This is a genomic window from Lachnoanaerobaculum sp. OBRC5-5, assembly GCF_000296385.1.
Taxonomy (GTDB): domain Bacteria; phylum Bacillota; class Clostridia; order Lachnospirales; family Lachnospiraceae; genus Lachnoanaerobaculum.
The window spans coordinates 952865-1008423 of the sequence record NZ_JH815185.1 but is presented as its reverse complement, the minus strand read 5'-3'; the positions used below and the strand labels follow the sequence as shown (position 1 = coordinate 1008423).

The window sequence follows — 55559 nt, the reverse complement described above, 5'->3', positions numbered from 1 at the left end:
CGAACGCACATCCGTTGAAAAGGGTGGCGATGAGGTGTGGATAGGGGAGAAATTCCAATCGAACCCGGAGATAGCTGGTTCTCCTCGAAATAGTTTTAGGACTAGCCTCGTTATTAGTCTACCGGAGGTAGAGCACTGAATTTTTGCGGGGGCGTCAAAGCCTACCAAGAGATATCAAACTCCGAATGCCGGCTAGATGATTGACGGGAGTCAGACTACACGAGATAAGTTGGGTAGTCAAAAGGGAAAGAGCCCAGACCTACGGCTAAGGTCCCAAAGTGTGTGTTAAGTGGAAAAGGATGTGGGATTTCGAAGACAGCTAGGATGTTGGCTTAGAAGCAGCCATACATTAAAAGAGTGCGTAACAGCTCACTAGTCGAGAGGTCCTGCGCCGAAAATGTCCGGGGCTAAACACAACACCGAAGCCTAGGAATGTATTATATACATTGGTAGAGGAGCATTCTTAGAGGCGTAGAAGCCATACCGGAAGGAATGGTGGAGTAATAAGAAGAGAGAATGCCGGAATGAGTAGCGAGAAAGAGGTGAGAATCCTCTTGGCCGAATATCTAAGGTTTCCTGAGTAAAGCTGATCTACTCAGGGTAAGTCGGGGCCTAAGGCAAGGTCGAAAGACGTAGTCGATGGATAACAGGTACAGATTCCTGTACTACATATAATCAGAACTGTGGGGACACGGAGACTGAAACCGAACCCGGGAGGACAAAAACCGGGGCAAGCGAAGTACCTGTATGGGAGGAAAAACCACCATGCAATGGGAAAACGTGATGCGTACCGAAAATTAGTAGGGAAGTCGGTTAGGGAGCCGTCAAGAAAAGCCGCTATTGTGTTATATGTACCCGTACCGCAAACCGACACAGGTAGATGAGGAGAGAATCCTAAGGCCGGCGGGAGAAGCATTGTTAAGGAACTCGGCAAAATGACCCCGTAACTTCGGGAGAAGGGGTGCCACTTTAATAGAGTGGTCGCAGAAAAAAGGCTCAAGCAACTGTTTAGCAAAAACACAGGTCTATGCGAAACCGCAAGGTGAAGTATATGGGCTGACGCCTGCCCGGTGCCGGAAGGTTAAGAGGAGAAGTCAGGAAACGAAGCTTTGAATTGAAGCCCCGGTAAACGGCGGCCGTAACTATAACGGTCCTAAGGTAGCGAAATTCCTTGTCGGGTAAGTTCCGACCCGCACGAAAGGCGTAATGATTTGAGCGCTGTCTCAACAATGCACCCGGTGAAATTGAAGTACCAGTGAAGATGCTGGTTACCCGCGCCAGGACGGAAAGACCCCATGGAGCTTTACTCCAGTTTGGTACTGGGATTCGGTAATACTCGTACAGGATAGGTGGGAGACGTAGAAGTATAGACGCTAGTTTATGCAGAGTCGCCGTTGGGATACCACCCCTGTATTGCTGGATTTCTAACCTGCGGCCGTTATCCGGCCGGGGGACAATGCCAGACGGGGAGTTTGACTGGGGCGGTCGCCTCCGAAAGAGTATCGGAGGCGCTCGAAGGTTCCCTCAGAATGGTCGGAAACCATTCAAAGAGTGCAAAGGCAGAAGGGAGCTTGACTGCGACACCGACGGGTGGAGCAGGTACGAAAGTAGGACTTAGTGATCCGGTGGCATAAAGTGGGATTGCCATCGCTCAACGGATAAAAGCTACCCTGGGGATAACAGGCTTATCACTCCCAAGAGTTCACATCGACGGAGTGGTTTGGCACCTCGATGTCGGCTCATCGCATCCTGGGGCTGTAGCAGGTCCCAAGGGTTGGGCTGTTCGCCCATTAAAGCGGTACGCGAGCTGGGTTCAGAACGTCGTGAGACAGTTCGGTCCCTATCCGGCGTGGGCGTAAGATATTTGAGAGGAGCCGTCCTTAGTACGAGAGGACCGGGACGGACTGACCGCTGGTGTACCTGTTGGAGAGTAACTCCATGGCAGGGTAGCTATGTCGGGACGGGATAAACGCTGAAGGCATCTAAGCGTGAAGCCCCCCTCAAGATGGGATATCTCATGTGAAAACAGTAAGACCCCTTGAAGACTACGAGGTAGATAGGGCCAAGATGTAAGTACAGTAATGTATTGAGTTGATGGTTACTAATAGGTCGAGGGTTTAACCAAAAGATAGGAAAAAATTTATAATAGCTCGGAATTTGGTAGGCAGTTTTGAAGATACATTTCTTCAAAAAAATACTTGCATAATCAATGATTATCTGATATAATACACGAGTATTTGCCCTGATAGCTCAGTAGGTAGAGCATGCGGCTGTTAACCGCAGTGTCACAGGTTCGAGCCCTGTTCGGGGCGCTTGTTTAGGCAACTAGACACGGCGACATAGCCAAGCGGTAAGGCGTGGGTCTGCAACACCCTGATCACCAGTTCAAATCTGGTTGTCGCCTTGATTAGAAAATCTAATCCTATGCGGGAATGCTGGAATTGGCAGACAGGCAAGACTAAGGATCTTGTGTCTGTATAGACGTGAGGGTTCAAGTCCCTTTTCCCGCACTTAAAGAACAACTTAGGTTGTTCTTTTTTTGTAACACTTTTTAAATGGATTTATAACGATAAACGTAATCAAAAGTTTAAAATATTGTAATAAGTAAACAGGCGTAAAGTAATTGTTCAATCTTACAAATTTTGGTATAATTTAAGTACTCTAAAATAAAGCAAGGAGTGCTCATGAAAAGGAAAATTCTAACATTGGCATCCGCTCTAACCCTTGTTTCATTATGTAGTTTCAACGCCTATGCAGATATGGATTTGGAGACAAGTAACGCAGTCTCCGGTATGGCCGTAGCCTTAAACAATTATAAGGCAAGCTCTATATCTCCACAGACGGCTCTTGGTGAGTCATTAAAAGAAGCGACCACCAATACTATAGAGATAACGGGAGCTGACGATGCACGAACAAAACTTGTAAATGATACGGTGAAATACGAAGCGCCGTCAATACAAGACAAACTCAAAGAGGATATCATAAAAGATGATATCGTTGTAGCCAATCGAAAAAAGGACACGGTTGTTCATTCAAGTGCCAAAGAGACCGGTGAGGCTGTAGGAAGTATTTCATACAGTTCGGTTGCGACAGTTGTAGGAACTGAGGTGAATGAAAGCGGAGAGTGGTTAAAAATCAACTCCGGAAGTGTTGAAGGTTATGTAAAGGCTTCAGAAGTGGCTACAGGAGAAAAAGCCAAAAAATTGGCGAAAGATGCAATCGTCACATATGCAACCGTTGTAGACATTGACAATGTAAGATTGAGAACAACACCTAATATAACTTCAAACACCCTCACTATGCTTGGAGGCGGAGAGAAGTTTGTAGTCGTAGGACAGGATAACAACTTTGTAAAGGTTCAGGTAGATGACGATCTCACAGGATATGTTTATAAGGACTTTATAAAGACGGATATATCTTATAAAACAGCTAAGACAACGGAAGAGAGTACTATAGAGGCTCTTGAAAAGGCTAAGCTTGAAACGGAAGCCAAAGAGGCTATGGATATTTATCAAAATCTGGTAGATGCAGACGGTGATAAAACTATAGCGGCAAAGAAAGATACGGTAGTTGAAGATACTACAAAAGCCAAAGAGACAAAGAAGTCTACGGAGGCAACCGAGAAGACAACTTCAGAAAAAACAGGCACAGAGCCTAAGACCATAAAGTCACCTGCAGCCGAAAAAAGAGAAACACCTGCAAGCAAAGAGGTGAACATCAATGTTCCGGATACAATAAAAGGAACATCAAAGGCTAATGAAGAAAAATCGGAGGCTCCGAAGGAGACGACAAAACAGCCTGAGACAACGCTAAAACCTACATCAAAGCCTACGGAAGATGCCACAAAGCAGTCAACTAAGGCGGAAACAAATGCTGATACGGTTGAAGCTACAAAAAATTCCGAGGAGAAAAAAGTTTCGGAAACTATAAAGGCGATAGAAGATACTAAAAAAGAAACGGAATCGTCTAAAGTCACCATAGAAACTGTTAAAGAGCCTGAGGCAACAAGTATTCCGGAAACAACCAAGCAAACTGAAACGGTTCAGGAAAAGATAGATGCCGTACAGGCACCGGGAACTATCAGTGCTGTAGAAGATACAACAAAGCAGACTGAGGCTACAACGGTAGCTGAGGCGCCACAGACTAAGCCTGCAGAATCCAAGGTTGAAATCACTACGCAAGCTACAACTGCGGCAGGATATGGACCGGGTGGAAATACCGAAAAGCCTAAGGAAACAGAGACCAAGGCAAAGACGGTTCAGAAAGAAAGCTCAGTCGTAACAGGTGAGAACGGTGGACCGGGAGTAAGTAAATCAAAGGCTACCACAACCGCTACAACGGAAAGCACAAAGGCGGCAGTCAAGGAAAATGCTTCAAGAGCCGCAATAGTTGCTTATGCTAAGCAGTATGTGGGAAATCCATATGTTTATGGCGGTACATCTTTGACAAACGGTGCAGACTGCTCAGGATTTGTTATGAGAGTTTATGAACAATTCGGAATCAGTACCGGAAGAAATACAAGACAGCAGGCTAATAACGGAAGAGAAATAAGTTTATCCGAAGTTCAGCCGGGAGATCTGCTCTTTTACGGAAGCGGCGGAGAGATAAGCCATGTAGGTATATATATGGGCGACAATAAGATAGTTCATGCTGCAAATAAGAATCTTGGAATTACAATAGGAAGAAGTGATTACAGAACTCCTATAAAAGCGGTTACATTCTTAAGATAGATTTTATAAAAAAGTTGGGTTGCGATTATTTTGCCCGACTTTTTTATATATTGGATGTAAAAATTATTTGGCATTGATTATAAAAAGTATTATAATGTCATGTAGTAATAAGAAACGGGAGAGGAAAATGAAAAAAAGATTTATATTGTTAGGTGCTGTTTTAGCATTAACTCTAAGTGCATGCGTTTCTAAGAAAACGGAAACAGGCTCCTCACAGGAGAGCAAAGCAACAACAAATATTGATACTACAGGATTTCTTGTAACTTCAATTAATGCGGATATTCAGACTGCAGATCCGCATAAGACATCAAAGGATTATATGGTACCTTTAAATATCTTTGACAGATTGGTAGAAGCAAAGATAAAGAGCGACGGTTCAAGTGAGCTTGTACCTTCATTGGCAAAGAGTTGGGACATATCTGAGGACGGAAAAGTTTACACTTTGCATTTACAGGAAGGTGTAAAATATTCAAACGGTGCCGATTTTAAAGCTGACGATGTGGTGTATTCACTAACAAGAATTCTGGGAGTTACAGGTGCTGTAAACGGTGACTTTGTAAGCCAGATTGAAGGTGCTGATAAAGTTATGGACGGAAGCAGTAAAGAACTTACAGGTGTAAAAGCTGTGGACGATTATACTGTAGAGATCACTTTATCTGAGCCTTATTCAGGATTTTTGGCATGTCTGTCATCATCACCTGTATGTATGCTTGATAAGGAGACTACAGAGGCAGCAGGCGACAAGTTCGGAATCGACCCTTCTGTGACTGTAGGAACAGGTGCTTTCAAGATGGCGGAGTGGACAGTGAATGATTCTATTGTACTTACAAAGAATGACACATATTGGGGTGGAGATGTATCACTTCCCGGTGTTCTTATAAGAGTTATACCTGACTCCGAAACAAGAAATATGATGTTTAAGAACGGTGAGCTTGATATACTTGATTTTGATTACATGCTTGATTATATTGACACATATAAGAAGGAGATGCCTGATGTACTTTACCATACTCCAAGAGTAGGTATTACATACTTTACATTCAATGAGAATACGGAGCCTTTAAACAATGTAAATGTAAGAAAAGCAATCTCTATGGCAATCAATCGTCAGGAAATCATTGATTCATTACTTGGCGGTGTGGCAACAATTGAAAACGGTATTTTCCCAAGAGGACTTATAGGATATAATTCTACATTACCTGAGCTTAAGTATGATCCGGACGGAGCAAAAGCATTACTTGCAGAGGCCGGTTATCCGAACGGATTTGATATGGAGATTTCAGTTGATTCATCATCATCAGATACTACAAAGACTATACTTGAAGTAATATCATCACAGCTAAGCGAAGTCGGTATAAATGCGGAGATAAAGAATTATGACGAGTCAACATGGCTTGCAACAAGAAAAGACGGTACACTCGGTTCATTTATGTCAACATGGACTGCTGATTATAACGATCCCGACAACTTTATTTATACATTCTTCGGAAATGAGAATAATACAAAGCAAAGATCATTGAATTATCCGGACAAGGCTGTAATGGACAGAGTAAGTGCGGCAAGAACAATAGTAAATTCTGAGGAGAGATTATCAGAGTACAATGATCTTGAGAAGAAAATTGTTACAGAAGACTTTGCATGGTTACCTATGTTCTCAAAAGAGCATTATTATGGTGTAAGCAAGAATATCGAGGGATTTGAGCCTAACTGGGCCGGAATTTCAGATATGAGATTTGTAGGCTTTTCAAAAAAATAGCTATAGCACTTAAAATAGATAATTGGTATAATGGAGCGAGATATCGCTCCATTTTTTTATATCGGAGCTTTTTGGAGGCAGTTTTGTTTAAAAATATATTAAAAAGAATTTTGATTTCCATACCTGTTTTGATAGGCGTGGTTTTGATAATATTTATAATGTTAAGAGTAGTACCGGGAGACCCTGTAACCACAATGCTTGGTGAACATGTAAACCAGGTTGTAATAGATAAGATAAGTAAAGAGATGGGACTTGATAAACCTCTGTATATGCAATTCTTTACATATATCTCACATGCTGTAAGAGGAGATTTCGGAACAAGCTACAGACTGAACAGAAATGTAACAGGTATAATACTGGATGCATTCCCGAATACGGTAAGACTTGCAGTATGTGCCGCAATAGTTTCATGGATAGTCGGCATTGTAAGCGGAATATTTGCGGCGGTAAATAAAAATAATATTTTAGACAGGCTGTTTATGGGCACTGCACTTCTTGGTGTATCCATGCCTGTATTTATGATAGCACTTGTATTGCAGTATCTTTTTGCCTATAAGCTGAAAATATTTCCCGTATCGGGATATGAGACAGCGGCATCAATGGTATTACCTTCTATAGTACTTGGATGGAATTCCGCAGGAAGTATTGCAAGAATGACAAGATCGAATATTTTGGAAGTAATGCAGGAGGACTATATCAGAACTGCAAGAGCCAAGGGACTTTTGGAATTTGCGGTTATGAAATCACATGCTTTAAAAAATGCCATGCTTCCTGTAGTTACAATGATGGCACTGCAGATATCTTCCATGCTTTCGGGTGCGGTTATTACAGAGAATATTTTCGGTATACCGGGAATAGGCAGACTTGCGGTAAATGCAATAGAGACCAGAGATATGCCGCTTTTACAGGGAACGGTTATATTTACCACAATACTGGTTATATTAGGAAATTTGATAGCGGATTCATTGTACTCTATTCTAGATCCGAGAATTAGAAAGGAGATATAGAAAGAGTGGTGAAGAAAAACAATAATATGAGTAAAAATATTGATAAAAAGTCGGTTGTTGACAAGGAAATTCTAATGGAAGAGAGCCTTATTGAAAAGCTGAACACTGTAATTAAACAAAACAAGCTGGCATTCTTTTCTCTTATAGTTATCTTTATAATTATATTTTGCGCCATATTCGCAAATGTGATATGCGCATACGGACCGAATGCACAGAGTTTAAAGGACAGACTTTTGGCACCTTCATTTGCACATCCTCTGGGTACAGATGAACTTGGAAGAGATACATTGACCAGAGTTATTTACGGAGCAAGAATATCACTTACCATAGGACTTTTACCGACATTTATTTCAATGACAATAGGCACAATACTGGGACTTATCGCAGGTTACTTCGGCGGAAAGATAGATTTTGCGATAATGAGACTTGCGGATATAATGCTGGCATTCCCGTCACTTTTACTTGCGATGGTTGTAATGTATACAATGGGCGGAGGACTTATAAATATATTTATAGCACTGTCTTTGGTAAACTGGGCATCCACATCCAGAGTAATACGTTCGGAAACATTGTCACTTTCAAAGAAAGAATATGTTGAGGCGGCAAAAAGTATGGGTGTAAGTAATGCTACAATTATTTTCAGACATATATTGCCAAACTGTATACCTACATTGGTGGTATTATTTACCTTAAGTATACCTTCAGCCATACTTTCGGAGAGTTCTTTAAGCTTCCTCGGTGTAGGTGCACAGCCGCCTACGGCAAGCTGGGGACTTATGGTCGTGAGTGCAAAAAAATATCTGTTTACACAGCCTGTACTTGTACTGGCACCGGCTATGGCTATAATGATTGTAGTTTTAGCATTCAATTTTTTGGGTGATGGACTAAGAGATGTATTAGATCCATATCTTAAGGAGCAGTAATATGGACAATATTTTGACTATAAGAGATTTAAAAGTTGCTTTTCAAGTAAAGGGTAAACTTGCCTATGCACTTGACGGCATAAATATAGATATACCAAGGGGTAAGATAGTTGGAATAGTAGGGGAAAGCGGATGTGGAAAGTCTATGACCGCCATGAGTATTATGGGACTTATAAAAAATCCCGGAAAGATAGTCGGAGGAAGTATAGACTTTTGCGGCACGGAACTTACAAAATTGAGTGTAAGAGATTATGCAAAAATCAGAGGCAAGGATATTTCAATGATTTTCCAGGAGCCTATGACATCACTTAATCCGGTGGTGAAAGTGGGAAAGCAGGTAATGGAAGCCATTATTTTGCATGAAAAGATTTCAAAAGAAGAAGCAAAGATGCGTGTCATTGAAATATTTAATGAGGTGGGAATTCCGGAAGCGGAAAAAAGATTTAATTCATACCCTCATGAGCTTTCAGGCGGTCTAAGGCAGAGAGTAATGATAGGTATGGCAATGATATGTAAACCTAAACTTTTAATTGCCGATGAGCCTACAACAGCCTTGGATGTTACCATAGAAGCACAGATTTTAAAGCTTATGAAAAAACTGTGCGAATCTGTCGGAACATCAATTATAATGATTACCCACAATATGGGAGTTGTTGCCGAAATATGTGACTATGTATATGTAATGTATGCAGGCAGAGTTGTGGAGTCAACTCTGACAAAAACACTTTTTAACGAGACTGCACATCCATATACAAACGGACTTTTAAAGTCTATTCCTACTATCGGAAAAAAGCAGGACAGATTGTATACTATAAAGGGAAATGTACCGAATATCTTAAATTTGCCGGAGGGATGCAGATTTGTAGACAGATGCGATTATGCACAGGACATCTGTTTTTCTTCAAGACCGGCAGACGAGTACATAAAGGATAATCATATGGTTTCATGTTTCCTACATAAAAGGATAGAAGATGAAAAATGTAGTATTAAGTTTAAAAAACATAGTTAAGGAATTTCCTACATCAAAGAAAAATAAAAAAGTACATGCCATAAGTAATTTAAGTCTTGATATATATGAGAATGAGACCTTGGCTTTGGTTGGTGAGAGCGGATGCGGTAAGTCGACTCTCGGAAAATGTGCTATAGGACTTATAAGTCCGAACAGCGGTGAGAGTATCTTTCTTAATGAAAATATTTATGAAAAAAAGGGCGAAGAATTAAAGGAGATTAAGAAAAATCTTCAAATAATTTTTCAGGATCCGTATGCTTCTTTAAATCCCAGAATGACGGTAGGGGAGATTATTGCAGAGCCCATTATCACACATAATAAGGGGATGAAAAAGAAAGATGTAAAGCTAAAAGTCCTTGATTTGATGGAAGATGTCGGTATCAGAAAAGAATACTATAACAGATATCCGCATCAGTTTTCAGGAGGGCAAAGACAAAGAATAGGAATTGCCAGAGCAATAGCCCTAAATCCCAAACTTATAGTATGTGATGAGCCTGTATCAGCGCTGGATGTATCAATACAGTCACAGGTTTTGAACTTACTTAAGGATTTACAGGAGAAGAGTAAAGCATCGTATTTATTTATATCACATGATTTATCGGTGGTAAATTTTATTGCCGACAGAGTTTGTGTGATGTTTTTGGGCAAGATATGTGAAATAGGAAATACGGATGATATTTTTGAAAATCCTCTTCATCCGTATACAAAGCTTTTACTTGATGCCATTCCAAGCATTGAAAATGCGGGAAGGCAAAAAGAAATGCTTAAGGGGGAAATACCAAGTCCTATAGATGTTCCAAGGGGCTGCAGATTTCATACCAGATGTCCGTATTGCATGGAAGTTTGCAGAACGGATGAGCCTGTTTTGAGCGAAAAGAACGGCAGAAGTGTAGCCTGTCACAGGGTAAAATAAGTTTTGTGAGATGGTTTAATGGAAGAAATTAAAAAAAACAATAAAAATAATATTATAAAAAATGATATAAAAAGATTTGTCGTTATAACTTTGGCGGCTGTTTTGATGGCTGTCAATATCAAGACCTTTGTAAGAACCGGAGACCTTTTCCCGGGAGGTGCGACAGGTATTACTCTGCTTATTACCAGATCTGCAAGAATGTTTTTTAATGTGGAATTGCCGTATACAGTGGTAAATATTATATTAAATGCTATACCTGTATATATAGGTTTCAGATTTATAGGAAAGAAATTTACACTATTTTCCTGCTGGGTTATATTGCTTGCAGGCTTTTTGGTGGATATTATTCCGGGATATGTGATAACAGAGGATATATTGCTTATAACAATTTTCGGAGGAATGATAAACGGCCTTGCTATAAGTGTTTGTCTTCTTATGAATGCCACTACAGGAGGAACCGACTTTATTTCTATTTTCTTATCAGAGAAAAAAGGAATGGATGCATTTAATATCATCCTTGTAGGAAATGCGGTAGTACTTTTGATTGCAGGACTTTTATTCGGCTGGGATAGAGCGCTCTATTCGATTATTTTTCAATACGTTACAACAACTGTTATACATGTATTGTATAGAAAGTATCAACAGATTACACTGTTCATTGTTACAGATCATCCTAACGAGGTTTGTGAGATAATTTCAGAAATCAGTCACCATGGTGCCACAACATGGAAGGGAGAGGGACATTACAATCATTGTGAGAGAACGCTTGTATACTCAATAGTATCAAGCGCCGAAGCTGATAAAGTGGTAAAGGCAATCAAAGAAATAGATAAGGCCGCATTTATAAATCTTATAAAGACACAACAGCTCCTTGGAAGATTTTACAGAAGAAGAGCGGATTAGAAAATATACTTGTTTAAAAGCGGTCAAATTCTTATAAGTAAAGAAATTTGGTCGCTTTTTGTTTTTAAGAAAGAGGTATAGAAATGAAATTATTGGATGTCTGCAGTATATATAAAGGATTTGAATATCTGAAAGAATTTTTGAAAATTGTTCATTTGGGGCTGACGGATTTTGATTTTTGGTATTTGATGGATTATGAACAGGCTGTGTGGAGAATAAAGGGATTGCAAGAAAGATACCCTTACAGAAAGTTGGTACCCTTTGCAAGAAGAGGTGACAATGATGATATAGTTTGCTTTGACATCGACAGAGGCGGAAGGGTTCAAAAAATCCACGATTTTGCAAGTGCAGGATGGGAACAGAGAAAGGACTATGAAAGCTTTTGGGATTGGTTTAGAGAAGCAATAGACGAGATGATAGAAGAAGGGGAATATGATGAAATATGAAGAATTAAGCAAGGAAGTTTGGTGAAACAATATAGTTAAAGTTTAATAGCAATAGTAATTGACACTAATGTATAATCTGTGGTATAAAATGGATTAAATAAAAAAATTAGAAAAAGATGGGTGAATAGGATGAAAAACAGAATAAAGAGTAAAGAATAATCCGATACTTTATTTGTATTCAACTTATGGAGCAATAGATTCACTAAATACAAATATAAAGAACCTTAAAGCACTTGAAGAAGCCGTATTTATAAAATTACCGAATATAGGTATACACTATGACAATCTAAGGAATACCATTATAAGGGAGAGTACAAAAGCAGGAAATTCTGTATATTCTGCAAATATACCTATAATATCAAATGGATTTGGAAGATTTCTTGGAGCTACAAATATGCCGAAGAATGCCGGCTTAATGTCTACAATAGGGGCATATTATAGAGTGGTGTATATAAAGGGATTTTTCGGTACTGCAGACGGTATTTATAGTACAGTGGCACATCCTATAAAAACTGTAGAGGGATTAACAGATATATTAGTGAACCCCGGGATGTTAGAGTTAAATTGTCTATTAAATATAAAAGAAATGAATTGATAGATTTTTTTAAAAGAGAGCCTGTGACAATATCTGGAGAAGCGGATGGCGATTGGCTATATATCTATGAAAGAAATGAGTTTAAGTTGATCTTATCACTGTCTACATATTGTGAAAATATAGATATTGCAATTTGTTATAATGAGAAAATTGTATATGACAAATCATTTGAACATATTGGAGAAATTTATAGATTAAATATATATGAAGTTCAAATAGTTGGTGAGCTTCAGAATATAACTTTAAATAAGTTTCCACAGATATCTGCTATTATAGAGAACAAGGAAACTAACCATAATAGTGATACCAAGACTTCAAGAATATCTATATTATTTGATGAATTTGATTTTTTTGAATTTTTTGAATCAGATCCTACAGTCATTGGAACTGAGAAAGATGGTAGATTACAGTATTTCTATCAAACAGAAGATTTTAAAATGATTTTTGATTTATCGATATATGAACATAAAGTCAATATATCAATTTCTCACAATAATGATATAGTGTACAGTGAACAGTTCAACTCGGTTGAAGAGATTAGGAAAGTGGATGCCGATACGCTAAGAATGATAACAGAAGATAAGTGGATAATTGTAAGAAAGTGGTCACAAATTTCTGTACAAGTTGAAGATAGGCTGGAATAAAATTATTCTGTATCAATGAGTGTTAGGGAGGATATTAAGATAATGGGAGCATCAGCATTAATGTTTAGGAAAGGTGAATATCCAACAGAAAAAGACTTGGATATAATAATTGATATATTTACCAAGATGAAGTTCTATTCAAGTGGTAAAGATAAAGAAAAATTAAGTAAAGGCGAATGTTTTAGTATCAGCTTTACTAATGATCATTGGAGAAGAAGATGGGATGATGAAGAATATCAATGGGATTCACTGGATGATAATGATCATATCATAATTTACTTCTATCCTAATGTGGAAATAAATTATGGCGAATATATTCCAAGCATGGGAGAAACAGTACCTGATTTTCTTTACTTTGAAGATATTTCAGGTAGAGGCAGATTATTACTGGAATTCCTGCATAGATATTTTAAATTGTTTCCGGAAGATGTATTTATGGAGGAGTACTTTTATACAAAGGATGATATAGATAAGTTATATGCGAAGGTACCATGGAATGAGACTTGGATGTATGAGGATCCTAAAACATTCTAAATTATACTATTGATATTTTTTAAGAAGAGCTGTTTTATATCTAACAGCTCTTCTTTACTAAAGAGTTGATAAACTTATAGATTGGTTTAGAGAAGCAATATATGAGATGATAGAGGAAGGGGAATACGATGAAATATGAAGAATTAAGCAAGGAAGTTTCATACGCACTTCGACATGCACCTTGGGAGTATGAACTTGAAATGGATGAAGAAGGTTGGGTAAGTATTGAACAGCTTTTGAATGCGCTGAATACAGAAGGTAAGTTTGGAAATATAACAAGGAACGATTTGGCTGTTATGATTGATAAGTCTGAAAAGAAAAGACATGAAATAAAGGCGGGAAAAATAAGAGCTATGTACGGGCATTCCATACCGATGCATATAGTAAAGGAAGAGAAGGTTCCACCTGATAAATTATATCATGGTACTACAAGGAGATTTATTGAGAGCATAAAAAAGAACGGACTTTTACCTATGAGCAGACAATATGTACATCTGTCAGCTGATATAGATACAGCAAAAAAAGTAGGTCTTAGGCGTGACAAGAGTCCATGTATATTGGAAATTGATTCTAAGAGAGCGTATGAGGACGGAGTGGCATTCTATCATGGAAATGAAAAAGTATGGCTGGCAGACAATATACCTTGGTGTTATATAACGGAATTATAGTGAGTAATAGAGTTAATAATACTGTAGTTTTTACATAAATATTTTAAAATCTATAAGGAAGGTATTTCTTAAGCAAGCTAAGTCAAAGAATGCAGGCAGAAGATTGGGCAAGTAAAATATAAGACAAAATACAAACCTGTAAAAAAGTTTTATAAGAAGAACTCAGAAGGTTTAGTGAGGTTAATAAAATAATGGGAATTTCTGCTGCTATATTTAGAAAAGACGAATATGTAACGGAAAGAGATTTAGATGCAATAATTGACATATTTGTTGAAATGGAATTTTATGCTAGTGGTAAATCTAAAGATAAAGAAAGTAATGTATGGAGCGTTAGCTTTGTAAATGATCATTGGAGAGAGGTGTGGGATAGGCCAAAATATGTATATGATGAGTTTAGAAATGATAGTGCAATAATATATTTTTACGAGGACTCAAAAGAGGAATTAGATAGTTATGTTCCGATTTTGGGTAAGGTATCAACATGTTTTTTGATTTTTGAGGATATAGCATATAGAGAAATTATGATGCCTGAATTTTTACATAGATACTTTAGTGTGTTTCCTGAAGATATATTTTGGGTAGATTATTTTTATACAAAGAGTGATATAGATAAGGTATATGCAAAACTGCCATGGAATGAATTATGGGCGTATGAAGACCCTAAAACGTTCTAAATTATACTATTGATGTTTTTAAGAGCTGTTTTATATATAACAGCTCTTCTTTACTAAAAAGTTGATAAACCTATAGATTGGGTTAGAGAAGCTATAGACGAGATGATAGAAGAAGGGGAATACATGGAAATGAAAAAGTCTGGCCGGCAGACAAAATAACGCCTTGCTATGTAAGGGAATTAAATTGATAAATAGATTTGATGAGATAAAGGAGATTTTTAATAATGTGGCGCACAGGTATATTAAGAAAAAGAATAAGAGCTAATAAAGAAGACATGGAAAAAGTTATAAACATTTTAATGTCAATGGGATATACACATTGTTCGATTCATGATTCAAATGATCTTTACTGGTTGTCTGCAAGTATACTTGAAGATGATGATGAAAGTAATATAAAAAAAAGAGTTTATTATCCGGATGTAAGTATGTTCCTGGTGGAGAGAGATAGAGAAGGGGTGTATAAGTTTTTTTATCCAAGAGAAAATTGCTATTATTATGCATATATTTATTTTGATGACATTAAAGAAAAAGAATTGAAAATATCGGAGTTTTTATATAGATATTTTAAACTCTTTCCTGAGGATATTTTCTTAAATGAGTCAGGATATGTTTATACAAAAGAAGACATTGAAAAAGCATACTGTAATAAAGATCTAAGTTGGATATACAGCAGTCCGGATGCTTTGTAAAAAAGATCTCTTGTGGCAGCAGTATAAGAAGGGGATGTATATATGATATGTGAGGGAAGAATATTAGAAAAATTTGAGGGCAGAAGTATAACTCTTGAGTGCAGGATGTGGAAAATACTTGATGCTATGAACTATCATAGAAGAGTGATGATAGGTAAAAGAGATTGTGATCTTATATTGTCTAAGGAAGATAATGAATACGATTTTTTTGATGAAGAAGATCCCACACCAATGATTCAAATTTATGCTTATGTAGGTATAAAGGAGGTTTTCACAAGAAAATCAAGAAAAAATGAGCTTGTTACCTTTTTTCGCTTTCCTGATTTGATTGGAATAGAACTTACCATATTGGAAATAGTACACAGATATATGGAAGAATACCCAAATAGCGCATTCTATATTGATAACGGTTATACATTCAGAAAACATCATATTGATGCAATATATAATATGCCTGAGCCTGATGCAGAGTGGATTTATAAAAGCCCGGATATGTATAAAAAAGGATTATATAGATAAGTTATATGCTTAACAGGACTATTTTGTGGCAGCAGTATAAAATGGAGAATTATATATGATATGTGAGGGAAGAATATTACAAAAATCTGAGGGTAGAAAAACATCTATCGGTGTCAGCATGTGGAAAATACTTGATGCTATGAACTACAATAGAAGATTGATGATAGGTAAAAGAGATTATGATATTATACTGTCTAAAGAAGACAGTGAATATGATTTTTTTGATAAAAAGGATCCTGCACCAATGATTCAGATTTATTCTTATGTAGATATAAAAGAGATTTTCATAAGAAAGTCAAGGAAACAGGGGCTTGAGACCTTCTTTCGTTTTCCGGATATGATTGGAAAAGAACTTATCATATTGGAAATAGTACACAGATATATGGAGGAATATCCAAATACCGCATTCTATGTTGATAACGGTTATACATTCAGGAAACATAATATTGACGCAATATATAATATGCCTGAGCCTGATGTAGGGTGGATTTACAAAAATCCTGATAAATATGATAAGAGTAAACACTAAAAAATAATTTTGGGAGGATATTAAGGTAATGGGAGCATCAGCGTCAATGTTTAGAAAAGGTAAATATGTAACAGAAAAAGACTTGGATATAATAATTGATATATTTACTGAAATGGGATTTTATTCAAGTAATAAGTTGAATATTACTTCAGGTGAAAGAGTATATTCAACTGTGAGTTTTTTTAATGATGAGTCGATAAGAAAGTGGGATGAGAACGAATTTGATTCATTAGATGATAATGACAATATTAGAATTTACTTCTTTCCTAATGTGGAAATAGAGCTTGGAGAATATATTCCAAGTATGGGAGAAGAAGTACCGGATTACCTTAACTTTGAAGATATTTCAGGTAGAGGCAGATTATTACTGGAATTTTTGCATAGATATTTTAAATTGTTTCCGGAAGATGTATTTAGGCGAAGTCACTTTTATACAAAGGATGATATAGATAAGTTATATGCGAAGGTACCATGGAATGAGACTTGGATGTATGAGGATCCCGGTACATTTTAGATTGTTTTTGAAGAACTTGAGGAGATATTAAAGTGATGGCAACAGCAATGAGACTTTTAAGAAGTGAAATTCACCCTGATTATACAAGAATAGAAGAGATAATAAATATTTTTGTATCATTAGGTTATACAAGATTTAGTATGGATGATAAAATAGATGTTTATATATTAACAATAGCTATGCCGATTACTGATGATGAGTTAGTTAATTCAGAGAACCTTAAAAAGAGTACAATTATTTATATCGATTTAATAGAGAACGATGAGGAAATGTATTATTGTCCCAAAACTTGTAAAAAATATTACTCTTATTTATTTTTTGAAAATGTTAGCTCTAGAGAAATAATAATATTGGAATTTTTACATAGATATTTTGAACTTTATCCGGATGATATATTTTGGGACTGTGATAAGTTTTTTATACTAAAAAATACATAGATAAAATATATTCAAAAACTTATGATCCTAATTGGTTATATATTAGTCCGGATAGTTTTTAAGTTAGAGGGAGCAGATAATGATATATGAGGGTAGGATATTAAATAAAGGCTGTATAGAGAAGAGATTTATTGCGTATAAATTTGTAGATATATTGAGAGAACTTGGATATATTAAATATATAGTTCTTGAAAAGGAAACTACAGACCTAATATATATAAAGAAAGGAAACGATAAATTTTTTTTAAATAAGAATGATACTTCATCTTTATTAAACGTATATGCATACAAAGAATGTAAAGAGTTTCCGACTAAAAAAGCAGAGAGTGCAGGACTTGAAACTTTTTTCAGATTTACAGATATACTTGGCAGAGAGCTGGTTATACTTGAAATATTACATAAATATATGGAAAAGTATAGCGATTCTATATTTTATATAGATAATGGACTTTATTTTACAAAGCAAGATGTAGATAGAATTTATAATTTAAAAGAACCGGATGCAGAGTGGATTTATAAAAATCCTGATAAATATAAAAAGAAGAGTAAATAATAAAAATATTAATTTAGGGAGTACAGTAAGATAATGGGAGCATCGGCATCGCTGTTTAGAAAAGGTGAATATCCAACAGAAAAAGACTTGGATATAATAATTGATATATTTAGAAAGATGAAGTTTTATGCAGGTGGTAAAGATAAAGAAAAATTAAGTACAGGCGAAAGTTTCGGTATCAGTTTTATCAATGATCATTGGAGCAGAAAATGGGATGATGACGAGTATCAATGGGATTCACTGGATGATAATGATAACATTATAATTTATTTTTATCCGAAGCCGAAAGAATCACATGAATACTATATTCCAAGTATGGGAGAAACAGTGCCAAGTTATATTATTTTTGAGGATATATCAGGTAGAGAAAGACTTTTATTGGAATTTTTTCGTAGATATTTTAAGCTTTTTCCTGAGGATGTATTTATGGAGGAGTACTTTTATACAAAGGATGATATAGATAATTTATATGCAAAACTACCTTGGAATGAATTATGGGCGTATGAAGACCCTAAAACGTTCTAAGTTATACTATTGATGTTTTTAAGAGGAGCTGTTTTATATCTAACAGCTCTTCTTTACTAAAAAGTTGATAAACTTATGGATTGGTTTAGAGAAGCTATAGATGAGATGATAGAAGAAAGTGAATACATGGAAATGAAAAAGTCTGGCCGGCAGACAAAATAACGCCTTGCTATGTAAGGAAATTAAATTGATAAATAGATTTGATGAGATAAAGGAGATTTTTAATAATGTGGCGTGCAGGTATATTAAGAAAAAGAATAAGAGCTAATAAAGAAGACATGGAAAAAGTTATAAACATTTTAATGTCAATGGGATATACACATTGTTCGATTCATGATTCAAAGGACTATTACTGGTTGTCAGCAAGTATACTTGAAGATGATGATGAAAGTAATATAAAAAAAAGAGTTTATTATCCGGATGTAAGTATGTTCCTGGTGGAGAGAGATAGAGAAGGGGTGTATAAGTTTTTTTATCCAAGAGAAAATTGCTATTATTATGCATATATTTACTTTGATGACATTAAAGGAAGAGAATTGATAATATCGGAGTTTTTATATAGATATTTTAAACTCTTTCCTGAGGATATTTTCTTAAATGTGTCAGGATATGTTTATACAAAAGAAGACATTGAAAAAGCATACTGTAATAAAGACTCAAATTGGATATATAGCAGTCCGGATGCTTTGTAAAAAAGCTCTCTTGTGTCAGCAGTATAAGAAGGGGATGTATATATGATATGTGATGGAAGAATATTAGAAAAATTTGAGAAAATAAATATATTTGTTGATGACAGGATGCAAGAAATACTTGATGCTATGAACTACCATAGAATAGTGAATATACGTAAAAGAGATTGTATTATTATACTGTCTAAGGAAGATAATGAATACGATTTTTTTGATGAAGAAGATCCCACACCAATGATTCAAATTGATGCTTATGTAGATATAAAGGAGGTTTTTACAAGAAAATCAAGAAAAAATGAGCTTGTTACCTTTTTTCGCTTTCCTGATATGATTGGAAAAGAACTTACCATATTGGAGATAGTACACAGATATATGGAAGAATACCCAAATAGCGCATTCTATGTTGATAACGGTTACACATTCAGAAAACATCATATTGACGCAATATATAATATGCTTGAGCCTGATGTAGGGTGGATTTATAAAAGCCCGGATATGTATAAAAAAGGATGATTCTGGTCAGGACAAACAGATAGTATTGGAGGAATGGATGTTGCGAAAAAAATAGCAAAAAATAAAGGAGGAGTTACATTAGAATCTACGATTGATGATACGAATATTGTAATGCCTGAATGGGATTTTAATGCTCCTTCAAGTGTAACAGCTTGGGAGGAAGCTTCGAATGTTTACGCAGAGCAAGTATCTGGTGAAATAAGAGCTGTAGTTGGTAGCGAACTAAGACCAGGAAATATTTGGGAAAATATCGAATTACCAAGATTGAAGGCCAATCCAAATGTTACTAAGATTACAACAATAGATCCTAAAACAGGGGTAGAAAAAATTATATTCGAGAGGTAGAAATGAAAATTACAGGAACAAGATCAACAATTACTTTTGATTTAGAGAATGGTTTCCTCTTAAAAGCACAAGGAGAATTGTTGATTAATAAAAAATTTGTTGTTTATAAAGATAGTATGACACATTGGGAACCCCCTCATGAAAATCTTCCGATAACTCCAAGAGAAATAGACAATATTATTAACATGGCTAAAAAAATGGAGAGCGATCAAACTATTCGATTGGACTTTATATAATTATGTTGAACTTTATATATTCTAAGTAAACCTGTGGCAATAGATATCCCTTATGATTCAATTAAGAATTTGAAAGTTCCATGGGGAGAATTTACAATTAGAAAATTAGGAGGCAATTAAAATGAGTTTAACTAAAATAACTTGGGAGGAGTTTGATACCTTTGAAAAGATTGAATCACCAAAAGGATATGATTTTCGAACACATGAAGGAAAATACTACACTTTTGGTGAGTTTGGAGTAGCTTCAGTTCGTCGTATCTTTGAGATTAATCCTTCTGATTTTAACGAATATTTATTAGGTAGGAGAACGGCACGTGAAATAGATTATTATGTATCACCACTTAAGTAAAAGAGGTTTGAAATGAAACCAACAAAACTAGGCTGGGAAGATGTTATCCAGTTCGAATAAGTAAAAGGTTACGGTCAGCATATCTGGAGAGATGGTAATCATCTTTATTACGTTACCGAGGAGGGAGGAATTGCCCCTCAGCGTGTGGTTTATGAATTACCAAATGAGTTATTTGCATTACTAGAGAGTGGGGAAAGAACGGAGTTAGAAGTATTAAATAAGCTTCAGACTGATCGTTGGCCACCAACGGAAGAAGGAAAGAAAGCTAGTGAGAAACGATTCATAGAAGAGAGTCCTACATCATTAATTGATTTACCTGAAACTACAGAGTTATTTATTAAGGAAGAGCTTGAAAGATTAATTCCAATTGCTGAGCAAATGTGGATTGACTGGAGAGGCAAACTTCCAGATGATTATGTATCACCACTTAAGTAACAGATATATACAATGATACCAACGAGATCTTCACTCTTAAACGAGTGGTGAAGAGGATGGTGGATGATTTTGAAAAAGATAACCCAGGATTTTTTTATAATCCATCTAAGACGTTTATTGATTTGTACATGAAATCAGGCTTCTATATCGCAGAACTCGTTAAGCGATTATATAATAGCAAATGTCTGAAAAATACATTTCCAAATTTTGAAGAACGTTTAAAACGTATCCTAGAAAATCAAGTTTGTGGATTTGTGCCTTCACCATTTATCTATAATATTTCCACTAATTTTATCTTTGGAAATCTTTCTCGAGATATTAGTAGAAAGAACTTTGTTCTAGAAGATACCATCCCTGCGGCTAAAGAAGGGAAACTACAAAAATTGGTAGATAAATATTTTGAGTAGAAGAGTAATTGTTCATCAAGTATGTTTGTAAGTTCAGTACTGAAATCAGAGTCTCTGGTAGTGGTAGTAAAAGGCTTAATCCATTGGGCTTTAATACCCATTTCACGCATATATTTGCCTACAGTGCGCTCAGTAATAGTTTCACCTGACTTACGAAGTTCTTTGGTTATTTTAGGAGCACCATAGTTTTGTTTTGAAGCATCATAAATAAGCCGGATATTCTTCTTAATAGCTTCCTTCCTCTGAATAGCAGAAGATATTTTTCTATTAAGAAAAGAACGATATCCGGATCGAGACACACCCAAAAATTTAAGCATTCCGGAAGTAGAGACACGGTGCCCATTTACTTTAGCTGCCTCTACCTTTGCAGAAACCTCTGTATAGATAGCAATAGTTAACTTTTCCCCAGAATGCTTATGGCTTTTTTTAGTACATCAAGAGCATCCTGAGCATCACGTAGCTCACGTTTGAGGAGAGCTATTTCTTTTGCATCATCAGATTGATAGTTAACTGAGCCACGAACGGGAATGTCACCATCATTATTACGAAATTGACTTTCCCATTTGGCAAGTGTACTAACACCAATGCCAAGATTCTTGGCACATTCAACTTGAGTAAGATCCGGATGTTCATTTCGATAGTTGATAGCATCCAGCTTAAACTGTTTTGAGTGATGGTTTCTTTTACTTGACATAATGAGTTCCTCCTAAGGTTTATTATATAACAAATAAGGAAATATCTCATTTTGTTTTGTACTAAATATATTCTAACACCAACATCATCTGAATGTGGATAAGCTAAGAGAAGAGGTAGCAAAAGGAGGACTTGTTTTAGACTGGATAAACGAAGTCATAGACAAAATCTATGTTTATGATAAGAATACGGTTGAGATTGTTTGGAGATTTGAGGAAGGTGATGAAAAAGATGGATAAAAAAGACGAGATGATGCTTGTAAATCATGAATCCCTTGTAAAAAAGATTTATATTATTAGGGGACAGAAAGTTATGCTTGATTTTGAACTGGCAGAGATTTATGGGTATGAAACAAAAGCTTTTAATCAGCAAGTAAAAAGGAATATTGAAAAATTTGATGAAGATTTTATGTTCCGATTAACTGACGAGGAAGTATCTGAACTTTCAAGGTCACAAAATGTGACCTTGAATAAGAGTGCAGGAAGAGGTAGTAATATTAAGTACAATCCTCATGCTTTTACCGAGCAGGGAATCTATATGCTGATGACAGTTCTCAAAGGAGAGCTTGCGGTCAAGCAGAGTAAAGCTCTGATTCGTACCTTTAAGAAGATGAAAGACTACATCGTAGAAAATCAAGGGTTGATTGGGAAAAGAGAGTTTTTACAGCTTTCGATGCAGATCACAAGTAATGTCGTGGAAATGCAGGATTTAAGACGAGATTTAAGAGATGTGGAAGATCAGGTAGCAGAAGTGATGGACACCTTAAATAACGTGGTGCATAAATCTGAGCTGTCTGATTTGATTCTCGACCTTAGCAATCCACAGCTCAAATATGGATTTTTACTTTTGAATGGACAGCCGGTCGAAGCGAATCTTGCTTATAAGGACATTTATAGCATAGCGAAAAAGAGTATTTATATCGTCGATAACTACATCGGAGTGAAAACCTTGGTCTTGTTAAAAGATGTCCCTTCATCGGTAGAGGTCATTATATTCAGTGATAACATCGGCAAAGGACTTCATACCCTTGAATATCAGGATTTTTGTAAGGAGTATCCGTTTAGAAAGATAACATTCCAAAAATCCTGTGGAGAGTTTCATGACAGATACATTATTATCGACTGGAATACCGAACATCAGAGAATCTATCATTGTGGAGCATCTTCCAAAGATGCAGGGCAAAGAATCACAAGCATAACGGAAGTGGTCGATCAGATGATTTATACAGACCTTATCAATAACCTATTGAAAAATCCGGTGTTGAAGTTAAGATAGAAGTGAAGCAGATTGGAAATTTAATAAAATGTATCCAATACTTGACACAAGGGCAGTAAAGAAAAAGATAAATTAAGTACAGGCGAAAGTTTTAGTATTAGTTTTATTAATGATCATTGGAAAAGAAAATGGGATGATGACGATTATCAATGGGATTCGTTTGATTATAATGATAATATTATAATTTATTTTTATCCGAAGCCGAAGGAATCACATGAATACTACATTCCAAGTATGGGAGAAACAGTGCCAAGTTATATTATTTTCGAGGATATATCAGGTAGAGAAAGACTTTTGTTGGAATTTTTTCGTAGATATTTTAAGCTTTTTCCTGAGGATGTATTTATGGAGGAGTACTTTTATACAAAGGATGATATAGATAAGTTATATGCAAAACTACCTTGGAATGAATTATGGGCGTATGAGGATCCTAAAACATTCTAAATTACACTCTTGCAATTTATCTTCATTTATGCTATCCTAAGATGTACTTTGTAACGAGTCTACTTTATGTAACCGTTAAATTTTTAAAAGAGGTGAATTATGAAACAGGGAATACATCCAAATTATTATCAGGCAACAGTAACTTGCAACTGTGGTAACACATTTGTAACAGGTTCAACAAAGGAAGATATCCACGTAGAAATTTGTTCTAAGTGCCATTCTTTCTATACAGGTCAGCAGAAATCAGCTCAGGCACGTGGTCGTATCGAGCAGTTTAACCGTAGATATGGTGTTAAGGCTGAATAATAAAATAAAGAAATACTATTTATTAGGGGGAGTCAGGCAGGTGTCTGGCTCTTTTTAAATAGATTACGGAGTAAATATGAAATATTCAGGAATAGGCGGACAGGCTGTTATAGAAGGCATCATGATGAAAAACGGTGACAGATATTCTACAGCTGTAAGAAAGCCGGATAAAACAATTGCGGTAATGGAAGATAAATATGAGAGCTTGACTACAAGAATGCCGATATTGGGACTTCCGTTCCTTAGAGGTATATTTTCATTTATAGACTCATTGGTTTTGGGAATGAAAACATTGTCATATTCAGCAAGCTTTTTTGAAGACGATGAGGATTCAAAGCCTTCAAAGTTTGAAGAAAAGTTGATAGCAATTTTTGGAGATAAGCTGGATAAAGTTATAATGACTGTTACGATGTTTATTTCAGTAATAGCATCCATAGCAATATTTATGGTCCTGCCGATGCTTCTCAGTAATATTATTAAATTGAAAATTGATAATTACTATGTAATTGCAATTTTTGAGGGAATAATAAGAATAGCAATATTTATCTTCTATATAAAAATGATATCAAGAATGGAAGATATTAAAAGAACATTTATGTATCATGGAGCGGAGCATAAATGTATAAACTGTATTGAACATGGTCTTGAGCTTAATGTGGAAAATGTTATGAAGAGCTCAAAGGAGCATAAGAGATGTGGCACAAGCTTTATTATCATTGTAATGATGATAAGTATACTTTTCTTTATGGTAATCAGAGTTGATACCATATGGCTTAGAGCGGTATCAAGAATTGTTCTGGTACCTGTTATAGCCGGAGTAAGCTACGAGTTTTTAAGAATTGCAGGAAGAAGTGATTTCTGGCTGGTGAATCTTATAAGTAAGCCGGGACTTTGGATGCAGGGACTTACAACTAAGGAGCCTACACCTGATATGGTTGAGGTAGCTATTGCAGCAGTTGAAAGAGTATTTGACTGGAGAGTATACTTAGAGGAAAACTTCTGATATGAAATATATTGAGGCTTTTGATAAATATGTAAAGCTGTTGGAAGAAAAAAACTTCAAGGATGCAAAAAGTGACATACTCCTGCTTATATATGAGATATTTGATTTTGATTTTTCAAAATGGACGATGTATAAGTATGATGAAATAGAGGATATATCAAAGCTTGATACATTGAATGAATATGTAAAAAAAAGGCTTGTTCATATGCCTATACAGTATATCTTAAATAAGGCATATTTTTGTGGACTTCCACTTTATGTAAATGAGAATGTACTGATTCCCAGATTTGATACGGAAGTACTGGTTGAAGAAGTTTTAAAGATTTCAAAAAAAGATAAGAGTAAGAGAATACTTGATATTTGTACAGGTTCGGGAGCTATAGCCATTGCATTAAAAAAGCTTGGAGGATTTGAAAGAGTTGATGCTCTGGATATATCGGATAAGGCACTTGAAGTTGCAAAAAAAAATGCAAAGGAGCTTAATCTTGATATCAATTTTTTAAAGAGCGATATGTTTTCAAGCTTAACATGTGAAAATAAATATGATATCATAGTATCCAATCCGCCGTATATACAGAGCGATGTTGTAGATACTTTGGAAAGTGAAGTTAAAGATTTTGAACCGAGGCTTGCACTTGACGGAGATGTTGACGGCATGAAATTTTATAAAATAATTGCCGAAAACTATGAGGAGTATTTGGCAAACAACGGAGTATTGGCTCTTGAAATAGGCTATGATGAAGCGGATGATATAAGAGCTTTGTTTGAAGGCAAAAATGTAGTGATAAAAAAGGACCTGGCAAACTTAGACAGAGTTGCAATAATATACAGTTAAATAAAATAAATCATAAGAGGAAAAGATGTTTGATAATTTAGAAGATATAGTAGTACATTATGATGAAATCATGGCGGAGCTTGCCAGTGGTGATGTGGCTAACGATCAAAACAGATTCAGAAAGCTGATGAAGGAGCAATCAGATCTTGCACCATTAGTGGAAACTTACGTAGAATATAAAAAAGCAAAGCAATTACAGGTGGATGCACTTGAAATGCTTGAGATGAATGATGAAGAAATGAAGGAGATGGCAAAGGAGGAACTTGCCGAGGGTAAGAGACTTGAAGAGGAACTTTCTGAAAAGTTAAAGATTTTACTTTTGCCAAAAGATCCTAATGATGATAAGAATATAATGCTCGAAGTCAGAGCCGGAGCAGGCGGTGACGAGGCGGCACTTTTTGCAATGCAGCTTTATCGTATGTACACTCATTATGCCGAGTCTCAAAACTGGAAAGTTGAGATGATTGATGTAAATGAGAACGGTATAGGCGGATACAAGGAAGTTGTGGCAATGGTAAGCGGTAAGGGTGCTTATTCAAAGCTTAAGTACGAGTCGGGAGTTCACAGGGTACAAAGAGTACCTGAGACAGAGTCGGGCGGAAGAATACATACTTCCACAGCATCCGTTGCGGTAATGCCTGAGGCTGAGGAAGTTGATGTACAGATTGATATGAATGATGTCAGAATAGATGTTATGAGAGCCAGCGGAAACGGTGGACAGTGTGTCAATACTACAGACTCTGCGGTTCGTCTTACTCACTATCCTACAGGTATTGTTATTTACTCTCAAACAGAAAAGAGCCAGCTACAAAACAAGGAAAAGGCATTTGCACTTCTTAGATCAAAGCTTTATGAAATAGAGCTTGAAAAAAAGCAAAGTGCTGAGGCGGCAGACAGAAGAAGCCAGATCGGTACAGGTGACAGATCTGAAAAAATCAGAACTTACAACTTCCCACAGGGAAGAGTAACCGATCACAGAATAAATCTTACCTTATATAAACTTGATAAGATAATGAATGGCGACATTCAGGAGCTTATAGACGGCTGTATTGCGGCGGACCAGGCTGCAAAACTTGCCAAACTTAATGAACAATAGGAGGCTATCATGGAAATAAAGGATTTAGATTGGGGAAATATAGGTTTCAACTACAGAATTACTGATTACAGATATGTCAGCAATTTTAAAGACGGAAAATGGGATGACGGAGAGCTTTTGACAGACTCAAATGTTACGATAAATGAGTCGGCAGGTATTTTACAGTATTGCCAGGAAGTTTTTGAAGGTTTAAAGGCATACAGAACAAAGGACGGACATATAGTTACATTCAGACCTGATCTAAATGCAAAGAGAATGCATGATTCAGCTAAAAGACTTGAGATGCCGCCGTTTGATGAGGAGAGATTCCTTGAAGCGGTAGATAAGGTTGTACTTGCAAATGAAGCATGGGTGCCGCCTTTCGGTTCGGGAGCGACACTTTATATAAGACCTTGTATGTTTGCCTCATCACCTGTAATAGGAGTTAAGCCGGCTGCAGAGTATCAGTTCAGAATGTTTGTAACACCTGTAGGACCTTATTTTAAGGGCGGTGCAAAGCCTATCACAATTACCGTAAGTGAGTTTGACAGAGCCGCACCGAGAGGTACGGGACATATAAAGGCAGGACTTAATTATGCTATGAGTATACATCCTCTTATGGAAGCTCATAGAAACGGATTTGATGAGAATATGTATCTGGATGCGGCTACAAGAACATATGTCGAAGAGACAGGAGGCGCAAACTTTATCTTTATTACAAAAGATAATACGGTAGTTACACCGAAGTCAAATTCAATATTGCCTTCAATTACAAGAAGATCACTTCTTTATGTTGCAGAGCATTATCTTGGACTTAAGACAGAGGAAAGACCGGTTGCCTTTGATGAAATAAAGGAATTTAAAGAAGCGGGACTTTGCGGTACCGCAGCTGTTATTTCACCTGTAGGAAGAATCTACAGAGGAGAAGAAGTAATAAGCTTACCTGCCGGTATGGAAGGAATGGGTGAGATTACAAAGAAACTTTATGACACACTTACCGGAATACAGATGGGTGAAATTGAAGCACCACAGGGATGGATCAGAAAAATAAAATAATGAAAAAGTTTAAAGTAAATATTAACAACGAAGTATTTGAATACGAAGAGAATACAAGTTATTTTGATATTGTAACGGAGCATAAGAAAAAGGCACTTTTAGTCAAAGTAGATGGTAAATTGCAGGAGCTGCATAAGACTTTAAAATCTGATATAAAACTTGAATTTGTTACTTTAAGTGATGCTATAGGGCGTTCTACATATGAAAGAAGTGCCGTACTTATACTTTTAAAGTCTATTAAAGATATATATGGTGAGAATATAAAACCTATTGTGGAATTTTCTACCGGAAACGGACTGTTTATCAGAATGAACGGTGAAACGGATTTTGATATTGATAAAATAGACGGCAGGATGAGAGAAATTGTGGATGAAAATATCAGAATAGAGAAGATGAGTGTTCATACCGATACTGCGATAAAGATGTTTCATGATGCAGGTTTTTTTGAAAAGGAAAAACTTTTTAAGTTTAGAAGAGTGTCCAGAGTAAATATATATAAGCTTGAGGACTATATAGACTATAACTACGGATATATTGTGTATTCAACAGGATTTGTAAATAAATTCAGCCTGACAAAATATAAGGACGGACTTGTTCTAATTATACCTAAGAAGGATAACCCCGAAGTGGTGGAAGAGTTTGTACCTGAAGAAAAAATCTTTAATGAGCTTAATAATGCCAGTAAGAATGCTGAAGATATGGGAGTTGCCGATGTAGGTTCTCTAAATGAGATGATTGCAAACGGTATGACAAATGAAATGATTCTTATTTCTGAAGCATATATGGAAAAGAAGATTGGAGATATTGCGGATGATATCGTAAAAAGAGGCAATGTAAAACTTGTTATGATTGCAGGTCCGTCTTCATCAGGAAAGACTTCATTTTCACATAGACTCAGTATACAATTAAGATCTCACGGATTAAAACCTCACCCGCTTGAGGTGGACAATTACTTTAAGAATAGAGAAGATACACCGAGAGATGAACATGGTGAGCTTGACTTTGAATGTCTGGGTGCAATGGATATTGAAAAGTTTAATGAAGATATGTTGGCTCTTTTGAACGGGGAAGAAGTGGAGATTCCAAGCTTTAATTTCAAAATCGGACAGAGAGAATACAACGGAAACTTCTTAAAGCTTGGTAAGGATGATATTCTTGTTATAGAGGGTATACACTGTTTGAATGATGAACTTTCATACAGATTGCCTAAGGACAGCAGGTATAAAATATATATAAGTGCACTGACTCAATTAAATATAGACGAGCACAATCGTATACCTACTACAGACGGCAGATTACTCAGAAGAATGATAAGAGATGTCAGAAAGAGAGGGACTTCACCTACCAAGACAATTTCAATGTGGGATTCTGTAAGAAGAGGTGAAGAAAAGTATATATTCCCATATCAAAGCAGTGCGGATGCCACTTTCAATTCGGCTCTCAACTACGAGATTGCAGTTATAAAGCAATATGTTGAGCCGGTACTGTTCAGTGTACAAAAGGACAGCAAGGAATATCCCGAGGCAAAGAGACTTTTAAAGTTCCTTGACTATTTCCTGGGTATACCGAGTGATAATGTGCCTTCAAATTCTATTTTAAGAGAATTTATAGGTGGAAGCACATTTAATGTATAAACTCTAATAATCTCCCGACATATCTTTAAAGTTATGTCGGGATTTTTTATTGATAAAGTTGACGGCTTAATAACTTTTAAGTATAATTGATTTAAGGAGGGGGGAACTTGTACAATATATATTTTTATAAAGATAAAGATGGGAAAGAATTATGAATAGTGCGATTGGGCAGAATGCTTTAGAATTTATAGATTCGCTTTTAACACCTGAAGAAATATTGGAAAGTGACTTAAGAGTTGCTCTGATAGGAGAACTTATTAAAGCGAGACAAGAAAGAGGATTGAGTCAAAAGAAATTAGAAGAATTAAGTGGTGTAAAACAGCCTGTAATAGCAAGGATGGAAAAAGGACAAACAAGTCCACAACTTGATACGATATTAAAAGTCTTGGCACCATTGGGAAAAACACTTGCGATTGTACCATTAAACAGCAAATAATAGTTGTGAAAAAGTCTTATTATATGGATATCTATAATTGAGTGCAGACTTTTGATAGAAATATGTATCTAATGGAGCATAGAAATCCATTTTAAATCAATAACGTCATTAAGAGATGCTTAATGTGCAAGATGTCAAAAGGGTAAAATATCATGTTTAGAGTATCGATACCTATTTCAACCATATCAGAAAATTTAAAAATGAACTTATTAAAGAGATAGAGCAGACAGAACAATAAATGATACAGAAGAGAGAAGGTTAAGAACGAGGAACAAAAAATAATAGTAATATTTTTAAATTGATGGTACAATGCCAAATAGTTAGTAGATACTAACTAAATTGGAAGTTGTATTAAAGAACTAAGGAAAGAGCTTGTTTTTGTAATAAGCGTGCTGGGAGAAAGTAAAATATGAAGGAGTTTTTGAAACAGGAGATATTATGGGCGCTATTTATTCTAGTAGTGCAAATAATAGCCGGCTTTTTGGTTACGCATTTTATACTCCATACTACGTGGGACTTGAAAAGCACTATATCTGGTTATTCGTTTATAGTATTTTGGGGACTTTATTTAATCATTAAAATATGTATTGCAATTTTCAAGAGAGTTAAATCTCAAAAAGATAGAAATGTTTAATTTCAAAAGGGGATGTCCGGAAGTAAAATCACTTATTTCCGGACATCCCCTTATTCTTATTTAAATTTTGATACAAAGTTTTGAATTTTAAGTGTCGGTGACAGACTCTTACCTATTGAAACATCATGGTTATATGAGTTTATAATAGCGGCAAGATACTTTGTCATATCTGCTTCAAGATACCATGGCTTTGTAAGAAGTTCAGGGTTTCTGTAATGTACATTCGTTGTACAAACATAATCTATAAGTCCAAGATTATGGAATTCATCAAACTTATCAAGACCGTTTGTGAAAAGTCCGAATGTAGCACAGATAATTATTCTCTTTGCATTTCTCTTTTTAAGCTCTTTTGCAGTATCAAGCATACTTTCACCTGAAGAAATCATATCATCCATGATAATGACATCCTTGCCGTCCACACTGCTTCCAAGGAATTCGTGAGCAACTATAGGATTTCTGCCGTCAATTACCTTTGAATAATCACGTCTCTTATAGAACATACCCATATCCACACCAAGGTTGTTTGCAAGATAAACCGCTCTGTTCATAGCTCCTTCATCAGGGCTTATGATCATCATATCATCTTTGCTTACCTTCAAATCCGGTACATTTTCAAATAATGCCTTTACAAACTGATATGTAGGCATGAAATTGTCAAATCCTGTAAGAGGAATGGAGTTTTGTACTCTCGGGTCATGTGCATCAAAAGTGATAATATTGCTTACACCCATATCCGCAAGTTCCGCAAGTGCCAGAGCACAATCAAGAGATTCTCTCTTGGTCTTTTTATGCTGTCTGCTCTCGTATAAGAAAGGCATGATAACATTTACTCTTTTTGCATTGGCAATACTTGCGCTGATAATTCTCTTAAGATCCTGATAGTGATCGTCAGGTGACATATAGTTTGTAAAACCGTTCAGCTTATAGCTGAGAGAGTGGTTTAACACATCCACCATTACAAATATATCTGTACCACGAACTGATTCTTTTATTATTCCCTTGGCTTCACCTGAACCGAATCTGGGGCAGGCAATATCCAGAAGATAATTATCACAGTCATAGCCTCTGTAATGCAAGTCCATCTTACTGTTCATAAGTTCAGTAGTATCATTTCTTCTAAACTCAACAATATAGTCATTGACTTTCTTTGCAAAATCATAGCAACTTTCAAGAGCGGCAATCTTTAGAGGCGCTATAGGCAATTGATCTCTAAAAACAAAATCGTTTGGCATTTCTTTCTCCTAGGTACTTAAGATTTGTAAAAACTACAAATATTATTATTCATTTACGAAGATACTATACACTATTAAAAATGTGAAGTCAACAATATAACTTTCAATCTCTTGACTATAAAAATTTGATTTCAAAATAAAAATTGTTTAAAAACTAACAATATTATGTATTGAAAGATTGAGTTCATCAGCATAGTGCATTTCAATATATGAAACGGTCTTATTGACTACTTCGGTATATTGATGAAGAGAATGATTTCTTGCTAAAAGACAGTATTTTTTAATGAATTTTCTTGTTATAATTCATCTATAAAATAATGATACTATAATATTGTGCTATTTTAAAGATATCGGTTCACTGTTTTAATTTGCAAAATTAAGAAAAATGCGAAAAAAGCCAATGCATAACAGAGCGGATATTATTGAATATATTCCAGGAGGGAAATATATGAGAGTCATAGATGATTTAAATAAGGACTGGCTTTTCAAAAAGAATATTGAAGTCACCGACAAACTTATAATAGATGAGAGCTTTGATATGATAAATGTTCCCCACAGCTATAACGGCTTTGACGGTCAGGATGGTGGAAATGACTACTATAAAGGTAAAGCAGTATATGTAAAGAAGCTTATCAGACCGCTTGTACACCCGGAGAGTGATTTTATCTTAAATTTTGAAGGAGTAAATTCTGTAGCAAGAATATATATTGACGGCGAGTTTGTACAGGAGCATAGAGGCGGATATTCAAGATTCAGAGTTAATATAACAAGATTCTTTGAGAAAAAAGATGTTATTATGTTGGCTGTAGAAGTGGATAATGCCAATCATTCCGATGTATATCCTCAGATGGCTGATTTTACATTCTATGGTGGTATATACAGAAATGTAAGTCTTATATCGGTGCCTAAGACAAGATTTGATATAGAGTATTATTCTGGCAGTGGTGTTGCTGTTACTTCAAAGATTGAAGGAGAAGATGCAATAATTGACATTACCGCATATGTAAAAGATCCAAATGAATCAGATATGGTAATGGTTGAGATAAAAGATGGTGACAGTTATGAGGATGTAGGTTTTGTTGTTGCACCTGCAAAGAAGATAACAAAGCTGAGCCTGAAAATAGATGATGCCCATCTTTGGAACGGTGTAAAAGATCCATTCTTATATAAATTGAGTGTAAAGCTTGTAAGACATAATGAAGTACTTGACAATGTAGAGGTAAATCATGGTATCAGAGAATATTATGTAGACCCGGACAAGGGATTTTTCTTAAATGGAAAGAGCCTACCTCTTAGAGGTGTGAGCAGACATCAGGACAGGCTTGGAAAGGGTAATGCACTTGCAGAGCTTGACCATTTTGACGATTATGACTTGATAATGGACGTAGGTGCCAACAGTGTAAGGCTGGCACATTATCAGCAGGATGATTATTTCTATGAGCTTTGTGACAGATATGGACTTGTAGTATGGGCTGAGATTCCTTTTATATCGAGAATGAATAAGAATCCAAAAGCACATGAGAATGCTATGGAGCAGATGAAAGAGCTTATTTATCAAAATTATAACCATAGCAGTATACTCTTCTGGGGAATTTCAAATGAGATAACCATTGCGGGAGATATTCCGGGACTTACAGATAATTTAAGAGAGCTTGATGAACTTGTAAAGAGTATTGATAAAACGAGACTTACAACAATGGCTCAGGTGTCAATGCTTCCTATGGATTCAGATCACAATCAGATCACAGATATACTGGCATACAATCTATACTTTGGATGGTATGGCGGAAAGTATACAGATAATGAAGTATGGTTTGATAAGTTTAGAGCTATGCATCCAAACAGAGCGGTAGGGCTTTCAGAGTATGGTTGTGAGGGTATTATAAGTTGGCATTCAAATACACCTGAATGTAAGGATTATACAGAGGAGTATCAGGCACAGTATCATGAGCATATGGCAAAGCTTCTTTCTGAAAGACCTGAGATATGGGGCTCATATGTTTGGAATATGTTTGACTTTGGCTGTGATATGAGAGATGAAGGCGGTGTTAAGGGCAGAAACAATAAAGGTCTTGTAACCATAGACAGAAAAATAAAGAAAGACGCTTTCTATGTATATAAGGCATATTGGTCAGATGAGAAATTTGTTCACATCGCAAGTAAGAGATTTGCCATCAGAAGTGATGAAAAGATAAATATAAAGATCTATTCAAATATGGAAAAGGTAAAGTTGTTTGTAAACGGCAATGACCTTGGCGAAAAGAAAGGCGGAAAGATTTTTGTATTTGAGAATGTAAGCCTTGATATGGGGGCAAATTATATAAAAGCGGTAGGCGTAAGTGATGATGAAGAAATATCTGACAGAACCACATTTGTCAGAGAAGAGAAGCCTTTTGCGGGATATGTAAGACCTGCTGATGAAGAGGAAGCAGAAGGAGTTAAGAACCGGTTTGAGGATATGTACAAGGAGAGTCTTGAAGCAGAAAAGCTTGAATTTAACCCTGAATTCTTCAGCATAAAGGATACAGTGGAAGATGTAGTCAGAAATGATGAAGCAGGAGATATATTAGTATCTATTGTAAATCAGTTTGGAACAATGAAGGTTAAAAAGAGTATGCTTGGAATAATGGGTGGCATGCTTGTAGAAGAAATGTCTTCATTTTTCAGCCCTGATAAGGCGGATCCTGAAAAGATACTTGCACTTATAAATAAGAAGTTACAGGAAATTAAGAAATAAGATATTAAGTAAAATTATGATTATTTAAAAGCCTCAAACCGGGGCTTTTTTTATTTGCATTATATTCGAATGAAGTGTTGGTTTTATAGCTGTAGATTACTAAGCTTATTAAGGACGTATAAGTGAATATTATAATATTTTTATAGAAGCAAAAAATATTGACACGTTTCAATTTAAACGTTATAATAAAATTACTAAAAAGAGAACCTTGATTTTATAGGAGGAAAATTATGAGAAAAGTGTTGGCAGCTGCATTATCGGTAGCAATGGGAATGTCACTGGCAGCTTGTGGTGGTGGATCATCTAAGCCTGCAGAGGAGACTACAAAGTCTGCAGAATCCGTTGCAGATAATGCAAAGAGTGGTGATGCAAATCTAAGTGCAGACATTGAGTATTGGTCAAGTTGGAGTGAAACTGAAGCTCAGGCAGATGCATTAAGGGAAGCAGCAGATGAATTTATGAAGGCTAATCCGGGTGTCAAAATTAATTTTACATTTAACGGTCGTGATAACAGAAACCTGGTTGGCTCAGCAGTATCAGCAGGAACAAAGGTTACAATGATGGATGCTAATGCTGATAATATTAAATCAATGTGGTCTGAAATTACAATGGATCTCACACCTTATTTTGAAGAGTCATATAAATCAACAGGTAGAGAGAAATATGTTGATAAAATTATGCCAAGTATGTCAGGCCTGTCCGCAAAGCTATTTGATGGAAAGTATTCATATTTCCCCTATGCACCGCAGGGATTTATGATTTTTTGCAATAAAAACATATTTGATGATTGCGGAATAACAAAGTATCCGGAAACTTGGGCAGAATTTATGGATGCCTGTGAAAAAATTAAAGCAAAAGGATATACTCCGGTTACTACAGACAGCAATTATGCTACCAGTTGGGTTGGATATTATATGAGCCGCTTAATGGGTAATGATGAGGTCGCAAAATTGAGCAATGATTCGTCAGCGTGGAGTAATCCGAAGGTATTAGAGGCGGCTAAGGCTATTGAGGATATGGCAAAGAAGGGATACTTTGATCCGGTTATAGAAACCAATACATATCCGAATGCACAGCAAAGTATGGTTATAAATGAAAAAATAGCAATGTACATCAATGGAACATGGCTTCCTAACGAAGTAAAAGAGTCAACACCGGATGATTTCAAATGGGGTTCTTTTGCATTCCCAACTGTAGAAGGTGGGGTTGATGATCAGACATCAGGATGCTACAGCAGCTATGGAATAGCAATTAATAAGGATGCAACAGAGGAAGAAGCTAAGGCGGCAGCAGCTTTTGGAGTTTATGTAACTACAGCGTTTGACCAGAAGTTTTCTGATATGGCAAATGCTATTCCTGTTGGTGTTGACGGTGTATGGCCGGATAGTTTAAAAGATGCACAACAGGTTATGTCAAAGTATACAAACAGATATCCGTCACAGACAGCGCTTATCTTAAATAGTAACAGTAAGCAGATTATTGCAGATGCTTGTTTAAAGCTGATGGGTGGAAGTATCACCGCAGAAGAATTTGTTGAAATGGCATCTAAGTTCTAGTATATATCAGTGATAAAATCATTGCTAAAATGTAAAGGCATCTTGCCTTTACATTTTTTCATAAGGAGGATTTTATGAAACAGACGAAAAGATCAATTATTACGTTTATGTTACCGGCTGTAGTACTTATGGTAGTTATATTTTTATATCCGACATTAAGAACTATTGCCATGAGTTTGTTTAAGGTAAAGACTGTAACTACTCCGCTAATGGACTGGAAATTTGTCGGTTTTGGAAATTTTTTTAAGTTATTTAAAACACCTTTATTTGTTAGATCCATGGTAAATATTCTAAAAATATGGATTTACAACGGTATTGCTACAATGGTTTTATCTATGTTGTTTGCACTGGCTTTCACAAAGGATATTCGATTCAAAAAGTTTTTTAGAACTATAGTTTACCTTCCAAATGTAATTGCAGCTATTGCAGTAGGTTATATGTGGTTACTTTACGTATACAATAGCAGATTTGGATTACTTACAACTATGTTTGCAAAACTTGGCTTAAAATATTTAGCAGATTATCAATGGCTAAATTCCGATCATATGTTTTTCTCAATGTGTATTGCAAATGTATTCGGTAATGTAGGATACTTTATGATGATGTTCATAGCAGGAATTGAAAAGATACCGCAAGATTACTTTGAAGCGGCATCATTAGAGGGAATTACAGGATTTCAACGCTTTAGACATATTATTTTCCCTTTGACAAAAGGTGTTTTGAGGACTGCAATAGTGTTATGGACAACAAGAACTATGGGATTCTTTGCCTTATCACAAGTTTTCTCAGGTGTAAATACATATACACCTATGCTATTTACATATCAGACTTTATTTGGAACGGAAGTAGCCTCAGAGTCGGTAAATGCAGGAATGGCTGCCGCTGCGGCAGTGCTTATGACAGTTATTGTAGTTATTGTGTCAATGATTCTAAATCATGCAATTAAAGATGATAACTATGAGATGTAGGAGGTGAAGTGATGAAGAATAATAAAAGAAAGTCCGATTTCAGATGGAGAAAAGAAATTACTTTATTACCTAGTTACATTATTGGAATTATTTGGGCCTTTTTTACAATATTTATGATTGGCTGGATTATTGCAGCTTCACTGTCATCAACAAAAGAGGTATTTACGGGTAATGTATTATCTACAGGATTACATTTTGAAAATTATACTAAAGCTTTCTTTAGAAATAAGGCATTGATGAATCTTTTAAATTCAGTGATTTATACAGTACCGTCATGTGTTCTTACTATTATAGTGAGTGCACCTGCAGCATATTGCCTTACCAGATTTAAGTTTAAATTTAACGGTTTGATTAAAAAGAGTATTATTACAGCTCTTGGAATTCCCGGTATTATGATTGTTATGCCGCTGTTTTCAATTGTCAGTACATTAAAATTGAGTGGAACACACTTGACTTTGATCTTTATATATACGGCAACTTCAGTACCATACACAACATTTTTTCTAATGGCATTTTTTCAAGGAATATCTGATGTGTATGAAGAGGCTGCGGCAATAGACGGATGTGGTCCGATACAATGCTTTTGGAGAATTATGTTTCCATTGGCACAACCTGCTATTATGACAGTAACAATTTTTAACTTTATAAGCAGATGGAATGAATATTTTATGGCGTTGATTTTTGCCAATAAATCTGAACTTCGCCCTGTAGGTGTAGGTCTTTATCAGACTGTGCAATCAATGATGCAATCAGGTGATTGGGCCGGAATGTTTGCATCTGTAGTAATTGTATTTATGCCAACTGTAATTATATACCTATTCCTTTCCGATAAAATTGTGGCAGGGGTGACATCAGGTGGTGTTAAGGGTTAATTTAATAATAATTGAGGTGACAAAATGCATTATAGTAATGTGAAATTTGGGATTTTTACTGATTTACATCTTGATATTATGCATGATGGAAGAATACGACTGGATACATTCATAGAACAAATGAAGAAAGAAGATGTTGACTTTATCATTCAACTGGGAGATTTTTGTTACCCGGAGGATACAAGTAAATGCCTATGTTCAGAAAAGAATATGCCTATAAATCTTAAAAATGCGATGAGAGTACCGGCTGATGTACCGAAAATTGAACTGTTGGAGAAATTTAATAAATTTTTGAAACCACATTATCATGTACTTGGAAATCATGAGTTCGATTTTTGCTCAAAGGAACAGGCGATGAAGCTCTATGGAATGGATAAGAGATATTACTCTTTCATATGTAAAGGTTGGAAATTCTTAGTGCTTGACGGTAATAATTTTAAAACGAAGACCGGAGAAATTAAAGATTATTATTATGGGGATTATTTTGATTCTGAAGATTTACCATATATTGATTCGAAACAAATGGAATGGATTGAAAAAGAACTGTTGGAATCTGATATGCCTATAATAATATTTTCACATCAACCTCTAAATGAAGGACCAAGAGGTATAAAAAATGCTGACGAACTTTCAAATTTATTCATAAAGGCCAATAGAAGCGGTAAAAAGGTTAGACTTTGTATAAACGGACATACACATGTAGATAGATTGGAATGTGATAAAGGAGTGTATTACTATACTCTAAACAGTATGTCAAATCATTGGATCGGGACAAAGTTTGCAAAACATAGATTTTCAGATGAAATAGAAGAGGCTTTTCCAAATCTTCAATATACATTTCCATATAAGAGTTCGTTGTATGCAATAGTAGAATTAAATAGCAAAGGGGCTTATATTAAAGGAAAATCGGGAGAGTTTATAAAGCCAAGTCCGTTGGATATGGGGTGTGATGAGGATTTGAGTGCATCTGTACAAGATAGAGAAATCTTATGGTGATTTATATAAAAATTTTAGTATAGGAAAATAAGGAGATAAAATGGAATTAAAATTCACCGGAATAGGAGCGGCATATTATCCTGTACTGGGAAGTAATTGTGCATTTTTTGAGCATGATAACTGTCTATACTTAATAGACTGTGGAGAGAGTACTTTTAGAGCTATGTTTTCACGTAATGAAATATATGATTATGATAATATAGTTGTACTGCTTACACACCTTCATGCTGATCATATCGGTAGTCTGGGATCTTTTCTTTCTTTTTGTAAAAATGTACTTGATAAAAAAGTATTATTGGCAGCTGAGGAAAATACCATTGTGAATATATTGGCTCAAAGTGGAGTTCACACTGATAAATATAATTTCACAACAGACTTCAAAGAATGCGAAGCGATCGGATTATCTATTTATGTGAAGAGAGAAATCCATGCTACAGATATGTTATGTTGCGGATTTATTTTTGAATGTAATGGAGAAAAGATATACTACAGTGGTGATACAAGCAATGTTCCGTCTGATATTTTAAATGCCTTTCTATCAGGAGAAATAAAGACTATGTATCAAGAATGTACATTCCTAGATACAGACAGTACATCACATTTTTCTCTTAAGAAATTATGTGAGATTATTCCGTATGAAGAAAGACAACGTGTTTATTGCATGCATTTAGGAGATGATATTGAAGATGATATTGTTAAAGCAGGATTTCGTGTTCCGAAGATAGTATAAATTGGAATGCCGGAGGTAAGTTAGAATGAAAAATACACTTCATTTATACAATAATGATAATGTACAGATTGTGGCTCATCGTGGAGCGGCAGGTTCCAATATTCCTTGTAATACAATACCTGCATTTGATATCGCTCTAAAAGGCGGTGCATCAATTTTAGAGATGGATCTTTTTAAAAGTACTGATGGTAAAATATTTATTTTTCATACAGGTAAAGAACCGTATCAACTTAATAAAAACATTGATCTTACAAAACTGGACAGTGAAGAAATAAAAAAACTTCGCCTTATCAATGTTGATTTTTATCCTACACAATGGGGAATAAATTCTTTTGACGATATATTAGAGCATTTTAAGGGACGTTGTATTTTAAATCTTGATCGCATTGGGGACTGTATCCCCGATGTCATAAAAGTAGTTGAAAGACATAACATGAAAGATCAGGTTTTACTTAAACATGCCCCGATTCCAAGTGTTTTAAAGATAATTGAAGATGTGGCACCTGATTATATGTTTATGCCGATATATATGGAAGAAGATAATGCTTCTGAGATAATTGAAAAAATGAATATAAATTATATCGGTGCTGAACTTGTGTTTAAAACAGAAGAGTCCCCTGTGATACAACCTGAATATATAGAGAGTATGAAGAAGAGGGGCAAGACTTTATGGGGGAATGCAGTATTATACAATTATAAAATACCTCTTTCAGCCGGGCATACGGATGATGTCTCAATGATTGATGATCCGGATAAAGGATGGGGGTGGTTAGTTGACCATGGCTTTGATATAATTCAAACTGATTGGACATATCAATGCTGTAAGTATTTAAAGGATAGAGGAATAAACCATTAATACTTACAAATCAGATTGGAGTATAGAAAATGGCAACTATAAAAGATATAGCCAAGGTGGCAAAAGTATCGCAGGCAACCGTTTCAAATGTTTTAAACGGGAAAGATAATGTAAGCAGTGATAAAATACGTAGAGTAATGAAAGCAGTTGAGGATATGGGCTATGTTATAAATGAAAAGGCTCAAAACCTCAGAAAGGGTACTGCAAAGATTTTAGCAGTTGTAGTTCCAAATTTATATGATAAAACATACATAGATTTTTTTTCCAGTTTTAAAGATTATGCGGAAAGAAAAGAATATACAGTAGATTTATACATTACAAATGACGATGATGATTATGAGAGGAAGCAGATTCAGAAAATTAAATCCAGAATGACGGAGGGAGTAGCTGTTTTTACATCCATATCAGATGGAAGTGAGGCTTACTATGAAGCAGGATTTTCAAATAAAGATGTTATTTTTATATCTAATAAACAGCCATACAGTTGTAAGTTTATCGGGTATGATGATATAGAGGCCGGAAAAGAAATTGCAAAAAAAATATTGCAAGGTAATTATGAAAAAGTTGCTCTTTTAACAGGACCTCTTACATATTCAGGGAAAATGGACTTTCGTAATTCATTTTTAGAAAGTATTGGAAAATCAGATAAAATATCAGAAGTATATGAGAGAGTTACTACTGAGCAGTGCAAATATCAGAATGTAGTGAGAGTTTTTACTCATATGCAACCTGATGCAGTCATTACTGACAGTATATCATTGGCTCAAACGGTAAAAAGTGTATATCAAAACTTCTATAGAAATAAGCCGGTAGATATTTTTTCACTTTCTCCTGTATATACTATTCCTGAAAGAGATATTATTAGGTATGAAATAGACTATAGAAAAATGGGTATAGATGCCGCTTCATATCTAATAAACCGTAACTGGGAAAATAGAAATGAACTGATTATAGAATCAAAAGGATTTTCAGATTGGCCAAAAATAAATTCAAAAAATGAAGAAAATGTATTGAATATTTTATCTATTGCAAGCCCTACTACACGAGCACTTAAGACAGTGGTAAATTTATATGAATTTAATACCGGAATAAAGATAAGAATAACAGAATCAGACTATGAAAGTATGTATAAACTGGTAAAAAACCGGGGGGCGGAACTGTCATATGATATAGTTCGTATGGATAAGGATTGGTTTCCGGTTTTAGCTAAATCGGTATTTGAGCCACTTACAAATATAGAATCCAATATCGGTAATAGCTTAGACGGTTTTTTGCCTAATGCATTAAAAAATTATTCTTATCTTGATGGTGATATTTATGCATTACCGGGAACACCAAGTATTCAATTACTGTTTTATAGAAAGGATTTGTTTGAAGATACAAGATTAAAAAGATTATATTATGAGATGTACAAGAAATCATTAGAGGTTCCAAAGACCTTTGAAGAGTATAATCGTATTGCGTATTTTTTTACAAATGAATTTAACAATGAATCTCCGATTAAGTATGGTTGCAGCTTTACATCAGGAGAACACGGAACTGTCGGTGTTGAATTTTTGATGCGATATTTTAGTCATTCAAAAAGATTATTTGATGAAAATGGAAATATTCTTTTAAATACTGAGGCAGCAAGAGATGCATTAAGAGAAACTAAAGACTCTTGGAATTGTTCCTCAAAAATAGAGCACAATTGGTGGACAGATTCAGCTCAGGAGTTTGCGGAAGGTGATACGGCAATGGGTATTTATATGATAAACCATGTTAGTGGATTTGTCGGACCCGACTCAAAGATTAGAGGGAAAATAGGGTGGTCTATTGTACCCGGAGATAATCCTATGCTTGGTGGTAGTGTTCTTGGTATTTCTAAATATTCAAAAAATAAGGATATTGCTTTAGACTTTTTGAAATGGATTAGTCGAGATGATATAGGTACAGCTACTGTATTACTTGGCGGTATGTCTGCAAAAAAAACGGCATATGATGATGCTGAAGTAAATGATGCTTATCCATGGCTTGATTATGCAAAAAAATGTTTTAAAAATGCTCAGACCAACTACTATCCTATAGTAGATGGAGATAATATTGGATTAAAAGAGTTGCAGAATTTACTAGGTGTGGCAATAAAAAAAGGTATAATGGAGCATTTAGATATTGATGAAATACTTGAAACTGCTATGACCGATTATGAAAATTTGAAAAAGAAAAAACTTTAATATGCAGAGGGAGGCTTTAAATGTCTGATTTTCCTTATAAATCAAGTAAATATAGATATACATCAATAAGATTTATTAAAAGTAAAAAAGGTATATTTGGAATACCGAAGATTAATATAAGTGCAGATTTTGAATGTGAGATTACAAAAGAAAACGGTTTATATTATGAAACAGATGGAGAAATTGTAATTTATATAAAGCATTTTATCTTAAAGGATGCTTGCTTGATTTCTATAGACGTAGAAGACAGTGAAGAATATGAAATAAAGTATATATTATGTGAAGGCAAATATATAGCATTTGATCACAGTAATAACAAATATATATTTCAAATTGAAATTAGTGGACTTCTTGGTCCGACAAGAACATTATATGCACATAGTATTTTAAGAGAAGACGGCATTACTCTTAGAGTCGAAGAGAACGATATTGGAAGGTGTGCGGGAAAATATGATAAAGATACATATCCGCAAACTCAAATCGATGCTTCGGTTCACTATACATTTGCGGCAAGAGAAGTCTTAAGGCATATGGGTATAGGAAAATATTTGCATGACAATCATCTAGGATATATATTGCTTCTTGGATTTGAAACTTGTAATGAGTTACACCCTGATTATCCACCGCATTGGCATTTGATATTCAGATGGCCATATTTTTGTGGCTCACAGGCACCTCATATATACATTGATAAAGAAGGAAAGATGGAGTCAAATGTAACTTATATTGACGGAATAAGTGGAGTATGCAGAAAGTATCAGACTTTAGAATGGTGCAAGATGGTTGATATGTACGGTGCGGATGTAATTGCTTTTAGACTGGTAGAAGATGGAGGTATGGAGCTTACTTCTCCCGGTGGAAATACCTATAAAATTGCCCCTTATAGTAGGGAAGACGGTGTAAAAGTATATTGTGATGAAAGGTATATTGGTAATATTACTGTAAAAAATGACACTGGTAACGGACAGATTAAGTTATTATGGAATAACAGCGATTGTATTCAAGATTCTTATAAAGAGATTATCGAATATGATCAATATACGGGAAACATCAAAAAAGTTGAATGTGTCGATAGTATATAAATATAAGGAGATGCTAAATGGAAAAATATGTAATAAATGATAGTATTTTTTTATTTCAGCTTATATGTGCCGGACTTTGTGGTACAGCTTTAGGTGTGGAACGACAGAGTAGAATGAAGTCTGCCGGAGTAAGAACACATTTCATAGTATCCGTAGCATCTGCACTTATGATGATTGTATCAAAATACGGTTTTTTAGACGTTATATCTATTGAAGGTGTAAGTGTAGATATATCCAGAGTTGCAGCAGGAATTATATCAGGCATAGGCATACTTGGAGGAGGATTGATTTTTATCAGTAAACAAGGTCTTGTTCGAGGTATGACAACAGCTGCCGGAATATGGATGACAGTAGGCATTGGTATGGCTATAGGTGCAAGAATGTATGTACTGGGTTTTGAAGGTACAATTCTTATACTTCTTATGCAGTGCTTATTCCATAGAAAACTCGAAATACTAAAAGATCCGTTAAGAGCAAAGGTAATGTTTTCAATTGGAGACAGAAAAGAAGATGTAGAAACAGTAGTTCATAAGCTTGAGGATATTGGTATGGAAGTAAGTATGATAAAGGTTGAAAGAAAGGGAGAAAAAAATTTTCAAATGAAATGTGAAACTGTGCTTCCAAGAAATATGGAAAGAGGAGATTTTACAGAAAAAATTGTGGGAATAGAAAATTTGTTGTCATATGAGGTTTAGAAACAAAAATCTTTAATGATGTAATAGATGTTATAGGATTACAGAAAATGAAAAAATAAGATAGATTACAGAAAATGAAAAAATAAGATGTTGAAATCTAAAATTTAATATGTTAGACTGAAAGAGGCAAATGAAGTTAAGATATGTAGTCGGATAGTGCTACAATAAGAAAGCCACGAGCTCGTATCTCGTGGCTTTTTCCGTTATAGTAGTAGATGTCATTTGCTATTTACGAATGAATGGAGTAAGATGAATTTTCATATAATAAAAAGCATTGCCAAAGGGTCTATAGCCGAGGAGCTTGAAATAGAGCCGGGAGATAAGCTTATATCTATCGACGGCAATGAAATAAAAGATGTATTAGATTACAGATATTATATAAATGCTGAAGAATTTACCATGGTGATTGAAAAGGCAAACGGTGAAGAGTGGGAGCTGGATATTGAAAATGATTATGAAGATATAGGACTTGAGTTTGAAGAGGGACTTATGAGCGATTATAAATCCTGTACAAACAACTGTATATTCTGCTTTATAGACCAGATGCCGCAGGGAATGAGAGAGACACTTTATTTTAAAGATGATGATTCCAGACTTTCCTTTTTGCAGGGTAATTATGTAACACTCACAAATATGAAGGATGCGGATATAGACAGAATAATAAGATTTAATCTGGCCCCTATAAATATATCTGTACATACTACAAATCCTGAACTTAGAAAAAAGATGCTTCACAATCGCTTTGCCGGAGAATCACTTAGATATATAGATAAACTTTATGAGAAAAATGTGCCTATGAACGGACAGGTGGTTATGTGTCCGGGGTATAATGACGGCGAAGAGTTAAAGCGCACATTAAACGATTTATTAAAATATGCTCCTACAATGGAGAGTGTATCTGTAGTACCGGTAGGTATTACAAAGTTTAGAGAAGATTTGCCAAGACTGTCACTTGTTGATAAAGCAAAAGCAATTGAGACTATAGAGATAATAGAGGATATTCAAAGAAAGGCTATGGAAAAGTGCAATATACATTTTGCACAGGCAAGTGATGAGTTTTATCTGATTGCTGAAAGAGAAATGCCGAAAGAAGATACCTACGACGGATATATACAGCTTGAAAACGGTGTAGGAATGCTAAGACTTCTAAGTGAGGAAGTACAAGATGCAATAGAAACCTTGCAAATCGATAAAGAGGATATGCAAAAAGAAGAAGTTATAAGTATTGCAACAGCAATTTTGCCTGCGCATTCCATGAAAGAGCTTGCAAAAAAGGTTGAAAAAAGGTTCCCTGCAAAGAAGATAAATTTCTATACAATAAGAAATGATTTCTTTGGAGAGAGGATTACCGTTGCAGGGCTTTTGACAGGAGTTGATATAATAAATCAGCTAAAGGGCAAGGAACTTGGTGACAGATTATTATTGTCGGTAAATATGTTTAGAAGTGGAGAAGAGGTATTGCTGGATGATTTAACCAGAACCGATATCGAAAGAGAGTTGAATGTCAAAACAGTTATTGTAGGTCAGTCAGGATATGATCTGGTAAATGCCATAGTTTCTGATAATTATATAGAAGAAAATGCCTATAAGGCATATGAAAAAGGAGTTAATAATGAGTAAACCCGTAGTCGCCATCATAGGCAGGCCGAATGTAGGAAAGTCTACATTGTTTAACGCCATAGCAGGGGAGCCGATTTCCATAGTTAAGGATACCCCGGGAGTAACAAGAGATAGAATATATGCCGATTGTACTTGGCTAAATATGAATTTTACACTTATAGATACAGGTGGAATAGAGCCGGACAGCAGTGATATTATACTTTCACAAATGAGAGAACAGGCTGAGATAGCTATTGAGACAGCAGATGTAATTGTATTTATTACAGATGTACGCCAAGGACTGGTGGATTCCGACTCTAAGGTTTGTGATATGCTGAGAAAGTCAAGAAAGCCTGTTGTACTTGCTGTAAACAAGGTTGACTCAATGGCTAAATTCGGAAATGATGTATATGAGTTTTATAATCTTGGAATAGGAGATCCAATACCGGTATCGGCGGCATCAAGGCTTGGTATAGGTGACTTGCTTGAGGCTGTAGCTTTACATTTTAAGAATAAGGACACCGAAGATGAGGAGGATGATGACAGACCTAGAATTGCCATAGTAGGAAAGCCGAATGTAGGTAAATCATCTATTATCAACAGACTTACAGGTCAAAACAGAGTAATTGTATCGGATATTGCAGGAACTACCAGAGATGCTATAGATACTGTGGTTGTAAACAATAAGCAGGAATATGTTTTTATAGATACCGCAGGTCTTAGAAGAAAATCAAAGGTAAAAGAGGATATTGAAAGATATTCTATAATAAGAACTGTAACTGCTGTAGACAGAGCTGATGTGGTAATACTTGTTATTGATGCAAATGAGGGTGTTACAGAGCAGGATGCAAAGATAGCAGGTATTGCTCATGACAAGGGTAAGGGTATTATCGTTGCTGTAAATAAATGGGATCTTATTGAAAAGGATAATAAAACTATTTATGAGTACACCGATAATATAAAGAGAATACTTTCATTTATGCCATATGCGGAGTTTGTATTTATATCGGCGCTAAGCGGTCAGAGACTTCAAAAGCTCTTTGAGATGATAGATATTGTTAGAGAGAATCAGACACTCAGAATACAGACAGGTGTTTTAAATGAGATTATCTCGGAAGCTACAGTAATGCAGCAGCCGCCGTCAGATAAGGGCAAGAGATTAAAGATATTCTATACCACACAGGTAGCGGTAAAGCCGCCTACATTTGTTATTTTTGTAAACATAAAACAACTTATGCATTTCTCCTATCAAAGATATTTGGAGAACAAGATTAGAGAGGCCTTTGGATTTAAGGGTACATCTATAAGATTTATTATCAGAGAAAGAGGAGAGGACGCCAAATAATGCTTAGAATTCTTCTGCTAATAATAGGTTATTTTATCGGAAATATTGAGACAGGATATATATTCGGAAAGCTCAATAAGATGGACATAAGAAATTACGGTTCAGGAAATGCCGGTGCTACAAATACTCTTAGAGTACTTGGCCCAAAGGCCGGACTTATAGTATTTTTAGGAGATTTTTGTAAATCTTTGATTCCATGTTTGGTTGTAAGATTTATTTTTAGAGATAATGTAAGTTTAAGCTATGTGTATATGCTCTATATCGGACTTGGTGTGGTACTTGGTCATAACTTCCCGTTCTATCTCGGATTTAAAGGCGGAAAGGGAGTTGCTTCCACAGCAGGTATTATAATGGCTTTGGATATAAGGATTGCGGCAGTTTGTCTTGCCATATTTATAGTTATAGTTGCCGTTACAAGATATGTATCATTGGCATCAATAGTTGTAATGATTATTTTTATAGGCATGTCACATCTGTTGGTAAAGACAAGCTATGGATTTACAGACGGCACTTCACCGATGGAGTTTAGACTTTTAGTTGTTGTTATCGGATTATTATCAATATTTATGCACAGAGCAAATATTAAAAGATTACTTAGCGGGACTGAGAATAAAATAGGGAAAAAGGTGTGAAAATGAATATTTCAGTTATTGGTTCAGGTACTTGGGGTATGGCACTTGCAAGACTCCTATTTGATAACGGACATAGTATAAAGGTATGGTCGGCAATTGAGAGTGAGATAAAAGAGCTTAGAGAAACCCGTACACATAAAAATCTTCCGGGCGTTGTATTTGATGAAGCTATCAGATTTGAAAGCGATTTGGAAGTTGCCATGGAAGGCTCAAAGATTTGTGTGCTTTCAGTACCTTCCATTTTTACAAGAAGTACTGCAAAAAGAATGGCACCGTTTTATAAAGAAGGTCAAATCATTGTAAATGTTGCAAAGGGTATTGAAGAAAATACTCTTGAAATACTTACAGATCAGATTTTGGATGAAATAAAGAATGCAAATGTTGCGGTACTCTCAGGACCAAGTCATGCTGAGGAGGTTGTAAAACTCTTGCCTACTACATGTGTAGCCGGAGCCAATGATTTAAAGACTGCAGAGCTGATTCAGTCGGTGTTTATGAGTCCTGTGTTCAGAGTATATACTTCTACTGATATGCTTGGAATTGAGCTGGGCGGTTCGCTGAAAAATGTTATAGCTTTGGCGGCAGGTATCTCAGACGGACTCGGTTATGGCGACAATGCCAAGGCGGCTCTTATTACCAGAGGAATTGTTGAAATAAGCAGACTCGGTACAGCAATGGGAGCAAGAATAGAGACATTTTACGGTCTTTCAGGTATCGGTGATTTGATAGTTACCTGTGCAAGTAAGCACAGCAGAAACAGAAAAGCAGGTATGCTTATGGGACAGGGAATGACTATGGAAGAGGCTATGAAAGAAGTGGCAATGGTTGTGGAAGGAGTATATTCCGCAAAAGCCGCCAAGGCACTGGCAGATAAATATAATATCTGTATGCCCATTGTTGATGAGGTAAATGCCGTACTTTTTGAAAATAAGGATCCTAAGCAGGCGGTGGATGCACTTATGCTTAGAGACAGGATATCGGAGAGTATCACGGGGATGTAAAATGAATAAAAATATAGATTACATGGCAACCAACTCGCTTGAGGATATAAAATCCTACCTTGGTACGGATTTAACAGGACTCAGTGAAGAAGCTGTTCAAAAAAACAGGGAGAAGTATGGAGCAAATAAGGTAAAAAAAGAAAAGAAAAAGTCGCTTGCAAAAAAGCTTGAGGAAGCTTTTATAAATCCTTTTACAATCGTACTTGTTTGTTTAGCTGTTGTATCTACAGTAACGGATATTGTATTTCCGATACTGCATATGTTCGGAAATACAAAAAAGGATTTTAATCCTATTACCGTAATTATTATTTTAACAATGGTATTTGTGTCGGGTGTACTCAGGTTTATTCAAGAGGGCAGAAGCGGTGATGCCGCAGAGAAGCTGCTTGCTATGATTAAAACTACATGTACCGTGACAAGAAAGAATAAAAATCATATAGAAATTCCTTTGGATGAAGCTGTAGTAGGTGATATAGTTTACCTTTCGGCAGGAGATATGATTCCTGCCGATGTAAGGATAATAGAAGCAAAGGACCTTTTTGTCAGTCAATCAAGCTTAAGCGGTGAGAGTGAACCGATAGAAAAACTTGCTACAGTCTGTGAAAAGAAGGACAATATCACAGAATATACAAATATAGCTTTTATGGGAAGCAGTGTTATATCGGGAAGTGCCGCTGCAGTTGTTATAGCGGTAGGAGACAATACGCTTTTCGGCTCAATGACTTTGGCAATATCCGGTGAGTCTGTGGAAACAAACTTTACAAAGGGAGTCAATGCGGTTTCATGGGTACTTATCAGGTTTATGCTTGTAATGGTACCCTTAGTCTTTGTTATCAACGGAGTAACAAAGGGCAACTGGATATCGGCATTTTTATTTGCAATATCGGTCGCGGTAGGATTGACACCTGAAATGCTTCCTATGATTGTGACAAGTTGCCTTGCAAAAGGTGCAGTCTCAATGAGTAAAAAGAAGACTATTGTAAAGAATCTGAATTCTATACAAAACTTCGGAGCCATGGATATTCTATGTACAGACAAAACAGGTACTTTGACTCAGGACAGAGTAGTTCTTGAGTATCATTTGAACATAAAGGGAGATGAGGATTCAAGAGTACTCAGATACGGATATCTTAACAGCTATTTTCAGACAGGTTATAAGAATCTTATGGACCTTGCCATAATTCAAAGGACTGAGGAAGAAGAGGCAAACGACTCACAACTTCTTGATTTGTCGGAAAATTATAAAAAGATTGATGAGATACCTTTTGACTTCAATAGAAGAAGATTAACTACAGTAGTACAAAATAATGCAGGTACTATAAAAATGGTTACAAAGGGAGCATTTGAAGAAATGCTTTCAATATGTTCTTTTGCGGAATACAACGGAAACGTTCAACCTATAACAAATGACTTCAGACAAAGAATTCTGGAAACTGCCGATACACTTAATGAAAAAGGATTTAGAGTACTTGCAATTGCCAGAAAAGATATAGAAAAGCAAAGTTGTAATGTTGAAGATGAATCTGAAATGATTCTTATGGGCTATCTGGCATTTCTTGATCCGCCGAAGGAATCGGCTGCAAACGCCATAAAAGCACTGAAAGAGCATGGTGTAAGCACAAAGATTCTGACAGGTGATAATGAAAAAGTTACAAAGACTATATGTAAACAGGTCGGTCTTGAAGTAAGGAATATGTTGCTTGGCAGTGATATTGAAAAGATGGATGATGAAGAGCTTAAGCAAACGGCGGAGATAACAGATGTATTTGCAAAGCTTACTCCAAGCCAGAAATCAAGAGTGGTATCGGTACTTAGAGAAAACGGACACACTGTAGGATTTATGGGTGACGGTATAAATGACGCGGCTGCTATGAAAGTGGCTGATATAGGTATATCTGTGGATACGGCTGTGGATGTGGCAAAGGAGTCGGCGGATATCATACTTCTTGAAAAGGATCTTATGGTTTTGGAGTCCGGAATCATAGAAGGACGAAAGACATTTGCAAATATGATAAAGTACATTAAGATGACGGCTTCATCAAACTTCGGAAATATGTTCTCGGTTCTGGGAGCTTCCGCACTTTTGCCTTTCCTACCTATGGAGAGTATGCATCTTATTTTGTTGAATCTGATTTATGACTCATGTTGCAGTGCTATACCGTGGGATAATGTTGATGAAGAGTTTATTAAATTGCCGAAAAAATGGGACGCTTCAAGTATAGGTAAATTTATGGTATGGATAGGGCCTACAAGCTCAATCTTTGACTTTGCAACATTTGCATTTATGTATTTTATTTTCTGTCCGCATTTTGTAAGCCATGGAGTAACGTATAATAATCTTGCAAGTCATTTTACCGGTGATGAGCTTAATGTGATAAGAGCTTCTTATGTGGCAATGTTTCAGGCAGGATGGTTTGTAGAGTCGATGTGGAGTCAGTCATTGGTTATACATATGATTCGTACTGTGAAGCTGCCGTTTATACAAAGTCGTGCCTCCGCACAGCTTACATTACTGAACTTCTTCGGAATAATTTTTATTACAATTATTCCGTTTACTCTGCTTGGTAAAGTACTGGGATTTTCATCATTGCATCTATCATTCTTTTTATTTCTTTTGCCATGTGTACTGGCATATATGATACTTGTAACAGCAGTAAAAAAGGCTTATATTCGCTATCACAAAGAGTGGTTGTAACAGTGAACAAAGCCCTTAAAAATTATTTTTGTTGTAGATCCGCCTTCGGTGTGGCTACCATTGACCAGTTGGAATGGTAAATCACAAAGCCGGGAGCGGCACCTGCAACTTTTTTTATATTTTTCTTTTGAATATAGTCTACTTCCACTTTATCCGCATCTTTTGCCTTTGAATAAAAAGCGGCAAGTGCGGCGGCTTCTTCATAAGCTCTGTCAGGAAGTTCCTCTTCATTGTTTGACTTTAAAATTACATGTGAACCGGGTATTCCTTTGGCATGAAACCACCAGTCATTTCCTGTAGCTACTTTAAAGGTAAGCTCTTCATTCTGATAATTATTTTTACCCACATATATATCATAACCGTCAGTAGAAATATAGTGATATGGATGAGATGTACTCTTTTTTTGTTTACCGGAAGAATGCTTTTTTATATAACCGAAGTCTACAAGTTCCTGACGAATCTGTGAAAGACTCTCATCATCACTTGAAACGTCAAGCGCGGTCTGTATGGAGAGAAGATGCTCAATATCATTTTTTGTATTTAAAATCTCTTCGCTGAGCGCCTTTGTAGTCCTGCTAAGCTTTGCATACTTATCATAGTATTTCTTTGCATTTTCCTTTGCCGATTTGTTCTTATCAAGCGGAATAGTGATTTCTTTATTATCATCGTAGAAATTCTCTGTTGTAAAGGAGCTCTCTCCTCCTTTAAGGCTGTATCCGTAAGTATTTAAAAGGTCTCCGTATACTCTGTAGATATCCTTTTTATCTGCATCTTGAAGCTGTTTTTCCTGTAAATCATACTTTTTACTTGCTCTTTCAAGTGCGGTATTTACAATACGTCGCAGATCCGAACTCTTTTGCCTGTTAAGTACAAAGGCTTCTCTAAAAGAGTAGAAATTGTAAAGCATTTCACTTACAGAGTCAAAAAAAACTTTTTTATATTCTTCATTTTCATAAGAAAAAAGATTTATAGAAGAAAATTCAAATGCCTCTTCGCCACGATATATAATATTGGGAGAGAAATTATGCAAGGAAATATCTTCCAATAAATTTTTAATTGTATGAAACAGATGTGTATATTCAAGTTCATTAAGTGATGTGGAGGGGGCTTGAGAAGAAAGTGATGCACGAATAAGCATTTCTTCTGCAATAAGCGGGCTTATACCGGCAAAATTCATATATATAGACTTTGAAAGAGCATACTCCTTTAACTTTAATATATCTACGAACTCCTCCAAAGTGACTGTAAGTAAATCTTTTTTCTTTAATTCATCCGGAAGAAAGTACTGTCTCCCGGGCAAAACCTCTCTAAGTGAACTCATATTTGCGGAAATTCTTTTTATTGAATCAATTATTTTATTATTTTCATCTGTAAATATTATATTTGAATGTTTGCCCATTATTTCCACATACATTCTTTTATGGCTGATATCGCCAAGTTCGTTTAAATGCTCAAGTTCAAAACATAATATTCTCTCAAGATCCATTTGAGATATATCGATTATTTTTGCCGTTCCTATGTATTTTCTAAGAAGCATTAAAAATGCCGGAGCAACTTTGGGAGCAGGTTTATTTACATCCGTAAGGTATACAAGTGGAAGTGAAGCGCTTGCAGATATCAAAAGTCTGTATGTCTTTGCATTGTTCTTTATTGTAAAAATAAGCTCGTTTTCTTCAGGCATGGAAATTTTTGAAATTCTGCCGCCTACAAGCTGTGTATTCAATTCATATGATAAATTTGATATTACTATGCCGTCAAAAGCCATTTTATTACCTCTATCCTAAACTTAAATCTTAATAGTAATTTTAAAAATACATTATACCACAGTATATCTATATATACTGCATTATTTAGAGAAATAAATGAAACTGAAATTTATAGATATTATGTTTTAATAATAATTATGCAACAAAAATATTGAATGTAATTTTCATCACTTTGTTAAAAACTTGAACAAAGTTATTTTAGGATATTACAAAATTTATATTGATGTAGAAAAATTGCATGTATTCATAAGAAAACACAAAATTCCTTTATTATTTATATTCACTATGATAGAATAATAAGCATGATGGATGAAAAAATACACAAAAACACACATATCAATGTATATTCTCATTTATTATTATCTGAAAATATAAGAAAAATGCTAAATAAGTATGTACTAAGGGTTTGAAAACTCTTTTTTTTACATCTTTGAGTTAGGTGATGCTTACTAATTAAAGCAATTATCATCAATGTATAAATTTACAGAAAATAATTTGGAAGCGAATATTAAATTGATTGTCTTTAGAAAGGAGGAATTAAAAGTATAGTTTACTAAGATTATTTTTCATTCCATATAATATTAGATGTTACTACACTTATACTAGAGGGGGTACTTATTTTGTGAAAAGAACATTCAATAGAATAGCTACATTGATGTTTGCTTCTACATTAGCATTCATGAATACATTTCCAAGCCAAGGGGCTGTTACAAAGGGGAAGTGGGAATTATCAGGTGATACCTGGAAATTTTATAATGAAAAGAATGAAGTTCATAAGGGCTGGGTTGAAACTTCTTCAGGATGGTATTATCTTGATCCTGAAACAGGAGATATGAAGACCGGATGGCAAAATATAAATGGAGTAGATTATTATTTTGACTCTGACAAGGATGGGGTATCGGGACATATGCATACCGGATGGTATAAAAATCCGGAAGGCAAATGGTATTTTTTCAATCCTGATCCTGCAACAGGCGGAGGGATGCTTACCGGATGGCAGTGGGTAGACGGATACTGCTATTATTTTGATCCTACACCGGGAAAAGATGGTGGCGGAATGGTTGTCGGTAAGACCACACCTGACGGATTTAAAATTAATGAAAACGGTCAATGGACTGATGATTCAGGGAAAGTACAGTATGTTGCAGGAAAGGGGTTCTCAACAAGTAATTCCGGAACTAACGGAGGGGGTTCCAATGCTTCTACCGATACATCAAAAGATTCCAAGTCAAGGAGAGAAAAATCATCAGGACAAAGACGAAGCCATGGTGGAAGCGGTTCGGGCGGATCATCAGGAGGAGCGGGGCAGTCAAGCAATCCAAATGAAAAGCCGAAAACACCTGAAAATAAGGAAGAGAGTAAGCCGAGCGAAAAGCCGAAAGTACCTGAAAACAGGGAAGAGAGTAAGCCAGGCGAGAGTGAAAAGCCTAAGGCACCTGAAAATAAGGAAGAAAGCAAGCCAAGCGAAAAGCCAAAGGCACCTGAAAATAAGGAAGAGAGTAAGCCGGGTGAGAGTGAAAAGCCTAAGACACCTGAAAACAAGCCGGGCGAGAGTGAAAATGCTCTTACGGACGGTGAATGGTATGGAACAGCTACATGGAGCAGATACAAGCTTCAAAGAGGTTCAAATATAGTTAAGGTTACTATAAAG

At 35.6% G+C, this 55559-nt stretch carries 54 protein-coding genes, 3 tRNA genes, 3 pseudogenes and 3 other annotated features; of the genes and pseudogenes, 56 read left to right on the top strand and 4 right to left on the bottom strand.

Annotated elements, in window-relative coordinates; genetic code table 11:
- The first annotated feature begins 78 nt into the window (after positions 1 to 78).
- Positions 79 to 513 (top strand) — a sequence feature (23S ribosomal RNA rRNA prediction is too short).
- Positions 514 to 524: 11 nt separating this feature from the next.
- Positions 525 to 1246, top strand: a sequence feature (23S ribosomal RNA rRNA prediction is too short).
- Between the two features lies 1 nt (position 1247).
- Positions 1248 to 2113 (top strand) — a sequence feature (23S ribosomal RNA rRNA prediction is too short).
- Positions 2114 to 2239: 126 nt separating this feature from the next.
- The 30 genes from HMPREF1135_RS04670 to HMPREF1135_RS13905 all read left to right on the top strand — a co-directional run bounded on the left by HMPREF1135_RS04670 (position 2240) and on the right by HMPREF1135_RS13905 (position 21542).
- A tRNA-Asn gene (locus HMPREF1135_RS04670) sits at positions 2240 to 2312 on the top strand.
- 21 nt (positions 2313 to 2333) lie between these two features.
- Positions 2334 to 2404: transfer RNA gene (locus HMPREF1135_RS04665), tRNA-Cys, on the top strand.
- Positions 2405 to 2426: 22 nt separating this feature from the next.
- Positions 2427 to 2510 (top strand) — tRNA-Leu (locus HMPREF1135_RS04660).
- A gap of 174 nt (positions 2511 to 2684) precedes the next feature.
- Positions 2685 to 4730 (top strand): C40 family peptidase, encoded by a 2046-nt coding sequence (locus tag HMPREF1135_RS04655; protein ID WP_007592539.1) that lies wholly within the window; start codon positions 2685 to 2687, stop codon positions 4728 to 4730.
- A 127-nt stretch (positions 4731 to 4857) separates the two neighbouring features.
- Positions 4858 to 6486 carry an ABC transporter substrate-binding protein gene (locus tag HMPREF1135_RS04650; RefSeq protein WP_007592536.1) on the top strand — a complete coding sequence of 543 codons (1629 nt, stop codon included), beginning with the start codon at positions 4858 to 4860 and terminating at the stop codon, positions 6484 to 6486.
- Positions 6487 to 6569: 83 nt separating this feature from the next.
- Positions 6570 to 7493 (top strand): ABC transporter permease, encoded by a 924-nt coding sequence (locus HMPREF1135_RS04645; protein ID WP_007592534.1) that lies wholly within the window; start codon positions 6570 to 6572, stop codon positions 7491 to 7493.
- A gap of 5 nt (positions 7494 to 7498) precedes the next feature.
- Positions 7499 to 8416 (top strand): ABC transporter permease, encoded by a 918-nt coding sequence (locus HMPREF1135_RS04640; protein WP_007592531.1) that lies wholly within the window; start codon positions 7499 to 7501, stop codon positions 8414 to 8416.
- Between the two features lies 1 nt (position 8417).
- Complete coding sequence (locus HMPREF1135_RS04635; RefSeq protein ID WP_007592530.1) at positions 8418 to 9425, top strand: ABC transporter ATP-binding protein; 1008 nt, start codon at positions 8418 to 8420, stop codon at positions 9423 to 9425.
- Positions 9388 to 10338 carry an ABC transporter ATP-binding protein gene (locus tag HMPREF1135_RS04630; RefSeq protein ID WP_007592528.1) on the top strand — a complete coding sequence of 317 codons (951 nt, stop codon included), beginning with the start codon at positions 9388 to 9390 and terminating at the stop codon, positions 10336 to 10338. Before HMPREF1135_RS04635 ends, HMPREF1135_RS04630 begins: the two co-directional genes overlap by 38 nt.
- An 18-nt stretch (positions 10339 to 10356) precedes the next feature.
- The gene (locus tag HMPREF1135_RS04625) at positions 10357 to 11241 is read left to right on the top strand and encodes a YitT family protein (protein WP_007592526.1); all 885 of its coding nucleotides are present in this window, start codon (positions 10357 to 10359) and stop codon (positions 11239 to 11241) included.
- Between the two features lie 83 nt (positions 11242 to 11324).
- A complete protein-coding gene (locus HMPREF1135_RS04620) occupies positions 11325 to 11687 on the top strand; it encodes an SMI1/KNR4 family protein (protein WP_007592524.1) in 363 nt (120 codons plus the stop codon).
- Between the two features lie 172 nt (positions 11688 to 11859).
- Entirely contained in the window at positions 11860 to 12282 is a 423-nt protein-coding gene (locus HMPREF1135_RS04615; RefSeq protein WP_007592522.1) for a hypothetical protein, read from the top strand.
- 23 nt (positions 12283 to 12305) lie between these two features.
- A complete protein-coding gene (locus HMPREF1135_RS13530) occupies positions 12306 to 12926 on the top strand; it encodes a hypothetical protein (RefSeq protein ID WP_156804100.1) in 621 nt (206 codons plus the stop codon).
- Positions 12927 to 12968: 42 nt separating this feature from the next.
- On the top strand, positions 12969 to 13460 hold the full coding sequence (locus HMPREF1135_RS04605; RefSeq protein WP_007592518.1) for a hypothetical protein: 492 nt from the start codon (positions 12969 to 12971) through the stop codon (positions 13458 to 13460).
- Positions 13461 to 13588: 128 nt separating this feature from the next.
- Complete coding sequence (locus HMPREF1135_RS04600) at positions 13589 to 14128, top strand: RNA 2'-phosphotransferase (protein WP_007592516.1); 540 nt, start codon at positions 13589 to 13591, stop codon at positions 14126 to 14128.
- Between the two features lie 191 nt (positions 14129 to 14319).
- Entirely contained in the window at positions 14320 to 14802 is a 483-nt protein-coding gene (locus HMPREF1135_RS04595; protein WP_007592514.1) for a hypothetical protein, read from the top strand.
- Between the two features lie 224 nt (positions 14803 to 15026).
- Positions 15027 to 15491: a hypothetical protein gene (locus tag HMPREF1135_RS04590; protein WP_007592512.1), complete on the top strand. Its 465-nt coding sequence runs from the start codon at positions 15027 to 15029 to the stop codon at positions 15489 to 15491.
- Positions 15492 to 15533: 42 nt separating this feature from the next.
- Entirely contained in the window at positions 15534 to 16010 is a 477-nt protein-coding gene (locus tag HMPREF1135_RS04585) for a hypothetical protein (protein WP_007592510.1), read from the top strand.
- A gap of 55 nt (positions 16011 to 16065) precedes the next feature.
- Positions 16066 to 16539: a hypothetical protein gene (locus HMPREF1135_RS04580; protein ID WP_007592509.1), complete on the top strand. Its 474-nt coding sequence runs from the start codon at positions 16066 to 16068 to the stop codon at positions 16537 to 16539.
- Between the two features lie 28 nt (positions 16540 to 16567).
- Positions 16568 to 17053, top strand: a complete 486-nt coding sequence (locus tag HMPREF1135_RS04575; protein ID WP_007592507.1) for a hypothetical protein — start codon at positions 16568 to 16570, stop codon at positions 17051 to 17053.
- A gap of 35 nt (positions 17054 to 17088) precedes the next feature.
- Entirely contained in the window at positions 17089 to 17490 is a 402-nt protein-coding gene (locus HMPREF1135_RS04570) for a hypothetical protein (RefSeq protein ID WP_007592504.1), read from the top strand.
- A gap of 79 nt (positions 17491 to 17569) precedes the next feature.
- Entirely contained in the window at positions 17570 to 18043 is a 474-nt protein-coding gene (locus HMPREF1135_RS04565; protein ID WP_007592502.1) for a hypothetical protein, read from the top strand.
- A gap of 33 nt (positions 18044 to 18076) precedes the next feature.
- Positions 18077 to 18568, top strand: a complete 492-nt coding sequence (locus HMPREF1135_RS04560; RefSeq protein WP_007592500.1) for a hypothetical protein — start codon at positions 18077 to 18079, stop codon at positions 18566 to 18568.
- 227 nt (positions 18569 to 18795) lie between these two features.
- A complete protein-coding gene (locus tag HMPREF1135_RS04555; protein ID WP_007592498.1) occupies positions 18796 to 19260 on the top strand; it encodes a hypothetical protein in 465 nt (154 codons plus the stop codon).
- A gap of 42 nt (positions 19261 to 19302) precedes the next feature.
- Positions 19303 to 19770, top strand: coding sequence for a hypothetical protein (locus HMPREF1135_RS04550; protein ID WP_007592496.1), 468 nt, complete (start codon positions 19303 to 19305; stop codon positions 19768 to 19770).
- Positions 19771 to 19803: 33 nt separating this feature from the next.
- Entirely contained in the window at positions 19804 to 20115 is a 312-nt protein-coding gene (locus HMPREF1135_RS04545; RefSeq protein ID WP_007592494.1) for a hypothetical protein, read from the top strand.
- Positions 20116 to 20117: 2 nt separating this feature from the next.
- Positions 20118 to 20351 (top strand): Imm74 family immunity protein, encoded by a 234-nt coding sequence (locus HMPREF1135_RS04540; RefSeq protein WP_007592492.1) that lies wholly within the window; start codon positions 20118 to 20120, stop codon positions 20349 to 20351.
- A gap of 121 nt (positions 20352 to 20472) precedes the next feature.
- Positions 20473 to 20700, top strand: coding sequence for a hypothetical protein (locus HMPREF1135_RS04535; RefSeq protein WP_007592490.1), 228 nt, complete (start codon positions 20473 to 20475; stop codon positions 20698 to 20700).
- Between the two features lie 144 nt (positions 20701 to 20844).
- Positions 20845 to 21135, top strand: coding sequence for a hypothetical protein (locus HMPREF1135_RS04530; protein WP_007592489.1), 291 nt, complete (start codon positions 20845 to 20847; stop codon positions 21133 to 21135).
- A 59-nt stretch (positions 21136 to 21194) separates the two neighbouring features.
- The gene (locus HMPREF1135_RS13905) at positions 21195 to 21542 is read left to right on the top strand and encodes a hypothetical protein (protein WP_156431765.1); all 348 of its coding nucleotides are present in this window, start codon (positions 21195 to 21197) and stop codon (positions 21540 to 21542) included.
- An 83-nt stretch (positions 21543 to 21625) separates the two neighbouring features.
- Here HMPREF1135_RS13905 and HMPREF1135_RS14435 read toward each other — a convergent pair.
- Positions 21626 to 21859 (bottom strand): annotated as a pseudogene (locus HMPREF1135_RS14435) (IS3 family transposase); the annotation flags it as partial.
- Positions 21860 to 21936: 77 nt separating this feature from the next.
- Positions 21937 to 22236, bottom strand: coding sequence for a transposase (locus tag HMPREF1135_RS04520; RefSeq protein ID WP_007592488.1), 300 nt, complete (start codon positions 22234 to 22236; stop codon positions 21937 to 21939).
- 94 nt (positions 22237 to 22330) lie between these two features.
- Between HMPREF1135_RS04520 and HMPREF1135_RS14005 the strand changes: the two genes are divergently transcribed.
- The 10 genes and pseudogenes from HMPREF1135_RS14005 to HMPREF1135_RS04475 all read left to right on the top strand — a co-directional run bounded on the left by HMPREF1135_RS14005 (position 22331) and on the right by HMPREF1135_RS04475 (position 30299).
- The gene (locus tag HMPREF1135_RS14005) at positions 22331 to 22474 is read left to right on the top strand and encodes a hypothetical protein (RefSeq protein WP_158609907.1); all 144 of its coding nucleotides are present in this window, start codon (positions 22331 to 22333) and stop codon (positions 22472 to 22474) included.
- On the top strand, positions 22467 to 23510 hold the full coding sequence (locus tag HMPREF1135_RS04515; RefSeq protein ID WP_034243354.1) for an ORF6N domain-containing protein: 1044 nt from the start codon (positions 22467 to 22469) through the stop codon (positions 23508 to 23510). Before HMPREF1135_RS14005 ends, HMPREF1135_RS04515 begins: the two co-directional genes overlap by 8 nt.
- A 45-nt stretch (positions 23511 to 23555) precedes the next feature.
- A pseudogene (locus HMPREF1135_RS14430) lies at positions 23556 to 23954 on the top strand (hypothetical protein); the annotation flags it as partial.
- A gap of 99 nt (positions 23955 to 24053) precedes the next feature.
- The gene (gene rpmE, locus HMPREF1135_RS04505) at positions 24054 to 24260 is read left to right on the top strand and encodes a 50S ribosomal protein L31 (protein WP_007592480.1); all 207 of its coding nucleotides are present in this window, start codon (positions 24054 to 24056) and stop codon (positions 24258 to 24260) included.
- A gap of 76 nt (positions 24261 to 24336) precedes the next feature.
- Positions 24337 to 25263: a DUF1385 domain-containing protein gene (locus tag HMPREF1135_RS04500; RefSeq protein ID WP_007592475.1), complete on the top strand. Its 927-nt coding sequence runs from the start codon at positions 24337 to 24339 to the stop codon at positions 25261 to 25263.
- A 1-nt stretch (position 25264) separates the two neighbouring features.
- Positions 25265 to 26098, top strand: a complete 834-nt coding sequence (gene prmC / locus HMPREF1135_RS04495) for a peptide chain release factor N(5)-glutamine methyltransferase (RefSeq protein ID WP_007592474.1) — start codon at positions 25265 to 25267, stop codon at positions 26096 to 26098.
- A 25-nt stretch (positions 26099 to 26123) separates the two neighbouring features.
- Positions 26124 to 27194 carry a peptide chain release factor 1 gene (gene prfA / locus HMPREF1135_RS04490; protein WP_007592472.1) on the top strand — a complete coding sequence of 357 codons (1071 nt, stop codon included), beginning with the start codon at positions 26124 to 26126 and terminating at the stop codon, positions 27192 to 27194.
- Positions 27195 to 27203: 9 nt separating this feature from the next.
- A complete protein-coding gene (locus tag HMPREF1135_RS04485) occupies positions 27204 to 28229 on the top strand; it encodes a branched-chain amino acid aminotransferase (protein ID WP_007592471.1) in 1026 nt (341 codons plus the stop codon).
- Positions 28229 to 29863, top strand: a complete 1635-nt coding sequence (locus HMPREF1135_RS04480; protein ID WP_007592470.1) for a nucleoside kinase — start codon at positions 28229 to 28231, stop codon at positions 29861 to 29863. The genes HMPREF1135_RS04485 and HMPREF1135_RS04480 overlap by 1 nt, the downstream gene beginning before the upstream one ends.
- 151 nt (positions 29864 to 30014) lie before the next feature.
- Positions 30015 to 30299: a helix-turn-helix domain-containing protein gene (locus tag HMPREF1135_RS04475; protein WP_007592468.1), complete on the top strand. Its 285-nt coding sequence runs from the start codon at positions 30015 to 30017 to the stop codon at positions 30297 to 30299.
- Between the two features lie 690 nt (positions 30300 to 30989).
- Here the strand turns inward: HMPREF1135_RS04475 and HMPREF1135_RS04465 are convergent.
- Positions 30990 to 32165 carry a ribose-phosphate pyrophosphokinase gene (locus tag HMPREF1135_RS04465; RefSeq protein ID WP_007592462.1) on the bottom strand — a complete coding sequence of 392 codons (1176 nt, stop codon included), beginning with the start codon at positions 32163 to 32165 and terminating at the stop codon, positions 30990 to 30992.
- Positions 32166 to 32613: 448 nt separating this feature from the next.
- On the opposite strand from HMPREF1135_RS04465, the gene HMPREF1135_RS04460 reads away from it, so the two are divergent.
- The 15 genes from HMPREF1135_RS04460 to mgtA all read left to right on the top strand — a co-directional run bounded on the left by HMPREF1135_RS04460 (position 32614) and on the right by mgtA (position 52142).
- Positions 32614 to 34902 carry a glycoside hydrolase family 2 protein gene (locus HMPREF1135_RS04460; protein ID WP_007592460.1) on the top strand — a complete coding sequence of 763 codons (2289 nt, stop codon included), beginning with the start codon at positions 32614 to 32616 and terminating at the stop codon, positions 34900 to 34902.
- 230 nt (positions 34903 to 35132) lie between these two features.
- Positions 35133 to 36458 (top strand): ABC transporter substrate-binding protein, encoded by a 1326-nt coding sequence (locus HMPREF1135_RS04455; protein WP_007592458.1) that lies wholly within the window; start codon positions 35133 to 35135, stop codon positions 36456 to 36458.
- A 74-nt stretch (positions 36459 to 36532) separates the two neighbouring features.
- Positions 36533 to 37426 carry a carbohydrate ABC transporter permease gene (locus HMPREF1135_RS04450; RefSeq protein WP_007592455.1) on the top strand — a complete coding sequence of 298 codons (894 nt, stop codon included), beginning with the start codon at positions 36533 to 36535 and terminating at the stop codon, positions 37424 to 37426.
- 11 nt (positions 37427 to 37437) lie between these two features.
- Positions 37438 to 38298 carry a carbohydrate ABC transporter permease gene (locus HMPREF1135_RS04445; protein WP_007592451.1) on the top strand — a complete coding sequence of 287 codons (861 nt, stop codon included), beginning with the start codon at positions 37438 to 37440 and terminating at the stop codon, positions 38296 to 38298.
- Between the two features lie 24 nt (positions 38299 to 38322).
- Complete coding sequence (locus HMPREF1135_RS04440) at positions 38323 to 39294, top strand: metallophosphoesterase family protein (protein ID WP_007592449.1); 972 nt, start codon at positions 38323 to 38325, stop codon at positions 39292 to 39294.
- A gap of 40 nt (positions 39295 to 39334) precedes the next feature.
- The gene (locus HMPREF1135_RS04435; protein WP_007592448.1) at positions 39335 to 40024 is read left to right on the top strand and encodes an MBL fold metallo-hydrolase; all 690 of its coding nucleotides are present in this window, start codon (positions 39335 to 39337) and stop codon (positions 40022 to 40024) included.
- Between the two features lie 25 nt (positions 40025 to 40049).
- Positions 40050 to 40880, top strand: coding sequence for a glycerophosphodiester phosphodiesterase family protein (locus tag HMPREF1135_RS04430; RefSeq protein WP_007592443.1), 831 nt, complete (start codon positions 40050 to 40052; stop codon positions 40878 to 40880).
- A gap of 29 nt (positions 40881 to 40909) precedes the next feature.
- On the top strand, positions 40910 to 43093 hold the full coding sequence (locus HMPREF1135_RS04425; RefSeq protein WP_007592441.1) for an extracellular solute-binding protein: 2184 nt from the start codon (positions 40910 to 40912) through the stop codon (positions 43091 to 43093).
- A gap of 20 nt (positions 43094 to 43113) precedes the next feature.
- Positions 43114 to 44175: a hypothetical protein gene (locus HMPREF1135_RS04420; RefSeq protein ID WP_007592439.1), complete on the top strand. Its 1062-nt coding sequence runs from the start codon at positions 43114 to 43116 to the stop codon at positions 44173 to 44175.
- A gap of 17 nt (positions 44176 to 44192) precedes the next feature.
- A complete protein-coding gene (locus HMPREF1135_RS04415; protein ID WP_007592437.1) occupies positions 44193 to 44870 on the top strand; it encodes an MgtC/SapB family protein in 678 nt (225 codons plus the stop codon).
- A gap of 249 nt (positions 44871 to 45119) precedes the next feature.
- The gene (locus HMPREF1135_RS04410; protein ID WP_007592435.1) at positions 45120 to 46490 is read left to right on the top strand and encodes a DUF512 domain-containing protein; all 1371 of its coding nucleotides are present in this window, start codon (positions 45120 to 45122) and stop codon (positions 46488 to 46490) included.
- The gene (der, locus tag HMPREF1135_RS04405; RefSeq protein ID WP_007592433.1) at positions 46483 to 47814 is read left to right on the top strand and encodes a ribosome biogenesis GTPase Der; all 1332 of its coding nucleotides are present in this window, start codon (positions 46483 to 46485) and stop codon (positions 47812 to 47814) included. Before HMPREF1135_RS04410 ends, der begins: the two co-directional genes overlap by 8 nt.
- Positions 47814 to 48446, top strand: a complete 633-nt coding sequence (gene plsY / locus HMPREF1135_RS04400; protein ID WP_007592430.1) for a glycerol-3-phosphate 1-O-acyltransferase PlsY — start codon at positions 47814 to 47816, stop codon at positions 48444 to 48446. The genes der and plsY overlap by 1 nt, the downstream gene beginning before the upstream one ends.
- A gap of 2 nt (positions 48447 to 48448) precedes the next feature.
- Positions 48449 to 49447 (top strand): NAD(P)H-dependent glycerol-3-phosphate dehydrogenase, encoded by a 999-nt coding sequence (locus HMPREF1135_RS04395; RefSeq protein WP_007592426.1) that lies wholly within the window; start codon positions 48449 to 48451, stop codon positions 49445 to 49447.
- A 1-nt stretch (position 49448) separates the two neighbouring features.
- Positions 49449 to 52142, top strand: coding sequence for a magnesium-translocating P-type ATPase (mgtA, locus tag HMPREF1135_RS04390; RefSeq protein ID WP_007592424.1), 2694 nt, complete (start codon positions 49449 to 49451; stop codon positions 52140 to 52142).
- 22 nt (positions 52143 to 52164) lie between these two features.
- Here mgtA and HMPREF1135_RS04385 read toward each other — a convergent pair whose 3' ends face one another.
- Positions 52165 to 53907, bottom strand: coding sequence for an Rqc2 family fibronectin-binding protein (locus HMPREF1135_RS04385; RefSeq protein WP_007592422.1), 1743 nt, complete (start codon positions 53905 to 53907; stop codon positions 52165 to 52167).
- Positions 53908 to 54530: 623 nt separating this feature from the next.
- Between HMPREF1135_RS04385 and HMPREF1135_RS04380 the strand changes: the two are divergent.
- Positions 54531 to 55559, top strand: a pseudogene (locus tag HMPREF1135_RS04380) (FMN-binding protein); the annotation flags it as partial.

Excerpts from the sequence above, each read along its gene's own strand:
- HMPREF1135_RS04655 (WP_007592539.1), top strand. The coding sequence starts at position 2,685 with ATGAAAAGGAAAATTCTAACATTGGCATCCGCTCTAACCCTTGTTTCA.
- HMPREF1135_RS04650 (WP_007592536.1), top strand. The coding sequence starts at position 4,858 with ATGAAAAAAAGATTTATATTGTTAGGTGCTGTTTTAGCATTAACTCTA.
- HMPREF1135_RS04635 (WP_007592530.1), top strand. The coding sequence starts at position 8,418 with ATGGACAATATTTTGACTATAAGAGATTTAAAAGTTGCTTTTCAAGTA.
- HMPREF1135_RS04630 (WP_007592528.1), top strand. The coding sequence starts at position 9,388 with ATGAAAAATGTAGTATTAAGTTTAAAAAACATAGTTAAGGAATTTCCT.
- HMPREF1135_RS04625 (WP_007592526.1), top strand. The coding sequence starts at position 10,357 with ATGGAAGAAATTAAAAAAAACAATAAAAATAATATTATAAAAAATGAT.
- HMPREF1135_RS04620 (WP_007592524.1), top strand. The coding sequence starts at position 11,325 with ATGAAATTATTGGATGTCTGCAGTATATATAAAGGATTTGAATATCTG.
- HMPREF1135_RS04605 (WP_007592518.1), top strand. The coding sequence starts at position 12,969 with ATGGGAGCATCAGCATTAATGTTTAGGAAAGGTGAATATCCAACAGAA.
- HMPREF1135_RS04600 (WP_007592516.1), top strand. The coding sequence starts at position 13,589 with ATGAAATATGAAGAATTAAGCAAGGAAGTTTCATACGCACTTCGACAT.
- HMPREF1135_RS04595 (WP_007592514.1), top strand. The coding sequence starts at position 14,320 with ATGGGAATTTCTGCTGCTATATTTAGAAAAGACGAATATGTAACGGAA.
- HMPREF1135_RS04590 (WP_007592512.1), top strand. The coding sequence starts at position 15,027 with ATGTGGCGCACAGGTATATTAAGAAAAAGAATAAGAGCTAATAAAGAA.
- HMPREF1135_RS04585 (WP_007592510.1), top strand. The coding sequence starts at position 15,534 with ATGATATGTGAGGGAAGAATATTAGAAAAATTTGAGGGCAGAAGTATA.
- HMPREF1135_RS04580 (WP_007592509.1), top strand. The coding sequence starts at position 16,066 with ATGATATGTGAGGGAAGAATATTACAAAAATCTGAGGGTAGAAAAACA.
- HMPREF1135_RS04575 (WP_007592507.1), top strand. The coding sequence starts at position 16,568 with ATGGGAGCATCAGCGTCAATGTTTAGAAAAGGTAAATATGTAACAGAA.
- HMPREF1135_RS04570 (WP_007592504.1), top strand. The coding sequence starts at position 17,089 with ATGGCAACAGCAATGAGACTTTTAAGAAGTGAAATTCACCCTGATTAT.
- HMPREF1135_RS04565 (WP_007592502.1), top strand. The coding sequence starts at position 17,570 with ATGATATATGAGGGTAGGATATTAAATAAAGGCTGTATAGAGAAGAGA.
- HMPREF1135_RS04560 (WP_007592500.1), top strand. The coding sequence starts at position 18,077 with ATGGGAGCATCGGCATCGCTGTTTAGAAAAGGTGAATATCCAACAGAA.
- HMPREF1135_RS04555 (WP_007592498.1), top strand. The coding sequence starts at position 18,796 with ATGTGGCGTGCAGGTATATTAAGAAAAAGAATAAGAGCTAATAAAGAA.
- HMPREF1135_RS04550 (WP_007592496.1), top strand. The coding sequence starts at position 19,303 with ATGATATGTGATGGAAGAATATTAGAAAAATTTGAGAAAATAAATATA.
- HMPREF1135_RS04545 (WP_007592494.1), top strand. The coding sequence starts at position 19,804 with ATGGATGTTGCGAAAAAAATAGCAAAAAATAAAGGAGGAGTTACATTA.
- HMPREF1135_RS04540 (WP_007592492.1), top strand. The coding sequence starts at position 20,118 with ATGAAAATTACAGGAACAAGATCAACAATTACTTTTGATTTAGAGAAT.
- HMPREF1135_RS04535 (WP_007592490.1), top strand. The coding sequence starts at position 20,473 with ATGAGTTTAACTAAAATAACTTGGGAGGAGTTTGATACCTTTGAAAAG.
- HMPREF1135_RS04520 (WP_007592488.1), bottom strand. The coding sequence starts at position 22,236 with ATGTCAAGTAAAAGAAACCATCACTCAAAACAGTTTAAGCTGGATGCT.
- HMPREF1135_RS04515 (WP_034243354.1), top strand. The coding sequence starts at position 22,467 with ATGGATAAAAAAGACGAGATGATGCTTGTAAATCATGAATCCCTTGTA.
- rpmE (WP_007592480.1), top strand. The coding sequence starts at position 24,054 with ATGAAACAGGGAATACATCCAAATTATTATCAGGCAACAGTAACTTGC.
- HMPREF1135_RS04500 (WP_007592475.1), top strand. The coding sequence starts at position 24,337 with ATGAAATATTCAGGAATAGGCGGACAGGCTGTTATAGAAGGCATCATG.
- prmC (WP_007592474.1), top strand. The coding sequence starts at position 25,265 with ATGAAATATATTGAGGCTTTTGATAAATATGTAAAGCTGTTGGAAGAA.
- prfA (WP_007592472.1), top strand. The coding sequence starts at position 26,124 with ATGTTTGATAATTTAGAAGATATAGTAGTACATTATGATGAAATCATG.
- HMPREF1135_RS04485 (WP_007592471.1), top strand. The coding sequence starts at position 27,204 with ATGGAAATAAAGGATTTAGATTGGGGAAATATAGGTTTCAACTACAGA.
- HMPREF1135_RS04480 (WP_007592470.1), top strand. The coding sequence starts at position 28,229 with ATGAAAAAGTTTAAAGTAAATATTAACAACGAAGTATTTGAATACGAA.
- HMPREF1135_RS04475 (WP_007592468.1), top strand. The coding sequence starts at position 30,015 with ATGAATAGTGCGATTGGGCAGAATGCTTTAGAATTTATAGATTCGCTT.
- HMPREF1135_RS04465 (WP_007592462.1), bottom strand. The coding sequence starts at position 32,165 with ATGCCAAACGATTTTGTTTTTAGAGATCAATTGCCTATAGCGCCTCTA.
- HMPREF1135_RS04460 (WP_007592460.1), top strand. The coding sequence starts at position 32,614 with ATGAGAGTCATAGATGATTTAAATAAGGACTGGCTTTTCAAAAAGAAT.
- HMPREF1135_RS04455 (WP_007592458.1), top strand. The coding sequence starts at position 35,133 with ATGAGAAAAGTGTTGGCAGCTGCATTATCGGTAGCAATGGGAATGTCA.
- HMPREF1135_RS04450 (WP_007592455.1), top strand. The coding sequence starts at position 36,533 with ATGAAACAGACGAAAAGATCAATTATTACGTTTATGTTACCGGCTGTA.
- HMPREF1135_RS04445 (WP_007592451.1), top strand. The coding sequence starts at position 37,438 with ATGAAGAATAATAAAAGAAAGTCCGATTTCAGATGGAGAAAAGAAATT.
- HMPREF1135_RS04440 (WP_007592449.1), top strand. The coding sequence starts at position 38,323 with ATGCATTATAGTAATGTGAAATTTGGGATTTTTACTGATTTACATCTT.
- HMPREF1135_RS04435 (WP_007592448.1), top strand. The coding sequence starts at position 39,335 with ATGGAATTAAAATTCACCGGAATAGGAGCGGCATATTATCCTGTACTG.
- HMPREF1135_RS04430 (WP_007592443.1), top strand. The coding sequence starts at position 40,050 with ATGAAAAATACACTTCATTTATACAATAATGATAATGTACAGATTGTG.
- HMPREF1135_RS04425 (WP_007592441.1), top strand. The coding sequence starts at position 40,910 with ATGGCAACTATAAAAGATATAGCCAAGGTGGCAAAAGTATCGCAGGCA.
- HMPREF1135_RS04420 (WP_007592439.1), top strand. The coding sequence starts at position 43,114 with ATGTCTGATTTTCCTTATAAATCAAGTAAATATAGATATACATCAATA.
- HMPREF1135_RS04415 (WP_007592437.1), top strand. The coding sequence starts at position 44,193 with ATGGAAAAATATGTAATAAATGATAGTATTTTTTTATTTCAGCTTATA.
- HMPREF1135_RS04410 (WP_007592435.1), top strand. The coding sequence starts at position 45,120 with ATGAATTTTCATATAATAAAAAGCATTGCCAAAGGGTCTATAGCCGAG.
- der (WP_007592433.1), top strand. The coding sequence starts at position 46,483 with ATGAGTAAACCCGTAGTCGCCATCATAGGCAGGCCGAATGTAGGAAAG.
- plsY (WP_007592430.1), top strand. The coding sequence starts at position 47,814 with ATGCTTAGAATTCTTCTGCTAATAATAGGTTATTTTATCGGAAATATT.
- HMPREF1135_RS04395 (WP_007592426.1), top strand. The coding sequence starts at position 48,449 with ATGAATATTTCAGTTATTGGTTCAGGTACTTGGGGTATGGCACTTGCA.
- mgtA (WP_007592424.1), top strand. The coding sequence starts at position 49,449 with ATGAATAAAAATATAGATTACATGGCAACCAACTCGCTTGAGGATATA.
- HMPREF1135_RS04385 (WP_007592422.1), bottom strand. The coding sequence starts at position 53,907 with ATGGCTTTTGACGGCATAGTAATATCAAATTTATCATATGAATTGAAT.